Below are 54,810 nucleotides of genomic sequence, written 5' to 3'. Positions count from 1 at the left end.
GCGAAGGCCCCGCCACCGGTGACCGACCAAAGGCGCATGCGCCTGCGTGGAGATCCCGCCGTCCGCCCCGGGTGATCGACCAAAGGCACCCGCGCCCCCGCGAAGGCCCCGCCACCGGTGACCGACCAAAGGCGCATGCGCCTGCGTGGAGATCCCGCCGTCCGCCCCGGGTGATCGACCAAAGGCACCCGCGCCCGCGCGGAGATCCCACCGCCGGTGATCGACCAAAGGCGCTTGCGCCTACGTGGAGAGCCCGTCGCCCGCTGACCTGTCACCCGGAGTTCCGGCTGTCCATCCGGCTATTTCATGTTGCTCTTGAGATCCTTCAGGCGGCCCTCAATAAGCGCTATGCGTTTGGCACGGCTCCAGTTCTGAACCTGCTTCTCCCGAACGAACGCGTCCTCTACTCGACTGAATTCTTCACAGTAGACAAGACGAACCGGTCTGCGGCGGGCCGTGTATGCAGCCCCTGCACCAGACCCGTGCTCACTGATCCGCCGTTCAAGGTCCCACGTACTCCCGACGTAGAAGCTGTTGTCGGAGCACTGCAGGATGTACATGTATGGCATGCCGCCTCCTGTCCGGAGGTCCAGTGTGCCAAAAGGTAGTGGAAGCGGCAGGGGATTTCCACAGGACGTCGGCGAGACCGATCTCCACGCAGGCGCGAGCGCCTTTGGTCGATCACCGGAACCGGGCCGGATCTCCACGCAGGCGCGAGCGCCTTTGGTCGATCACCGAGGGGTTATTTGCGGCCGATGAACCAGTCCTGGAGCTTCTTCAACCGCTTGTTCAGCTGTTCTTCGTTGGCCTGGGCCACGGCCGGACCGCCACAGACCCGGCGCAGCTCCGAGTGGACCACGCCGTGCGGCATGCCCGAGCGGGCCGACCAGGCGGAGACGTTCTTGGCCAGTTGGTTGCGCAATTCGGTCAGCTGCCGGTGGTCCACCAAGGCCGGCGCGGGCTCAGCGGCGGCCGTTCCTCCGGCCCGCTGGCGCTTGCGGGTCTGCTGCTCCTGCTGGCGCTGGCGCAGCAGCACGCCCACTTGCTCGGCGTCCAGCAGGCCGGGGATGCCCAGGAAGTCCAGTTCGTCTTCGCTGCCGATCTCTCCGCCGGTGCCGAACTCGGCGCCGTCGAACAGCACCCGGTCGAAGGAGGCCTGGGAGTCCAGCGCCTCGAACTTCTGCTTGGTCAGCTCCCCCGAGGCCTTGTCCTCCCGGTTGGCCTGCTCCATCAGCGCCTCTTCGGGAATGAAGCCTTCGTCGTTGTCCTTGTCCGGCCGGTCCAGCGCGTGGTCGCGTTCCAGCTCCATCTGGTTGGCCAGTTCCATCAGGTTCGGCACCGACGGCAGGAAGACGGAGGCCGTTTCGCCGCGCCTCCGGGCGCGCACAAAACGGCCCACGGCCTGGGCGAAGAACAGCGGAGTGGCGGTGGACGTGGCGTAGACGCCGACCGAAAGCCGCGGGACGTCCACGCCTTCGGAGACCATCCGCACGGCAACCATCCAGCGGCTGTCGCCGGCGGAGAACGACTCGATCTTTTCGGAGGCACCGGCGTCGTCGGAGAGGATGACCGTCGGGGATTCCCCGGTGATCTTCTTCAGCTGGCCGGCATAAGCACGTGCGTCGTCGTGGTCGGTGGCGATCACCAGCCCGCCGGCATCGGGCACGGCCCGGCGGACCTCGGTGAGCCGCTTGTCGGCGGCAGCCAGCACGGACGGAATCCACTGGCCCTGCGGATTCAAGGCCGTCCGCCACGCCTGTGCGGTGATGTCCTTGGTCACAGCGGCCTCGCCGAGCGAGGCTGCGTACTCCTCCCCCGAGCTGGTCCGCCAGCGCATTTCCCCGGAGTAGGCCATGAACATCACCGGGCGCACCACGTGGTCGCGCAGCGCGCTGCCGTAGCCGTAGGTGTAGTCGGCCCGCGAACGGCGGATGCCGTCCTTGTCTTCGGCGTACTCCACGAAAGGAATGGCCGCGGTATCGGAGCGGAATGGGGTACCGGTCAGCGCCAGCCGCCGGACGGCAGGTTCGAAGGCTTCGCGGATGCCGTCGCCCCAGCTGAGCGCGTCGCCGCCGTGGTGGATTTCGTCCAGGATCACCAGCGTCTTCGCGGCTTCGGTCTTGGCCCGGTGCAGCAGCGGTTTCATCGCCACCTGCGCATAGGTGACGGCGACGCCGATGAAGTCACGGCCGTGCGACCCGTCGGAGTTCTTGAAGTTCGGGTCGATGGCCAACCCCACCCGGGCGGCGGCGTCCGCCCACTGGCGCTTGAGGTGGTCCGTCGGCGCCACCACGGTGATCCGATTGACGAGCCCCCGGTCCACCAGTTCGGTGGCCACGCGCAGCGCGAAGGTGGTTTTGCCGGCCCCGGGCGTTGCCACGGCGAGGAAGTCCTGGGGCGCCATCTCGAAGTACTTCTGCAGGGCCTCGGCCTGCCACTGGCGCAGCTTGGGCGCCGTGCCCCACGCGGCACGTTCCGGGTAAGCCGGCGGCAGCACCGGTCCCGCGCCAAATAGTGTGTCATTGCTCATTCGGTGGCCTCCTCCCGTTGTTCCTGTCTGTCTTCCGTCCGTTCCGCGCTGCGCCATCCGGTGTAGATTCCGCCGGCCGCAACCACGGCCAGCACCAGCCACATAACCACGTAGACCCCGATCGCGCCGGGGTTGTCCGGATCGCGGAGCAGCGAAAACAGCGCTCCCGCTCCCGCGGTTCCCACCACGCCGCCCAGCTGGTCGGCCAGTTGCAGCGACGCGGAGTTCCGTCCGCGCTCTTCCGGAGCGGACATCTTCAGCACCAGCACCGAGGTGGTGGACAACGCCACCCCCATGGAAAACCCGGCCAGCGCCCAGACCACAATAAGCGCCCACAGCGGCACCGACGGGGCCGAGACCAGTGCCATCAGCCCCATGCAGGCGGTCAGGATGCCGGAGCCGATCACCAGCATCCGGTGCCGCGCCGTCTGCACGCGGGCCTGCAGCCAGGAGCCGATGCTCCAGCCCACCGCGCCGGCTGTCAGGGCCAGGCCAGCGGTGGCGGGCGAGATGCCGTGCGCCGCCACCAGCATCAGCGGGATGAACGCTTCGGCGCCGAAGAACGCCAGATTGATCAGCCCTCGGGTGGCGATCACGCTGGGCAGCCCGCGGCGCAGCCGCAGGGTCCCGGCCGGCATCAGCTTGGGCAGCGCCACCAGCGCCAGCACCACTCCCCCGGCGGCCAGCACGTACAGCAGCACCAGCTGCCAGGCGGGCCCGCCGGCGACTACTTCGAACAGGGCCCATTGGGCCAGGAAGACGCCGCCGGCCAGCATCAGGCCCCGCACCGCCTGCAGACGTCCGGCGCGCCGGTCCGTCGTCGGGTTCTCCGGTGCCCCCACGCTCCGCGTCCGCGGCCAGATGACCAGCACGGCCAGCAGGAAGATGGGCGCCACGCCGTAGAACACCAGGCGCCAGGACAGGTACTCCGCGACCACGCCGGCGGCCAGCGGCCCCACCAGCGATGGCACCACCCAGGCCGCAGCCAGCCAGCCGAACACCACCGGCTGCATCCGCTGCGGATACACCTGCCCGATGATCACATAGACCGCCACGATGGCGAAGCCGCCGCCCAGCCCGGCCACGGCCCGGCCGGCGGTGAAAACCCAGAATTCTCCGGCCACCCCGGACAGCACCAGACCGGCCACCATCAGCACCAGCCCTGCGCCAAGCGCCGGGCGCGGGCCCTTGGCATCGGACCAGACACCGGCCACCACGCTGGCCAGCAGCGAGGCTGTCAGGAACATGGAGAAGGCCAGCCCGTAGGCAGACTTTCCCTGCAGGTCGGCCGCCACCACCGGCATCGCCGTCGCCACCGCCACCGCCTCGAACGCCGCCAGCGTAATCACTGCCAGCAGTCCCAGCGTCAGCGGCCGGTAGGCAGCCGACATCGCGCCGGGCGCGCGGACGGCAGTGGATTCGGTCATCAAGGAACCAGGGCTAGCTTTCTTTGCAGGCAGGGGGCAGCGCGGCGGACGCCGGACGCGCCCGCTTCAGATGAGTGGGAGGGGCTACTTCTTCTTGCCGGAATCGTCGCCGCCGGGGCGCAGGCCTTCGTAGATGGCCTTGCAGTCGGGGCAGACGGGGAACTTGTTCGGGTCGCGACCGGGCACCCAGACCTTGCCGCACAGGGCGATCACCGGTTCGCCGGACAGTGCCGACTCCATGATCTTTTCCTTGCGGACATAGTGCGCAAAGCGTTCGCGGTCGCCTGGCTCAAGCTCTTCGCGGAGTTCTTCACGCTCGATCGTCGCGGTGGACCCGCCCGGGGTCTGCGGCGCGCGGGGGTCGTTTTCGAAAGGATCCGGGGGAAGACTCATGCCATCCATCTTAACCCCTGAAAAAGGAAGGACGACGGCGGAGCACGCCTCCGCCGTCGTCCTCACCTGCCGTGGCAGCCGAGTGGGCCCGCTATTTGTTTTTCGCCACGGCCTGGAAGAGTTCCGGCGCGCGGCGGTCGTACCAGCGGCCGCCCAGCACCACGCCGACCACCAGCAGCACCGCACCGAGCACGACGCCGACCACCAGGGCCAGCCAGCCCCACAGCGCGTCGCCGGTGAAGACGCCGATCAGCGCGAGCACCACCTCCGGCAGCGAGAGCAGCCCCAGCACGCCGAGGCCGCCGAGCTGGACCAGCATCATCCGGGCGGTCGAACCGGGCGGGGTCTTGAACGGGCTCTCGCCGGGCAGCGGCACGTTGTAGGTGTACCGGGCCGAGACCACGCTGGACAGGCCCAGCCCGGTCAGCAGTACTCCGAGCGCGACCCCGGAGACGGGGGCCAGCAGGTGCCATTCGCCGATGAAGACGAACGGCAGCACGGTCAGCAGCACGGTGGCCGGCAGGGCGATCACCGCGCAGGCGACGACGCGCCCGATCCGGTCGGCCAAGCCGCTGACGCCGGTGGTGACGTGCAGCGCGAACGCCGTGTTGTCGTAGGCGATATCGGCGGAAATGCCGAACGACAGCAGGAAGGCGATCATCGGGCCCAGCCACAGCATGAAGGTGAAGTCGCCGGCCTGCGAGAGGCCGAAGAAGACCGCCACCGGAATCAGCGGGATGGACACCAGCGATGCCCCGTAGCGCGGGTCCTTGAACCAGTAGATCAGCGCCCGGGCCGCGACCGCTCCTGCCGGCGTGCCGGGCATCCGGGAGAACCAGCCCAGCTTGCCGCCGGCTTTGCGGGACACCGCGTTGTACGGCGGAGTCACCAGTGCACGGGCCAGGCTCAGCTTCCACAGCCAGGCCATCACGGCCAGGAAGGCCACCGCGATCAGCAGCCGGGCCGCAGCGGCGCCCCAGTTGCCCAGCGCCAGGTCACCCGGCACCGCCCAGACGGCGCCCAGCGGCGACCAGGCCAGCCCTTCGGCCAGTGCCGGCAGGAAGTCCTGCGAGCTGCGGAAACCCTCGACGACGCCGATGCTGATCGGCCCGAGGAGCACCAGCGGAATGATGCCGATGACGCCGCTCAGGTCCTTGAACCGGCGCGAGCTCGCCAGTGTGGTGGACGCCGACGTCGTGACGCGGGAGAGCACCACGCAGGTGAGCGTAGCGATCACCGCGCACAGCACCGCGGCCACCAGCGCTGCCGGGTGCTGCCACCAGGCGGCCGCTTGCCCCAGCGCTGCCACCAGGGTGACTACGCCCGGGATGCCCACCAGGCCGCCGATGGCGAGGCCCAGCAGCAATTGCCGCATCGGCACGGCATAGGTGACGAAGCGGGCCGGGTCCAGCGTCATGTCCACGCCGGTGGCCATCATCGGGATCAGCGCCCAGCCCAGGAACGCCGCGGATCCGCCCAGCACCACCACCATGCGTGCCGTCTCCGGCTCGGTGTAGCTGAGGAAGAACAGCCCGGCGATCAGCAGCGCCAGCACGCCGATGGCGTACAGGCCGCCGAGGATCACGCCCACCAGCTGCCACGGGCTGCGTTTGAAGCCGTTGCGCAGCAGGGTCAGCTTCAGCCTTACGAGGTGCGCAACCACTCGAGCCCCTCCGCCTGGGTCCGGCCGCCGACCAGCTGGACAAACCGCTCTTCCAGGCTGGCACCGGCACGGACCTCGTCCACGGTGCCGGCGGCCAGCACGTTGCCGCCCGCGATCACCGCCACGTGGTCGCACATGCGCTGGACCAGGTCCATCACGTGGCTGGAGACGATCACCGTTCCGCCGGAGGCCACGTAGTCGTGGAGGATGTCGCGGATGTTCGCGGCGGAGACCGGGTCGACCGCCTCGAACGGTTCGTCCAGCACCAGCAGCTTGGGCGCATGGATCAGCGCCGTGGCCAGAGCCACCTTCTTGGTCATGCCGGCGGAGTAGTCCACCACCAGGGTGCCGGCGTCGTTGGTCAGGTCCATTGCCCGCAGCAGGTCCGGCACCCGCGCGGCCACCGTCTCCCGGTCCATGCCGCGCAGCAAGCCGGCGTAGGTGACCAGCTGCTCGCCGGTCAGCCGATCGAACAGCCGCACGCCGTCGGGCAGCACGCCCATCAGGCGCTTGGCTTTCAGCGGCTCGGCCCAGACATCCACCCCGTGCACCCAGACCTGGCCGTAGTCGGGCCGGAGCAGCCCGGTGGCCATGGAGAGCGAGGTGGTCTTGCCGGCACCGTTGGGGCCGACAAGCCCGTAGAAGGATCCGGCCGGCACGTCCAGGTTGATGCCGTTGACGGCGATCTTCTCGCCGAACCGCTTGGCCAGGCCGCGCACGGCCAGGGCGGGAACGGGTGCCTGGGCGCCGTAGGCAGGGGCGGATGCCTGGGCGCCGTAGGCAGGGGCGGATGCCTGGGCGCCGGCCGGAGCAGGCGGCTGGCCGGGGTTCTCGTCGTCCGGCTGCTGGACCGGCGGTTGTGATGGGTGCGAAGTCATACTGCCACGTTAACAACGCGATGTCCGCGCGGGCATCATCCGCAAGGACTAATAATTCTCCGTCACGGCCGCACGCTCGTACTGCGGCGCCCAGGCCAGCTCGTGGCCCAGTTCGACGGCGGCGCGCTGCCACCAGTGCGGATGGCGCAGCGCCGCCCGGGCCAGCAGCACGGCGTCGGCCGAGCCCTCCTTGATGACCGAGTCGGCCTGCGTAGGCGTGGTGATGAGCCCGACGGCGCCGGTCGGGACGCCGGACTGGCGGCGGATGGCGGCAGCGAAGGGCACCTGGTAGCCGGGACCCAGCGGGATTTTCACCCCGTGTACTGCGCCGCCGCTGGACACGTCCACCAGGTCCACGCCGCGGGCAGCCGCCTGGGACACTACGTCGGCCACCGCTTCCGGTTCCAGACCCCCGTCCGCCCAGTCGCTGGCGGAGACACGCAGCAGCAGCGGCATGGCATCCGGGATCACGCCGCGGACCGCGTCCACCACCTCCAGCAGCAGGCGGGCACGCTTGGCCGCCGAGCCGCCCCACTCATCGGTGCGGGTGTTGACCAGCGGGGACAGGAACTGGTGCAGCAGATAGCCGTGGGCGCCGTGGATCTCGATCGTGTCGAACCCCGCCCAGACCGCCCGGACCGCCGCATCGCGGAAGTCGGAGACGACCTGCTGGATGCCTGCCTCGTCCAGCGCCGCCGGCGCGTCGTAGCGGCCGAAGGGCTCCGCCGTCGGGCCGACCGTACCCCAGCCGCCCTCGGCGTGCGGCACGGAACCGGATTCCCGGGCAAACGGTGCGTAGGTCGAGGCCTTGCGACCGGCATGGGCCAACTGGATCCCGATCTTGGTGTCCGCCGAACCGTAGCGGTGCACGAACTCCGTGATACGGCTCCAGGCCTGCGCCTGCGCGTCGGTCCAGATGCCGGTGTCCTGCGGACTGATCCGGCCGGTGGCGTTGACCGCCGTCGCCTCGGTGAGAACCAGTGCCGCGCCGCCGGCGGCGAACTGGCCCAGGTGCATCAGATGCCAGTCGTTCGGCGTTCCGGGTGCATCCTCGCGGCTGACCGAGTACTGGCACATGGGAGCCACCCAGCCGCGGTGGGCCAACTGCAGTCCGCGCAGCCGCATCGGCTCGAACAGGCCGCCGGCTGAATCCTGGGCCATTTAGAAGAGCGCCCGCGCCAAGGCCTGCCGTGCCTTGGAGACCCGTGGGTCGGAACTGCCCACCACATCGAACAGTTCTACGAGCCGCGCCCGGGCCGCTTCCCGTTCGTCACCGCCATGCCGGCTGATGAAGCCGACCAGGCGGGCAAAGGCGTCTTCGACGTGTCCGCCGGAGATGTCCAGGTCGGCCACGGCCAGTTGGGCCTGCAGGTCGTCGGTCTTGTCGGCGGCGGCGGCGCGCAGCTCATTCGCGTCGGCGCCCTGCAGCCGCTCCAGCAACTGCACCTGGTACAGCCCCGTGCGTGCCTCGTTGTCGGCCGGCTGTTCGGCCAGTGCCTTCTGGTACGCCGCCGCTGCCCGGGCGTAGTCGCCGGCCTCGATGGCATCGAATGCTTCCTGATGCAGCGGCGGCAGCGGCTTCTCCTCTTCAGCCGGAGCGTCCGCCGCGCCGGGTGCCGTGCCGGTCACGCCGTTGGCTTGGGCCACCTTGAGCAGCTCGTTAACGAACTGCCGCAGCTCGTCGGCCGACGCCGCGCCTTGGAACAGCGGGATCGGCTGCCCCTTCAACAGCGCGACGGCGGCCGGCACGCTCTGCAGCTGGAAGGCCTGGGCGATGCCGGGGCTGGCGTCGACGTCCACCCGGGCCAGCACAAACCGGCCGGCAAACTCGTTGGTCACCTCGGCCATGGCGGAGGCCAGCTGCTGCGCCAGGTCGCTCCACGTTGCGGTCAACTCCACGATCACGGGAACCTGGGCGGAGAGTTGGACGAGTGCCTGGAAGCTTTGCTCGTTGACCTCGACGATGTAGCCTGCGGAGTCGCCCGCTGCCGGCGTTCCGGCGGCCGTGGCCGGCGCACCCGAAGCCGGTTGCTGCGGCTTTTTCAGCGCTGACAGGTCAACGGCGCCGCGCAGGCTGACGGAAGACGGCGCGGGGCCCTGCTCTGGAGTTGGAGTGGTCATAACATCACACTAATACGTCTCGGTGAAGGTCCGGAATTGTGCGGCGGCAAGCGCCGCTGCCCGGCCGGTTGCCCGGCCGGGCTGACTCTACTTCAGCTCGGCGTCCACCAGGCCTTGGGCCACCCCGACCACGTTGAGCTTTTCATCGGAGCCGGCCGGCGGGACGTACAGGAAGACTGCTTCGCTGTACGTCACGTCCACGCCTTCGGTGGTGGAGTCTTCCCCGGCCAGCGCCGCGAACTCAGGCGAGAGTTCCACGGTGGCACCGGCTTCGGCCGGCACGCTTCTGGTCACGGACTTGATGTGGCCGAACACCACCGCGCCGCCGTCGGCCGTGCGCAGTGCGCTCAGCGATTTGTCGTCGACGCTGCGGCGGAAGGAGATATCCGCGCTCTTGTTGGATTTGACCTGGTCCTTCTGGATCTTCTGGATCTGGTCGGAGAAGGTGTTCTTGCCAATCTTGTTTTGGTGTTTGCCGCTGTCCAGGTTCTCGGCAACCATCTTCACGGCCGCCTGCGGCGAGTAGAGCAGGCCGTCCTTGGCATCCTGCGGAACAGCCGGCGTCCCGCTGCTCTCGGTGGAGACCTGCGGGAAGGTTGTCCCCGGCAGCATTTGCAGCGCGCCCACCATCCGATAGTTCGATCGGGGATCCTGCTGCGTCAGCACAATCACCTGCGGCACCGGGTTGTCCTCGCCTTCGGTCACCGTCACCACGGTCCGCGGCCACTCTGTACTGGTGCTGACCATCGAGGTCAGGATCGGGCCAGCGGCCACCGGGACCGGAGCCGCGGCCTTACCGTTTTCGGCCCGCACCGCGTAATTGGCCTCGCGCACGGTCAGCGCCGCTCCCCCGACGCGCGGCTTCAGTTTACCGGCGTCCTGCGCCTTGTCGGCATCCGACACCGATGCGGCCACCGCATCCATGATCCGGGTCAGCTGGCTCTCTTGCACCACCGGGAAGCCGGCCGCCTCCTCGGCTTCCGGTGACGGAGCCGCCTGCGCGGGCAGCACTGTGCCGGCGGCAAGCACGACGGCGGTGCCCGCTGCGGCCGCTGCACGCAGGCCAAGCGCGGGGCGGACCATCAAGGAACGGCGACCCGAGGGACGGCCCTCTTCCGGATTCTCCGTGCCCGAATTTGCCGTTGCGGCTTCATCAGCGCGGCCGGCCGGCACGGCGGCGTCGGTCGCGGCCAGCGGCGCGGTCGCCGGGCCGGCTACAGTCCCGTTGCCGGTTCCGCCGCCCGGACCCGAGCCGTTGCCCGGCGAATCGTTGCCCGGCGTCTGGCGGTTCGGACGGCGGGACACCACTGCCATTGCCACGCCGAGCACCACCAGCAGGGCTCCCAGGATGATCAGGGCAAGCGACCACGGCACGGAAGTGTCGTTCGGCCAGGTGACCGTCACGTTGGTCGGCGCCGGCGCGCTGCCGTCGGAGGCCAGCAGGATGGACCACTCGCCGTCGGCCGGAGCCACCCAGCGGTGCTCAATGCTGCCCTCGGCCTGCTGCTGGCTTACCCACAGGTCGGATCCGGCCGGATTCGGCACTTTGGCCTCGCCTTCGGTCACGGTCCCCTGCAGCTGGCCGTCTTCGATTCCGGTCAGCGAGGTGTGCGCTGCCTCCCCGACCCAGGCGTCGACATCCCCGGCACGGCCGATGGCCAGCAGGAACTCGCCGTCGGCCTCCACCGAAACATCCACTTCTTCCTCGTGGATCCCAAAGACTTCCGGTTTGATCACGGTCACCGGAGCGGAGGCCTCCGCCGTGTAGCTGGCGGATGCCCGCTCGGGCGGAGCCCAGACGGTGCGCTGGGCGATGCCCAGCGCGATGGCCAACAGCCCGATCACCATCAGGGCCACGGAAATCTTGAAACGCACAAAAATACCAATCGTCGATCGTGCAGGAAGCAAGGGCCGCGGGTCCGCCCAAGCCTTTGGGCCGGGGCGGTTTGCCCGGCGTCGGTTAAACTTTATAACCCTATGGTAACGAACCGCCTTGGGGTCCGTGCGAGGCTGGTTTCCCCCGCTGGCCGATGGCGTCGCTGTGGCCAGACGTCATCCGCTGCCGAGCCGTTACATACTGGTAGTCTGTCGCTCAGAATCGCCCGCATCCTGCAGCCGTTGCTGCTTACCGCGCGACCGAAGCGCCCGCCCGCAGCTTCAGCGGCTGCAGGCGGAAGAGAGGATGCTGCGTGAACGAACACCGGGGCGGTCCGATGCCGGACGCCGGCAACGGACCGGATGCCGAAGACCACCAGCCTGCCGCCGGTGCGCCGGGGGAACCACCGGCCGGACCACCGGAGTCGGCACCCCTGACGGCGGCACGGCAGCGTGCCGTCTTGGGCGCACTCGGTCGCATCGGGGCGTCCATGCCGCGCGCCCGGCCCCGCATCCGGTTCGAGATGCCGCCCGAAGGAAATGACCCGGCTGCTGCGCGCCCTGAGGGAGCCAACACAGACTGGTCCCCCGCACGGCATCCCATCCATTTCGGTTTCATGGCTACAGTGGGGGTCGGTTTCGCCCTGCTGCTTTACTTTGTGCTCACCAACGTCGGTGGTCTGCTGGCGTGGATTGCGGCGGCGCTGTTCATTGCCTTGGGCCTCGACCCGATTGTCCGTTGGCTGGAACGCAAGGGGCTTCCGCGTCCGGCCGGCGTCATCATTGTGGTGCTGATCCTGGCCGGGTTGGTCGCAGCCTTTATCTCCACGCTGATCCCGACCATCGTCAACCAGACCACCCAGATCGTCGCCAATGCCCCCCGCTATGTCGACAACTTCCTGAACTCCGCTTTCTTCCAGTCCATCGACGAGCAGTTCCAGGTCCGAGAGCGCATAGACGTCGAACTGGCGAAGTTTTTTGCCAATTCGGAAAACGTCACCGGCATCTTCGGCGGGGTCCTTGGCGTCGGCAGCGCCGTCCTGCAAGGTGCGTTCGGCGCACTGATCGTGCTGGTGCTGACGTTGTACTTCCTGGCGTCGCTTCCGGCGCTGAAGATCTGGGCCTACCGGCTGGCTCCGCGGTCCAAACGCCAGCATGTACAGAGCTTGTCTGAAGAAATCAGCAGCAGCGTGGGCAGCTATGTGATCGGTCAGGCCTGCGTCGCCTTGATCAATGCAGCGGTGGCCTTCATCGCCATGACCATCGCCCAGGTGCCGTTCACGGCCTTGCTGACGTTCGTCGTCGCTTTGCTGGCCTTCATCCCGCTGATCGGTGCGGTGATTGCCGGTGCGCTCGTCTCGCTGGTGGCCCTGACGGTGAGTTGGCAGACGGCGGCGCTGTTCGCCGTCATCTACTTTGCCTATCTGCAGATCGAGGCGTATTTCGTCTCGCCGCGCGTCATGCAGCGGGCTGTTGCGGTTCCCGGGGCGGTGGCGGTGATCGCCGTCATTGCCGGCGGCTCGCTGCTGGGGGTGCTGGGCGCACTGATGGCGATTCCGGTCGCAGCCTCGGTGATGCTGCTGCTGAAGGACGTCTTCATTGTGCGGCAGGACCGCAACTGACTCAGCGGTAACGGAAACTGCGGGTCTGCCAGCAGCGCGGGTGCCAGTGCCGCCGCTCGGCCAGGGCCGTTTCGCCGCCGAACAGCGAATCGGCGCGCCAAGCCACCAGGTGCTCGATTCCCGGGCCGATCGTGCGATGACAGCCCGGACAGGTGTAGTCCTTGGCGGCGTTCGAGCCGCTAATCCGCCGGACGTTCCATTCGCCGTCGGGCGCATTCTGCCGTTCGGGGATGCCGGCACGGGCGCGGTCCAGGTCCAGTTCACTTTCCCGTGTCCATTTGCTGTTGCCCGTCCCCGAACGGCGGCGCGGACGGTTGGATCGGGGCATGTTATCCATTCTGCCCCACCGCCACGGCGCCGACCGAACCACCCGTCGAGCAGAAGGTAAAGTGGCCTACTGTGCGTCTTGTCATTGCCCGTTGCTCCGTTGATTACATCGGCCGCCTCCGCGCCCACCTTCCGCTGGCCACGCGCCTGTTAATGGTGAAAGCGGACGGCTCCGTCCTGATCCATTCCGACGGCGGTTCGTACAAGCCGCTCAACTGGATGAGCCCGCCGGCCACCCTGCGGGTTGCCGAACCGGAGTCCGATGACGCAGAGTCCGGCGTCCAGGAAGTCTGGCACGTCCAGCACGCCAAAAGCGATGACCGCCTGGTGATCAGCATCCACGAGCATCTACACGAGTACAGCCACGACTTGGGCGTGGACCCGGGGCTGGTCAAAGACGGCGTGGAGGCCGATCTGCAGCGCCTGCTGGCCGAGCAGATCCACCGCCTCGGACCGGGCCACACGCTGGTGCGGCGCGAATTCATGACCGCAATCGGCCCGGTGGACATCCTGGCCCGCAACGCCGACGGCGGCACCGTGGCTGTCGAGCTGAAACGGCGCGGCGACATCGACGGCGTGGAACAGCTGACCCGCTACCTGGAACTGCTCAACCGCGATCCGCTGCTGGCGCCGGTCAAGGGTATTTTCGCGGCACAGCAGATCAAGCCGCAGGCGCGGGTGCTCGCCACGGACCGGGGCATCACCTGCCTGACCCTGGACTACGACGAGATGCGCGGCGTGGACGACGCCGAATCCCGCCTGTTCTAAGCCGGAGGTCCCCGATCCGCAGCCGGGACCGGCACCGGCCTAGAATCGGACCATGAGCTCCCCAGGGCGGACCGGTCCGCAACCGCAGTTCGTCCGCGGCCGGATCGTCTCCTCAGGAACCATGCTCGACGACGGGGTCGTCGCCTTTGAGGGCGACCGCATCCGTTACGCCGGCCCCGCCTCACACTTCGAGCCCGCCGGCTGGCACCAGGTGGACCTGCCGGCGGAGAGCCTGCTGCTGCCCGGACTGATCGATACCCACTGTCACGGAGCGTACGGCGGCGATTTCTCCTCCGCAGACGAAGAGGGCGTCCGGCGCGCCGTCGATTTCCTGCACCGCAGCGGAACCACCACCCTGGTGGCCAGCACCATGGCCGATTCCCGGGAAGAAATGCTGGGGGCCGTGCGATTGCTGGGGGAACTGACGGGCGAGGGTCTGCTCGCCGGGGTCCACGCCGAAGGCCCCTTTCTCTCGCCAGCCCGCTGCGGCGCGCAGAACGCCGACCATCTGCTTACCCCGGACACCGGCTTCGCCACCGGGCTGGTCGAAGCTGCCGGTGGGCATCTGTTCTCGATGACCTACGCCCCGGAACTGGACGGTGCCGACGAACTGGTTGATCTGCTCTCGGCGCTCGGCGTGACGCCTGCCCTCGGGCACACCAACGCCGATGCCACGACGGCCGCCGCCTCGCTGCTCCGCGCGGCGGAGGGCCTGGCGGCGGAAGGGCTGGCGCAGGCCGGCTTCGACCGGAACCAGCGTCGGCCGCTCGTCACGCACTTGTTCAACGCGATGCCACCCCTGCACCACCGCTCCCCCGGCGCTGCGGCAGCCTGTCTGCGCGCCGCCGCGGCCGGACGCGCCGCCGTCGAACTCATTGCCGACGGAATCCACCTGAACCCGGAGACCGTGCTCACCGTTTTTGATCTGGTGGGCGGCGCCAACATCGTGTTGGTGTCCGATGGGATGGCGGCCACTGGACTGGGCGACGGCGGGTATGTGCTGGGCGCCAGTGACGTGAGCGTCAGCGGCGGCGTCGCCCGGGTGGCCGCCAGCGGAGCCCTGGCGGGCGGCACGGCCACACTCCTGGACGTGGTGCGCGGTGCAATTGCCGCCGGAGTCCCGCTGGAGACTGCCGTTTCCTCCGCCTCCGCCGTTCCGGCCGCGGCGCTCGGACTGGCCAAGGAAGCCGGTGCGCTGTCCCGCGGCTTCAGAGCCGACCTCCTGGTGACCTCCGGCGACCTGGCCTTGACCGCCGTGTTGCGCGGGGGCCGCTGGCTGGACCCGCTGCCGCACTGAAGCGGACGGCGGCGTAACCACGGGACGAACTCTTCCTTAATTTTGAATTGAATCTACCTTTGTACCGTTGACCGCCCGTATGGACTTATGTGATGCTTGACTCAGTCTTTGTGTAGGTGAAGTATTCATGCTCGCAAGACATGTTGCGAGTGTGAAGCTCCTCAGCGTCCGGCCTGACGGCCTTTGTTGTTCGGATCTTCCACGGAGTAACCGGGTTGGTACGAGGTGTACCGGCTTGATTTTGTTCCACGATGAGGAGATTTAAATGGCACAGGGGACCGTCAAGTGGTTTAACGCGGAAAAGGGCTTCGGCTTCATCACTCCGGATGAGGCAGACGGAGATGTCTTCGTTCACTACTCCGAGATCCAGTCGGGCGGCTTCAAGACGCTCGATGAAAACCAGCGCGTGAGCTTCGAGATCGGCCAGGGAGCCAAGGGCCCGCAGGCCACCGGCGTCACTGTCATCTAGCTTCGGCTTCAGCACCGCGCGGCCCACGGCAGCGCACCACCAGAAGAACCCCTTCGGACGGGTCCGGAGGGGTTCTTCTGGTGCTGGGTCAGGCCGGCACGGTAGGCGGCCCCTGCCGGACCACGTCTCCGCCCAAGGCCTGCAGACGCTCGTCGAACCGCTCGTAACCCCGGTCGATGTGCTCCACGCCGTGGACTTCGGTAGTCCCTTCCGCCACCAGCCCGGCGATCACCAGCGCAGCACCGGCACGAATGTCGTTGGCTTCGACCGGAGCGCCGGAGAGTTGCGGGACGCCCTTAATCAGTGCATGGTGGCCGTCCAACCGCACCACGGCGCCCAACCGGGACAATTCGGAGGTGAACCCCCAGCGTGCTTCGAACACGTTTTCCGTCACCATTCCGTGCCCGTTGGCCACGGCGTTCAAGGCAACAACGAACGGCTGCAGGTCCGTGGGGAAGCCGGGATACGGCAGCGTAGAGACGTTGATCGGGTCCGGACGTTGCGGTCCTTCCACCGTGAATCCGTCGTCCCTGCGGGTAATCTGGCAGCCGGCCTGCGCCAACTTGTCCAACACCACGGTCAGATGGCCGGGATTGGACTTGGCTACATCCACGGTCCCGCCCGTGATCGCCGCGGCAAAAGCCCAGGTTCCGGCGACAATCCGGTCCGGCACGGTGCTGTGGCGCACCGGGCGCAGGCGCTCGACGCCGGTGACCACCAGGGTGGGCGAGCCGATCCCTTCGATCCGCGCCCCCATCGATACCAACAGGTCGGCGATGTCGGTGATTTCCGGTTCCCGCGCGGCATTGTCGATCACCGTCACTCCACGCGCCAGTGTCGCCGCCATCATCAGGTTCTCCGTGGCGCCGACTGACGGATAGGGCAGGCGGTGGTGGGCGCCGTGCAGTCCGTTCGGCGCCTTGGCCACCAGATAGCCGTGGTCAATGCTGATGCTGGCACCCATTTGCTCCAGCCCGGCCCGGTGCATATCCAGTCCGCGGCTGCCAATGGCGTCTCCCCCGGGCAGTGCGACTTCGGCCTGCCGGCAGCGGGCCACGAGCGGGCCCAGCACGGAGATGGAGGCCCGCATGGCGCGGACCAAGTCGTAGTCGGCTTGGTGCGCGGGAGCGGCCGGCACGTCGATGTGGACACTGGCAGCGTCGACGTCGTAGTCCACCGCACAACCAAGCCGGCGCAGCAGTTCCGACATGATCCAGACATCCTGGATATCCGGCACGTTGGTGATCGTGGACCGCCCCTCCGCCAGCAGCACTGCGGCCATCAGCTTCAAGACGCTGTTTTTGGCGCCCGAGACCTCCACTCGCCCGTTCAGCGTGCTGGGCCCGCGCACTACGATCACCTCATGCATGGAATCCATCCTACGGTTGTGCCGGAGTTGTGCTGTTTAACGGCTGACGGCGCGGCTCCCGGGGGAACCGCGCCGCCTCATCCAGGCCTAGCGCCAGGTGCCGATGCCGATCACCGGTCCGGCTTCCAGCCAGGACGAAAGACCTGCGTAGACATCGAAAGTCATCGCCATCGCCAGATCATGTTTTTCATGCGTGAGCATCACGACGATCGCCCCGGGCTGGATCTTGGCCCGTTCGGTTTCGGTCGGTTGCCGCCAGCCCTGCAGTTCCAGGGAACTGCGCCGGAACCTATAGCGCGGCTTGGGACTCAACGACAGCAGGCGCAACCATTCCAAATGGGTGTCCGTATAACGACAAACCCCCATCTGCCAGCTGCCGGGCAGCATGGCGATGGAGGCGTCGAAGGTGCCCAGAGCGCGCCGCAGTTGATAGCGGCGCACTCCGAAGGCAATCAGTGCCAACACCAGCAGCAGGAAGACTGCGGCCAGGATGGCGAACGTGATGTCGAGACCGTTCACCGGCGGCTAGCTGGTCGCCGTGGCCTCGTCGCCAACCGTCGCATTATCTGCAACGATGACGACCCGGTTGCTGTCGACGGAGAAGAACCCACCGTCGACATTCACGTTGATGCGGTCACCAGACACGGGCTCGATGGCCAGCTCTCCGGCTGCCAGGATGGCCAGCACCGGGGAGTGCCCCGGCAGGATCCCGATTTCGCCGTCGCTGGTCCGCGCCTTGACCATTGTTGCCTGCCCGGACCACACGAAGTGGTCCGCGGCAACAATCTCAACTTCCAGTTCAGCAGAAATATTAGCCACAGGCCTTACTTCCCGGTCTGTTCCTGGATCTTGGCCCACTGGCGCTCAACATCGTCCAGGCCGCCCACGTTGAAGAAGGCCTGCTCGGCGATGTGGTCGAGCTCGCCGTCGCAGATGGCCTTGAAGCCTTCCACGGTGTCCTTGATGGAAACCGTGGAACCCTCGACGCCGGTGAACTGCTTGGCGGTGTAGGTGTTCTGCGACAGGAACTGCTGGATGCGGCGGGCCCGGGCGACGACGATCTTGTCTTCTTCGCCCAGTTCATCAATGCCGAGGATGGCAATGATGTCCTGCAGTTCCTTGTTCTTCTGCAGGATCTGCTTCACACGCACAGCGGTGTTGTAGTGGTCGTGACCGATGTACTGCGGATCCAGGATGCGTGACGTCGAGGTCAGCGGATCCACGGCCGGGTACAGGCCACGCGATGCGATTTCACGGGAAAGTTCCGTGGTCGCATCCAGGTGGGCGAAGGTGGTCGCCGGAGCCGGGTCGGTGTAGTCATCCGCGGGGACGTAGATCGCCTGCATCGACGTAATCGAGTGGCCCTTGGTGGAGGTGATGCGTTCCTGCAACACGCCCATCTCGTCGGCCAGGTTCGGCTGGTAGCCCACGGCGGAGGGCATGCGGCCCAGCAGCGTGGAGACCTCGGAACCGGCCTGGGTGAAACGGAAGATGTTGTCGATAAACAGCAGCACGTCCTGCTTCTGCACATCGCGGAAGTACTCCGCCATGGTCAGGGCAGACAGGGCCACGCGCAGACGCGTTCCCGGCGGCTCATCCATCTGGCCGAACACCAAAGCGGTGTCCTTGAGCACGCCGGCTTCTTCCATTTCCACCCAGAGGTCGTTGCCCTCGCGGGTACGCTCACCAACACCGGCGAACACCGAAGTACCGCCGAAGTTGCGGGCCACACGGGTGATCATTTCCTGGATCAGCACGGTCTTGCCCACGCCGGCGCCGCCGAACAGGCCAATCTTGCCGCCCTTGATGTACGGGGTCAGCAGGTCGATCACCTTGATGCCGGTCTCCAGCATCTCGGTGGAGCCTTCCAGCTCGGCGAAGTTCGGCGCCTTGCGGTGGATCGGCCAGCGCTCGGTGATCTCCAGCTGCGAGGCTTCGACGTCCAGCGGTTCGCCCAGGACGTTGAAGATGTGGCCCTTGACGCCGTCGCCCACGGGCACGGTGATCGGGGAGCCGAGGTCCTGCACCGTGGTGCCGCGGACCAGGCCGTCGGTAGCCTGCAGCGAGATAGCGCGGACCAGGTTATCGCCCAGGTGCTGCGAGGTCTCGAAGGTGATGGTGCGGGTCTGGCCGTTGAGGGTGATCTCAGCGGTGAGGGCGTTGTACATTGCGGGGATTGCGTCCGCCGGGAATTCGACGTCGACAACCGGGCCGATGACACGGGCGATACGGCCGGTAGCGCCCGTAGCGACGGAGCCGGTTCCGTGCTCGATGGTTTGGGCAGTCATCTTTCTCACTTCTCAGTTTCGATGGCGTGGTTTATGTGTGCTGTTGCTGCAGGGACTAATTAGGACGCTGCCAGGGCGTCCGCGCCACCGACAATTTCGGTGAGTTCCTGCGTGATCTCTGCCTGACGCGCGTTGTTGCGCAGTCGCGTGTACTTCTCGATCAGGTCCGTGGCGTTGTCGCTGGCGGACTTCATCGCTCGCTGGCGCGCTGCAAGCTCGCTGGCAGCAGCCTGCAGCATTGCCGCGAAGATGCGCGATTCGATGTAACGCGGCAGCAGTGCGTTCAGAACCTGTTCAGGCTCCGGCTCGTACTCGTACAGCGGCAGCAGGTCGGTCTCCGCGGTGGCCTCTTCTTCCACAACCTCCAGGGGCAGCAGTCGGATGACCGCCGGCTCTTGGACAACCATGGACTTGAAGCGGGTGTAGACGATGTGAATCTCGTCTACGCCACCTTCCTCAAAGGGCGTGTTGAAGTCGGAGAGCAGTTCTTCGCCGATCTCGCGGGCGGTGCTGAACTCCGGAGAGTCCGTGCCACCCGTCCAGACCTGCTGGTACTGGATGTTCCGGAAGTCGAAGTAGGCCTGCGCCTTGCGGCCGACCAGGTAGTGACGGACTTCCTTGCCTTCTCCGTGAAGCAGCTCAGTCAAGGCCTGGGCCTGCTTCAGCACGGACGCGGAGTACGACCCCGCCAGACCGCGGTCGGAGGTCAGCACGAGCACGGCGGCCCTGCGGATCTGCTCCGGCTCGGTGGTCAGCGGATGGTCGATCTCGGACTGCGAAGCCACAGCAGAAACGGCACGGGTGATCGCATTGGCGTACGGCATCGAGGCCGCGACACGGCTGCGGGCCTTGCCAATGCGTGAGGCGGCGATCAGCTCCATCGCCTTGAAGATTTTCCGCAGCGACGAAGTCGATGCGATCTTCTGGCGGTAGACCCGAATCTGGGCTCCCATACTCTTCCTTTCCTCGTCCTCGGCGGCCGGGCGGGACCGCGATGTGGTCCCGCCCGATCAACGAAGATGAATTAGCGCTTCTGCCTGACGATCTGTTCCTGGGCGACTTCGTCTTCGGCCAGGGCATCGTACTCTTCGCGGCCGGCGCCAACCAGACGGTTGTCGCCCTCCCCGAAGAATCCCTGCTTGAAGTCGACGATCTGCGACTTCAACTCGTCGACCGTGGAATCCTCGAGCAGGTTCGTCTGCGCGATGGTCGTCAGTACCGAGCTGCGGTGCCTCAGGTGCGAGAGGAAGTCGGTCTCGAAGCGGGTAACGTCCTCGACCGGAACATCGTCCAAGTAGCCGTTGGTACCGGCCCAGATGGAGACAACCTGGTCTTCCACCGGGTACGGCGTGTACTGGCCCTGCTTGAGCAGTTCCATCAAACGCGCACCGCGGGTCAGCTGCTGGCGGGATGCTGCATCGAGGTCCGATGCGAACATGGCGAAGGCCTGCATATCGCGGTACTGCGCCAGGTCCAGCTTCAGCGTGCCGGAGACCTTCTTCATCGCCTTGACCTGTGCTGCGCCACCGACGCGGGAGACGGAGACACCCACGTCAACGGCAGGACGCTGGTTGGCGTTGAACAGGTCGGACTGCAGGAAGATCTGGCCGTCCGTGATCGAGATGACGTTGGTCGGAATGTAGGCCGAGACGTCGTTAGCCTTGGTCTCGATGATCGGCAGGCCGGTCATCGAGCCTGCGCCCAGCTCGTCGGAGAGCTTGGCACAACGCTCCAGCAGACGGGAGTGCAGGTAGAACACGTCGCCCGGGTAGGCTTCGCGTCCCGGCGGGCGGCGCAGCAGCAGCGACACGGCGCGGTAGGCTTCGGCCTGCTTGGAAAGGTCATCAAAGATGATCAGGACGTGCTTGCCGCCGTACATCCAGTGCTGGCCGATGGCCGAACCTGCGTAGGGCGCCAAGTACTTGAAGCCGGCCGGGTCGGATGCGGGCGACGCCACAATGGTGGTGTACTCCAGCGCGCCCCTGTCTTCCAAGGTCTGGCGGACGGCAGCGATGGTCGAGGCCTTCTGGCCGATCGCCACGTAGATGCAGCGGACCTGCTTGGCGACGTCGCCGGACTCCCAGTTGGCCTTCTGGTTCAGGATGGCGTCGACGGCGATGGCGGTCTTGCCGGTCTGGCGGTCGCCGATGATCAGCTGGCGCTGGCCGCGGCCGATCGGAATCATGGCGTCGATGGCCTTCATACCGGTCTGCAGCGGCTCGTGCACGGACTTACGCTGGGTGACGCCCGGAGCCTGCAGCTCCAGTGCACGGCGTTCGGCCGACTCGATCGGGCCCTTGTCGTCAATCGGGTGTCCCAGCGGGTCCACGACGCGGCCAAGGTAGGCGTCGCCGACCGGAACGGACAGGATCTCACCGGTGCGGTGAACTTCCATGCCCTCTTCGATGCCGGTGAAGTCGCCGAGGATCACGACGCCGATTTCGCGGGTGTCGAGGTTCTGGGCCAGGCCCAGCACGCCGTTCTCGAAACGCAGCAGTTCGTTCGCCATAACCGAGGGAAGACCCTCGACACGGGCGATGCCATCGCTGGCAGTGGTCACGTGGCCGACTTCGACCCGCTCGGCGCTTCCGGGTTCATAGGACGCCGCGAACTCGTTCAGCGCATTGCGGACGTCGTCGGCGTTGATGGTCAATTCGGCCATCTGCAGTCCCTGCTCTCCTGTGTTTGTGATCATCGCGTGGGGCGCGATGACCGGTGTTTAATTCAGTCTGTGTGAGGCTTCCGGTGCCAGTCTCCGAGAGGAAACTACGCCGAGAGGCTCCTGCGTAGTTCAGCCAGGCGGGAGATTACGGACGCGTCCACAACCTCGTCCCCGACCATGACCCGCAGGCCGCCAACAAGTCTCGGATCAACGTTTACGTTCATCTTCAACCCGCGACCATACAGCCGGTCAAGACCAGCCTGCAGCCGGGCTGTCTGTTCGCTGGTCAGCGGACGGGTGACGCTGACCTCCGCGATCCAGCGCTGCTGGCGCTTGGCCACCAGTTGGACGAACCGTTCGACCAGTGCCGTGGGCCTGATGCCGCGCGGTGCGGTCACCGCCTGCCGGATCAGCACTCGGGCTACCGGTCCGGCGTTCGGCACCAGCTGCAGTGCCAGCGCCGTCTTGGCTTCGTCCGAAGCCTGGGGCTCAACCAAAGCGCGCTGCAGGTCGTGATCCGACCCGACAATGCGGTTGAACGCAAACAGGTCGCTCTCCAGACCTTCGAGTCCGTCAGCACCCTGGCCCTTGTTCTCTGCAACAGCGACAGCGGTGGTGGCCGCGAGGGTCTCCAAGGCGTCCCCGATGTCGCGCGCAGAGGCCCAGCGCTTGGCAGCCAGCGAGGTGACGATGTCCCGCGCTTCCGCCGAGACCTTCCCCTCGAGGAGACGGCCGAACAGTTCGGCCTTCTCTTTGCTGTCGCGCGCCGGATCGGTCAGGGCACGGCGCAGTCCGGCATTGCTATCCAACAGGCCCAGGACGCTAAAGAGTTCCTCGGCCAGGGACAGCGAAGCGGTGGGAAGCTTAGCTTCCAGCTCCTGCAGTGCCGCTTTCAGCGACTCGCTCGATACACCGGCCATTACTTAGCAGCACCTGCACTCTGGGACTCAAGGTCGGCAAGGAAGCGGTCCACGACGCGCGCAGAACGCTCGTCGTCGTCCAGCGCTTCGCCGACGATCTTGCCAGCCAGTTCGGTCGCCAAGGCACCAACCTCGCTGCGCAGCGAGGTCACAGCAGCCTGACGCTCGGCGTCGATCTGCACCTGGGCCTGCTCGCTGATGCGTGCGGCTTCGGACTGTGCCTTCTCCTTCAGCTCCGCCAGGATCTGGGCGCCTTCAGCGCGGGCATCCTCACGGATGCGGTTGGCTTCCGTGCGGGCCTCCGTCAGCTGCTGCTTGTACTCGTCCAGTGCAGCGCTGGCTTCAGCCTGAGCTGCCTCCGCCTTAGCGATCCCGCCCTCGATAGCTTCGGTCCGCTCTGCAAACGTCTTCTCAAACGCCGGAACGACGAACTTGGCGACGATGTACATGAGGATCGCGAAGCCGATCAACGTGACGAGGATTTCCCAGACGTTAGGGATCAGAGGGTTAGCACCCTCCGCGGCGGCGAGGATCATTGCCTGATTCATATCTCACCCGTCCTATCTATTCGGTGTGGATGGTTCGCGTTGCCTTGATTAGAGGACGAACGCGAACACCAGACCAAGGATGGCCAAAGCTTCAGTCAGCGCAAGGCCCAGGAACGCGATCGGCTGCAGCACGCGCTGTGCCTCCGGCTGGCGGGCAACGCCGTTGATGTAAGCAGCGAACACGAGACCCACACCGATGGCACCGCCGATAGCGGAGAGACCGTAACCGACGAGGTTGATATTGCCTTGGATGTTGCCTTCCATTTTTTTCCTTTCAAGATGCCCTGGGGGCAGGTTGTTTGGTTCAGGTTCTTCCCCAGAGGGGAAATTTAGTGTTCCTCGGCCAGGGAGCCTTGGATGTAGATCGCGGTCAGCAGGACGAACACGTAGGCCTGCAGGACCTGGATCAGGATTTCGAAGAAGTACATGCCGACGCCGCCGGCGAGGGTGAGGATGCCCAGCGGCTTCAACCAGAAATCAGCGTCCACCAGCAGGAACTGGGTACCGGCTGCGGCCAGCATGATGATCAGGTGGCCGGCCAGCATGGTGGCGAAGAGACGGAGGCTGTGCGTGACCGGGCGGACCAGGAAGGTGGAGATGATCTCGATCAGGACGACCAGCGGCAGAATCGCCTTCGGTACACCGGAAGGGACCACGGCCAGCTTGAAGTAGCCGATGCCGTGCTTCTTGATGCCCAGCACAATCCAGGTGACGTAGACGATGCCGGCCAAGGCGTAGGCCGTGCCTACGTGCGACGTCGTCGGCAGCTGGATCAGCGGAATGGAGCCGAAGAGGTTGTTCACCAGGATGAAGAAGAACAGCGAGAACAAGAGCGGCACGAACGGCCTGAAGTCGCGCTCACCGATGATGTCCTTACCCACCGAGTTGCGGACAAAGTTGTAGCTCATTTCGCCCAAGTACTGCAGCTTGCCGGGGACAAGCTGGCGGCGGCGGGCGGCGGCAATAAAGAACCAGGAAATCAAAGCGACGGACAGCAGGACCAGCAGCATCTGCTTGCCGAAGCCCTCGCCGTACGGGGCCATCCACGGAAGAATCTCCGGTAGATGCATGTCTTCGAGGGTCGGTGGGACGAAGCCACCTTCATTAGCGGCCGCCGGAAGCGCAAGCGCGATCAACGCGTTTCCTCTCTGCAGTGTCCATCTTTGGGCGTTTCAGGGTGGGTCGCCGTCAAGGCAGGCCACCATATGAAGTTGTCTGACATTTAGGTGTGGTCCCCCGGGCCGCCCTCATGGCGACGCCGAGCGCCGCGCGTGAGCTTGTGTTTGCGGGCCAAGTAATATCCGCCTCCAGCGCCTAGAACGGCGCAGACGAAAATCAGCCAGCGGGTATCCAGCAGATAGTCCAAGCCCCAGCCTATCAAACCCCAGGCGATGATCCCGCCAACTATATAGGTCAGGACGGTGTTGCCGCCTTGGTAGGTGGAGCCGTCGCCGGAATCGTTGCGCGCCGGGTCGGATGAGCCTTTAGCTGCCATGGCCGGACTCCCCTTTCGGCTGCTGACTGTCTTCCGGTGCTGGCTCGGGATCGGCGTACAGCTGATGCCGGGTGCGCGAAAACGCGAACACCTCAGCGGCCTGCCACACGACGACGGCGGCCACTCCCGCGACGAAGAACCAGGTCCGTTCCAACCAGTCCGGTGTCCCGATGATGAACAGTGCGGCGCCGAATCCCACTACTTTGATGATGTACGTGGCTAGGAAAGCGCCGATGGCACCGGACGGATTCGACCGTCCGACAAAATGGCCCACCAGCAAGCTGATGGCGAAAAACAGCATCACCAGCACCGCGCCGAGCAGGGCGCTCACCGCACCAACTGCGCCGGCCGCGATGGCCGACATCGCGATGATCAGCACGGCAGCTGCGCCGCTTGCCAGCAGGGAAGCACGGAGGATTTTCAGCCAGGGCGACCGTGTCGGGCCGGAAACGTCGATGGCTCCGCCAGCGGCTGGAGTGCCGTCGTGGCGGGTAGCGCGCATGGGGGTCCGTTTCGGTCGCAGTCGGATCAGCTGGCCGGAAGCGGCCGCAATAATTCTACATGAGATAGAACTGGCCGACGATCAACGACCCGCTGTTACGCTGCCGGTCCGGCAGCCTTGGCTGACCGCCGGCTGAAGATCACCGGCGAACGCAGATAGAAAACAACGACGGCGGCGCCTGCCACGATGGCGGCGGCCTTGCCCACCAAGTCCGATTCCGCGGCCAAGTAGCCGCAAAAACCGGTTAGCAGCGAGCACCCGGTGACCAGCAGCGCCGACTCCAGGTGGCTGAAGCCCACGTCCGTCAGCCGCTGGTAGGCGTGCGTGCGGTGCGGCGCGTACCACCGCTCCCCCGCACTGATCCTACGCAGCAGCGTAGCGAGAGTATCCGCCAGGTAGATGGCCACCGGCCCCAACAAGTACTCCGCGGCTACTCCGTCGAGGAAAGCCGTCAGGCCAAGCATGGCCAGGGAGGCGCCCAACAGGTAGCTGCCGACATCGCCCAGGAAGACGTTGCCGCGCCCGAGGTTCCAGGGCAGGAACGCCACGAACGCGGCGGCCACGACGGCGCCGCCAACCACCAACCAGCCATGGCCGGTGACGGCTCCGGTGGCGGCGAACATCAATCCCACGGCAGTGCCGTGCAGCCCGGAGATTCCGTTTACGCCATCCATGAAATTGGCGATGTTGATGTAGGCGGCCAAGGCCAAGGCGCCGAGCGGCAGCCACCACCATGTCTGGCCGGTGAGTTCGATGGCCAGTGCGGTTCCGCCGGCGCCGATGCCCAGCTGCAGCGCCGCCCGGCCGCGGATGGACAGCCCGCGGAAGTCCTCGACCCAGCCCAGCAGCGCTGCCGCCGCGGCCACGACCGCAACCGCGAGCAGCAACTGCGGTGATTCCGCAGCATCGCCGAAGCCTGCAATCAAGAGCCCGGCCACCAGCCCGACCGCCACCGTGATGCCGACGCCGCGGACCACCGCCCGCGTGTGCGACGAACGTTCATTCGGCACGTCAAGCACTCCGTGCCGTTTGAGCAGCGGAATCAGCGCAAACGGCAGAAGGAGGCTCAGCAGAAGGGCCGCAACAACGGCCACCACGGCTGTGGTCACGAGGTCCGCTCCCGCCCGTCGGGTTCAAGGTTGTCATCCGGCGCCATTGCCACTGGGACAGTGTCCAGTGCACCGGTCGATGCGGAGACCAGATGCTGCCGGCTCTTCCAATCGGCCAAGCTCATCCGGTCCGGATCAAGTCCCTCGATGGTCGCGTGCGAGATCTTGGGGTGCAGCGGCCGCGAATCGCTTTCGCCCTCCCCGATCAGGTCTTCGTGCAGTTTCTCGCCCGGGCGCAGGCCGGTGAAGACAATCTCCACGTCCCGGCCGGACATCGCGATCATCCGCTCGGCTACGTCCAGGATCTTCACCGGTTCGCCCATGTCCAAAATCATCACTTCGCCGCCAGTGCCGATGGCGCCGGCCTGGATCACCAACTGGCAAGCTTCCGGGATGGTCATGAAGAACCTGGTGGCCTCGGCGTCGGTCACTGTGACTGGACCGCCCTTGCGGATCTGCTCGCTGAACAGCGGCAGCACCGATCCCCGGCTGCCGAGCACGTTGCCGAACCGCACCGAGACATATTTCAGTCCGGTTTCCTGCGCCACCCAGGCCGTCAGCTTCTCCGCTACCCGCTTGGAGTGGCCCAGCACGGTGGTGGGGTTGGCGGCCTTGTCGGTGGAAACGTTGACGAAAGTCTCGACTCTGGCAGCGCGCGCGGCGCGCAGCACGTTCAGCGAGCCGAGCACGTTGGTCTTCCAGGCTTCTTCCGGATACTGCTCCAGCAGCGAAACATGCTTCAGCGCCGCAGCGTGGAACACCACTTCCGGCTTCCGGTCCAAGAAAATGGCTTCAAGTGCGCCGGCGTCGCGGATGTCGGCCAGCACCGTATCCTTGCCGGTGAGCAGGCCTTGACCGGTGATCGAAATCTGGGTGCCCTGCAAGCCGGTCTCGTCGCGGTCCAGCATGATCAGTTCGGCCGGCTGGAAGGCGTGGATCTGCCGACACAGCTCGGAACCAATGGACCCGCCGGCGCCGGTCACCAGCACCCGCCTGCCGGTCACGTAGTGGGCGATTTCTTCCACGTGGATGTCTACCGGTTGGCGCCCGATCAGGTCCTCAATCGCTACTTCGCGGAAGGAGAAGTCCTGCCGTCCGCTCAGCATGTCCTTCAGCGGCGGCACCACCAAAACCCGTACGTTCAGGCCGGCGATGGAGTCGGAGATTTTCCGCATTTGCACGGAGTCGATGTCCGCGATCGCCACCAGCAGGACGGTTGCCTGGGTGCGGTGCACAATGTCCGGCAGGTCTTCCATCCTGCCCAGCACCGGTACGGACGCGATGCGCAGGTGCTTCTTGGCGGGATCGTCGTCGATCAGTCCCACCGGCAGCCACGGCGAGGCAGGATCATTGCTCATCCGGGTGACGATGTTGTTGCCGACAAAACCGGCGCCGTAAATCAGCGTGCGTTCGGCCTGTTCGCCCGGCTTGGCTTTGCTTTCCACATACATGCGCTTCAGGTAGCGCACCGCCGCCATGAACAAGCAGGCGAAGGGGAACGCGATCAGGCCGGTACCGCGGGCGATGCCCAGCGAGATGCCGAACGTCAGCAGTCCGACGGTCAGGATCACGGACACCGAGATGGTCACCATGACCAGCAGCTTGGCCTCGTGGAAACTGCCGAAACTGTAGCGTCCCTTATAGAGTGCGAAGGCGGAGCCGACGGCCACCTGGGCCGCGATCGCCAGTGCGCACAGCAGGATGATGCCGGGAATCTTGGCAGGACTCAGCGCCATTTCGTAGCGCAGGAAAACGGCCAGCACAATCGCCACGACCCAGGCCAGGGAGTCCAGCAGGATCTGCGACCAGAGCCACAGGGCGCGGTCGCTGCTGGCCGTCTTGCCGGGAGGAAGAGCGGAAACGCGGCTCATGCTTCTACCGTCTCCCCCAGGCCAAGGACATCCGGGACGACGGTGCGCAAGGTTTCCAGGCTGATGGTGCCTTCGCGCACCACCCGCAGCGGGCTGGAGGTGCAGTCCACGATGGTGGAGGGCACCGCCGTCGCGCCTTCGGCAGGACGGAAACCGTCTTCCAAATAGACGTCCACCGATTCAGCCAACTGCTCCCTGGCCTGCGCGGCCGTCTGTGCCGAGGGGTGGCCGGTGCGGTTGGCGGAGGAAACGGCCAACGGTCCGGTTGCTGCCAGCAGTTCCAGCGCCAGCTCGTCGTCGGGCATGCGCAGGGCCACGGTGCCCTTGGTTTCGCCCAGGTCCCAGGTCAGCGACGGCTGGGCATGGAAAATCAACGTCAGGCCGCCGGGCCAAAAGGCATCGGCGAGGGCGCGGGCTTCGTCGCTCACGTCGGTGGCGAGGCCGTCCATGGTCTGAGGCCGCGGCACCAGGACCGGCGGCGGCATTTTCCGCCCGCGGCCCTTGGCGGCCAGCAGGGTAGCCACCGCCTGCGGCGAGAACGCGTCGGCGGCAATCCCGTAAACCGTATCGGTGGGCATGACAACGCACTGCCGGTCGGCGAGGGCGGCTTGTGCGGCCGCGAGTCCCTCGCTGCGGTCTGCGGCGTCGGTGCAGTTGAACGTGGTGCTCACAGTTTCATTGTTCCATTCTCATAACCGTCGAGCGGACGTGGCCCGCTCGCGCCCGGTTAGATCGTACTCGGTAGCCACCTGCTGCCAGCATCCGGCAGCGTCCAGCAGGGACAGCACCGCTGCGGCCTGGACCTCGGCATGCTCCATGATGAAGTAGCCGCCGGGCTTCAACAGCCGCGCAGCGGTTGCCGCAGTGGCGGCCGGCAACTCCATGCCGTCCGCTCCCCCGCCGTAGAGTGCCATCTGCGGATCGTGCTCGGCGACTTCGGGCTCGCGCGGGACCGCTTCGGCGGGAATGTACGGCGGATTGGACACGACGACGTCGAAGGTTCCGTCATGCGCGGAGAGCGCGGTGCGCAGGTCCTCCTTCAACAGCGTGACACCCAGCGGCACGAGGTTCCGCTCGGCCCAGGCGTGCGCTAGGTCGCTGAGCTCCACCGCATACACCGTGGCCGTCGGCACTTCGCTGGTGACTGCGGCGGCGATGGCGCCGGAACCGGTGCCCAAATCCACTACTTTGGCAGCGGGCAGGGCCAGCGCATGGTCGATCGCATGCTGGGCGACGGTTTCCGTCTCCGGCCGCGGCACGAAGACGCCCGGTCCCACCTGCAGTTCCAGGTGCCGGAAGAAAGCCCGGCCGGTGATGTGCTGCAGCGGAACCCGGGTGGCGCGTTCGGCCACCAAGTCCTCCAGACCGGCCGGAGACTCCGCGTCCATCAGCGCCAGGGCACGGACGCGCCCGAGCGAAACGCCCAGCAGGTGGGCGGCCAGCAACTCGGCGTCCACGCGCGGCGAAGGGACGCCGGCCTCTGCCAGCCGCGCGGCGGCGGCGGAGAGGGCTTCGGCAAGATTCGTGCCGGGCACCGCTGGCTAGTTTTCCTCGCCCAGGGCGGCCAGTCGGTGTTCCTCGTCCGCCTGGATGGCGGACTGGATCACGGGTTCCAGTTCGCCGTTCATCACCGCGTCCAGGTTGTAGGCCTTGTAGCCGGTCCGGTGGTCGGCAATCCGGTTTTCCGGGAAGTTGTAGGTACGGATGCGCTCGGACCGGTCCATGGTGCGAATCTGCGACTTGCGGGTCTCGGAGTTCGCGGCGTCGATCTGCTCCTGCTGGTGGGCCAGCAGCCGCGCACGGAGCACACGCATACCCGCCTCGCGGTTTTGCAGCTGCGACTTCTCGTTCTGCATCGCCACCACGATGCCGGTGGGCAAGTGGGTGATGCGCACCGCCGAGTCGGTGGTGTTCACGGACTGGCCGCCGGGCCCTGAGGAACGGTAGACATCGATCTTCAGGTCGTTCTGGCTGATGTCGATTTCTTCCGGTTCGTCCACTTCGGGCAGCACCAGCACACCCGCGGCGGAGGTGTGGATGCGGCCCTGCGATTCGGTCACCGGGACACGCTGCACACGATGCACGCCGCCCTCGAACTTCATTCTGGCCCACACACCCTCGGCCGGGTCGTTCGAATTACCCTTGATGGCCATCTGCACGTCCTTGTAGCCGCCCAGATCGGATTCCGTTGCCGAGATGATTTCGGTCTTCCAGCCGCGCGACTCCGCATAGCGCATGTACATCCGCAGCAGGTCGCCCGCGAACAGCGCCGCCTCGTCGCCGCCTTCGCCGCCCTTGACCTCAATAATCACATTGCGGGCGTCGTCCGGATCGCGCGGGATCAACAGCCGGCGGAGCCGTTCCTGGGCGGTCTCGAGTTCGGCCTCGAGCCCTGGAACCTCAGCCGCCAGTTCCGGATCCTCATCGGCGAGTTCGCGGGCCGCTTCCAGATCGTCCGACAGGTGCGTCCAGCGCTTGTGCGCCTCCACAATGCCGTTCAGCTCCGCCGACCGCCGCCCCAGCTTCCGTGCCCGTGCCTGATCGGCATAGACAGCAGGGTCGCTCAATTCCTTCTGCAGCTGGGCATGCTCATCCAACAGCCCCTGAACGGACTCAAACATCTTCAAACCTCTTTCGACTCACAACAAGTCTAAATAGCAACGACAAGGACTGGGACAAAAAGCCGACTTAACAGGAACAGCCGCTGAGTTTTGGGCCGGTGTGGTTGTGGCATCGGGCCTCCGGGTGCGGGTCGGATCTGGATCGCAGATCCTGGGCCGCCCGGCGTAGGGGCGGGGCCGGCAAAAAATCAGCGGCTGTAAAGCAGCTACTTGTCGTTCTCAGCCTTCGAGCCGAGCGTCGTCTTCTGGACCTGCATCAGGAACTCGACGTTGGACTGCGTTTCCCGGATCTTGCCGGTGAGCAGTTCCAGCGCCTGCTGGGTGTCCAGTCCGGAGAGGACCCGGCGCAGGCGCCACATGATCTTGACCTCTTCGGCCGAGAGCAGGTTCTCCTCGCGGCGCGTACCGGAGGCGTTGACGTCGACCGCCGGGAAGATGCGCTTGTCCGCCAGCGAGCGGGACAGCCGCAGTTCCATGTTGCCGGTGCCCTTGAATTCCTCGAAGATGACCTCGTCCATCTTGGATCCGGTCTCCACCAAAGCGGTCGCGAGGATGGTCAGGGAGCCGCCGTTTTCGATGTTGCGGGCGGCGCCGAAGAAGCGCTTCGGCGGGTACAGCGCGGACGAGTCCACACCGCCGGAGAGGATACGGCCGGAGGCGGGAGCGGCCAGGTTGTAGGCGCGTCCCAAACGGGTCATTGAGTCCAGCAGGACCACCACGTCCATGCCCATTTCCACCAGGCGCTTGGCACGCTCGATGGCCAGTTCGGCCACCGTGGTGTGGTCATCGGCGGGACGGTCGAAGGTGGAGGCGATGACCTCGCCCTTGACCGTGCGCTGCATGTCGGTGACCTCTTCAGGCCGCTCGTCAACCAGCACCATCATGAGGTGGACCTCAGGGTTGTTGGTGGTGATCGCGTTGGCGATGGACTGCAGGATCAGGGTCTTGCCGGCCTTCGGCGGGGAGACGATCAGGCCGCGCTGGCCCTTGCCGATCGGGGCCACCAGGTCGATGACGCGGGGGCCGATCTTCTTCGGCTCGGTCTCCAGGCGCAGGCGCTCCGACGGGTAGAGCGGAACCAGCTTGGTGAAGTCCACGCGGTCCTTGTTGTCTTCCACCGGCTTGCCGTTGACGGAAGTGAGCTTGACCAGCGCGTTGAACTTCTGCCGGCTGCTCTGGCCGCCCGAATCACCGTCGCGCGGGGCGCGGATGGCGCCCACGACGGCGTCGCCCTTGCGCAGGTTGTACTTCTTGACCTGGGCCAGCGAGACGTAGACGTCGTTCGGTCCAGGCAGGTAACCGGAGGTGCGCACGAAAGCGTAGTTCTCCAGCACGTCCAGGATGCCGGCGACGGGCAGCAGCACATCGTCTTCGGAGATCTCGGTGTCGTCCACGTCCGGACCGCGTTCGCGGCCACGGCGGCGCTCATTGCGGTCGCGGTAACGGGTGTTGCTGTCGTTGTCACGGCGGTTGCGGCGGTTGCGGTTGCGTCCGCGTCCGCCGTCCTCGCCGTCATCCTGACGGTTGTCGCGGTTGTCTCGACCAGCGTCGCGGTCGGACTCGTTGCGGCTGCGGGTGCGATCGCGGGTGCGGCGATCGGACTGGCCTTCGCCGCGGCCGGACTGCTGCTGGCTGGCGCCGTCCTGTCCGTCCTTCTTCTCGTCCTGCTTGCCGGCTTCGGCGGATTCCTGCTGGGTATCGGCCTTGGTCTCGGTTACGTCCTGCTGGCCGGATTCCGAACGGCGGTTGCGTCCGCGTCCGCGGCGTTCCTGGCGGACTTCGCCGTCGGCCTGGACGGTCTCCGCTGCGGGAGCCTGGGCAGGGGCTTCGGCCGGCGCGGCGGTGGCTGTGGCGGTGGTTGCGGCCGAGGCCTCGCCGTCGGCAGATGCCGCCGTGCCGTCGCTGCTGGCGCGGCGGTTGCGGTTGCGGGTACGGCTGACCCGCTCGGCCGCCTTGTTGAGGTCACCGCCGGACGTGCTGCCGGCGCCCTCGCCTGCGGTGCCTGTGGTCTCTTCCTTGGCCGGAGCTTCTTTGGCCGGGGCTTCCTTGGCCGGAGCCGAAGCTTCCTTAGCCGGGGCCGGAGCTTCGGTGCGTGCCGGCTGGTCCACCTTCTTGGCCGCCCGGTCGGCAACCGAGGAGCCACGCTGGTGGTCGGAAATCGCGGCGACCAGGTCGCCCTTGCGCATCCGGGAGCCACCGGTGATGCCGAGCTGTCCGGCCAGCACCTGCAGTTGGGCCAGCTTCAGGCCGGCAAGGCCTGCACTCTTCGGTGCAGGAGAGTCTATTGTTTCCACACCTGCAGTCAGGTCAGTGGTTTCGGTCACGAAGGATCCTTCCCCCTCGTCGGGCGGTGTGCATTTGAAGCGCACCGCGTTGTTTGCCACCCGACCGTTGCATGAGAAGCCCGGCCGGGGTCCGTTATTGCCTGCGGCATCATGCCGAGGAAAATCCGGGTGAACAGATATGAAAGCCCTTGAAACAAGCCGTCCGGCTGGAACGTGTGAGGTCCTGTCCGGCGGATGGCCGGCAGCAACGCCTGAGTGCCGCGGAAGGCTCCTGAAAGGCTGCACCTGGAACGGGGATCCTGCCTCAACGGCTACTCGGCTTGCGTGATCCGGAGCATCCGGACAGGATTCCTCGCCGGTTAATCCCGGGGGTGCACTTCCACTTTAGCACCATCTGTGTCTACTGCCAGTTTCAGAACACGCCAGTTCCCCGGCATGTCGTGCTGTTCCAGATGGGTGGCGATGGCCTTCTGGACCTGCGCCGCTTCGGCCTCATCCGCGGCAAGCGTCATGACGGTGGGGCCGGCTCCCGAGACGACGGCCGCATGGCCCTGGCCCCGCAGCGTCTCGATGAGCGCAGCGCTGGGTTTCATGGCCGGTGCCCGGTGCCGCTGGTGCAGCCATTCTTCGGTCCCGGCCCGCAGCAGGGACGGGTCGCGGGTGAGTGCGTGGACCAAGAGTGCGGCGCGGCCGGAGTTGGCCGCAGCAACGTGGTGCGGAACCGAAGCCGGCAGCAGATTGCGTGCCGTTTCGGTGGAAAGTTCGAAGGTCGGTATGGCCACCACCGGCACGATGTCCGGGCAGATCGGAACGCGGGTGCTATAGAACACACCGGCTTCTTCCCAGGAGATGGCCAACTGGCCGCTCAGAGCCGGCGCCACGTTATCCGGATGGCCTTCCAGGGTGGAACAGACCTGCAGGATCTTCCCGGCGCCCAGGCGGTCCTGTTCCGGCAGCAGCGCATCGGCCAACAGCACGGCGGACACCACGGCGGCGGCGGAGGACCCCATCCCCCGCCCATGCGGTATCAGGTTCTCGGCTTCCAGACGCAACCCATCGGCGTCGTACCCTGCCTGGCGCAGAGTGTCGCGCAGGGTGCGGATGATGAGGTGCGATTCGTCCGAGGGTAGGTTGGCCGCGCCTTCACCCGTGACGGAAGCGTGGAAGACGCCGTCGTCGGTCGACTCCACGGTGACGGTGTCATGGAACGACAAGGCCAGGCCCAGGCTGTCGAAGCCCGGCCCCAGGTTGGCGCTGGTGGCCGGCACCCGGACCGTGACGCGCTGGCCGGGCGCGATGCGGCCGGCCACCACGGCGTCCTCCCCCGCCAAAATGCTGCTACTCAAGACCCAGGGCGGAGGCCACGCTGACCACGTCGAAGTCCACCTTGATCGGCGACGCTTCGCTGCCGTCCTCGGTTCGCAGTGCCCACTGCGGGTCCTTCAGGCCGTGTCCGGTGACCGTGACGACGATGGTCTTGCCCGCAGGCACTTCACCCGCGGCGTGCTTCTTGATCACGCCGGCCACGCCGGCGGCAGAGCCCGGCTCCACGAAGACGCCCTCCTTCGAGGACAGCCAGCGGTGCGCGGCCAGGATCTCGTCGTCGGTCACGGAGTCGATCAGTCCGCCGGACTCGTCGCGGGCGGCAATGGCGGTCTCCCAGGAGGCCGGATTGCCGATTCGGATAGCGGTGGCGATGGTCTCCGGTTCGGTCACCGGGTGGCCCAGCACCAGCGGGGCGGCGCCGGCTGCCTGGAAGCCCCACAGCGTCGGCGTCTTGGTGGCGACCGGGCCGAGCATGCCGGCAGTAGCGGACTGGTACGGCTCGGCGTACTCCCGGTAGCCCTTCCAGTAAGCGGTGATGTTGCCCGCGTTGCCTACCGGCATCACGTGGATGTCCGGGGCGTCGCCCAGGTAGTCGACCGTTTCGAAGGCTGCCGTCTTCTGGCCCTGGATGCGTGCCGGATTCACCGAGTTGACCAGGAACACCGGGTAGGCCTCGGAGAGTTTGCGGGCCACTTCCAGGCAGTTGTCGAAGTTGCCGTTGATCTGGATGATTTCGGCACCGTGCGCGATCGCCTGGCTCATCTTGCCCATGGCGATCTTGCCGGCGGGCACCAGCACCGCGCACTTCAGGCCGGCCTGGGTGGCGTAGGCGGCGGCGGAGGCGGAGGTGTTGCCGGTGGACGCGCAGACCACGGCCTTGGCGCCTGCCTCCACCGCCGCCGTCATGGCCATGGTCATGCCGCGGTCCTTGAAGGAGCCGGTGGGGTTCATCCCCTCCACCTTCAGGTACACCTCGGAGCCGGTCAGCTCGGAGAGCGCCTTGGCATGCACCAGCGGGGTGCCGCCTTCGCCGAGGGTGATGATCTCGGTCTGCTCCGTTACCGGCAGCCGGTCCGCGTATTCACGGATGACGCCGCGCCATTGGTGGGCCACTTAGATTCCTTCTACTCGCAGGACAGAGGTTACAGCGTTGACAATATCGAGCCCGCGCACGGCCTCGACCGTCGCGGCCAGCGACGCCTCGGACGCCCGGTGCGTGACGAAGCGCAGCTCGGCGGTCACCTGGCCGCCGGCCTCGGCAGTGTCCGGGTGCCCTTCGGCGTGGATGGTCTGGCGCATGGTCTCGATGGAGACGCCGTGGTCGGCGAAGACGCCGGCAATCTGGGCCAGCACGCCCGGCTGGTCGGCTACTTCCAGGCCGACATAGTAGCTGGTCTTGACCGAGTCCAGTCCGACGGCGGGCAACTGAACCGTGGCGGTTTCGGTCCGGCCCGGGCCGCCGCCGACCATGCGCCGGGCGGCGCTGACCACATCGCCCACGACGGCCGAAGCGGTCGGCGCTCCGCCGGCCCCCTGGCCGTAGAACATCATTTCGCCGGCGTTTTCGGCTTCCACGAAGACCGCGTTGAACGCTCCGTGCACGGCTGCCAGCGGGTGCTTGCGCGGCAGCAGGGTCGGGTGGACCCGCACGGCTACGCCCTCGCGGCCGTCGGCGCCGCGCAGCCGCTCGGCGATGGACAGCAGCTTGATCACGTAGCCGGTGTCCTTTGCCGCGGCGATGTCGTCAGCCGAGATGGAGCTGATGCCCTGGCACTGGACGTCGGCCAGGTCGAACGCGGTATGGAAGGCCAGCTCGGCCAGGATCGCGCCCTTGGCGGCGGCGTCATGGCCTTCGACGTCGGCGGTGGGATCCGCCTCGGCGTAGCCGAGTTCCTGCGCGGCGGCCAGCGCGTCGGCAAACTGGGCGCCGGTGGAGTCCATCTGGTCAAGGATGTAGTTGGTGGTGCCGTTGACAATGCCCATCACCTTGGTGATGCGGTCACCCGCCAGCGACTCGCGGATGGGCCGCAGCAGCGGAATGGCGCCGGCAACTGCTGCTTCGAAGGAGAGCTCGACGCCGGCCTCATCGGCGCGGGCGTACAGGTCCTGGCCGTCGGCCGCCAGGAGGGCCTTGTTGCCGGTGACGACCGCGGCGCCGTTGTCGATCGCGGTGCGGATGAGCGTCCGGGCCGGTTCCAGTCCGCCGAGCAGCTCAATCACAATGTCGGCGTCCTTGACCAGCGGCTCGGCCTCGGTGGTGAACAGCTCGGCGGGCAACTCCACCGTCCGCTTGGCGGCAACGTCGCGCACCGCGATCCCGGTCAGTTCCAGCCGTGCGCCGGTGCGCGCGGCGAGCACTTCGGCGTCGTCAATCAGGATCCGGGCCACCTGGGCTCCGACATTCCCGCATCCCAACAGTGCTACTTTCAGCGTTTTCATGCTGCCCAAACTCTCAGTCTTTTTGTCTCTCTCGCCTTGCCTGCCGCCCGCCGGGGGTCAGCCCAGGTCGCGGGCCAGCAGGTCGTCTTCGGTTTCGCCGCGGATGATCAACCGCGCCTCGCCGCCGCGCACCGCCACCACGGGCGGCCGGGCGACGTAGTTGTAGTTGCTGGAGAGCGCCCAGCAATAGGCCCCGGTCGCCGGCACTGCCAGCAGGTCCCCCGCCTCGATGTCCTCGGGCAGGTAAACGTTCCTGACTACAATGTCACCGCTCTCGCAGTGTTTACCAACCACGCGGGAAATAATCGGCGCGGCTTCCGTCACACGGGAAGCCAACACGGCCGAATAATCGGCGTCGTAGAGCACCGGGCGGGCGTTATCGCTCATGCCGCCATCCACCGACACATAGCGCCGCGGGCTGCTGCCGCCACCGTCCAGGTCAACCTGCACGGTCTTGCGGGTACCGGCCGAGTAAAGGGTGAACGTGCTCGGCCCGGCGATCGCGCGGCCGGGCTCAATCGAGATCCGCGGCACCGGGATGCCCAGCCGCTCGGTGGTGGAGCGAACGACGGCGGCCATCGCCTGGGCGAGTTCGGCCGGCGGGCGCGGGGTGTCGGCTTCGGTGTAGGCAATGCCGTAGCCGCCACCCAGATCGAGTTCATGCAGATCGACGCCGTGATCATCCCGGACCTGCGCCACGAAGGTCAGCAGCCGTTCGGCCGCCAGCGCGAAGCCCTCGGGCTCGAAAATCTGCGAGCCGATATGGCAGTGCAGGCCCAGCAGGTTGATCGACTCGTGCGCCAGCGCCGCCGCCACGGCCTGCGCGGCGGGCGAGCCGGCGGACCGAGCCGGCGCACCGCCGTCGTGCTCCGTACGGTGCTGTTCCTGACCGGCGTCGGCGGCGGCCATCGAGAGGCCGAACTTCTGGTCTTCATGCGCCGTGGCAATGAACTCGTGTGTGTGCGCGTGCACGCCGGGGGTCAGCCGCAGCATCACGTTGGCCATGTCGCCGCGGGCTGCGGCGATGGCGCCCACCCGCGCCAGTTCATCCAGGCTGTCCACCACAATGCGGCCCAGCCCCATGTCCAGCGCGCGGTGGATCTCGGCGTCCGACTTGTTGTTGCCGTGCAGGCCCAGGTTCTCCCCCGGGATACCCGCGCGGGCGGCAACGGCGAGCTCGCCGCCGCTGCAGGTGTCCAGCCGAAGCCCTTCCTGGGCCACCCAACGGGCGATCTCCACGCTGAGGAACGCCTTGCCGGCGTAGTAAACGTCCACGCCGCCGCACAGCGAACCGAAGGCCTCGTCGAAGGCCTGCTTGAACGCGCGGGCGCGGGCCCGGAAGTCGTCCTCGGAAACCACGAACAGCGGCGTGCCGAACTGCTCCTTGAGCGCGGCGACGCCGATGCCGGAGATTTCCAGCTCTCCGGCTGCACCGCGGGCCACGTCCTGGGCCCACAGCTTGGCGTCCAGTGTGTTGACGTCCTGCGGGCAGGTCAGCCAGTCCGGGGCCAGCTCGGACGCGGCGCCGGATTTGTATGCTGCGGGCATTACATCCTCTCCGGGGCGCTGACGCCCAGCAGGTCCAGACCGTTGGCCAGCACCTGGGTGACGGCAGTGTTCAGCCACAGCCGGGTACGGTGCGTGTCGGTCACTTCGCCGTCGCCAATCGGGGTGACACGGCAGGCGTCGTACCAGCGGTGGTAGGCGCCGGCGATGACTTCGAGATGGCGGGCGACACGGTGCGGTTCGCGGAACTTCGCGGCCATGGCGACCACCGACGGGTAGGCGCCCAGCACGGCCAGCAGTTCATTCTCGGTGGCGTGGTCCAGCAGTGACGCGTCGAACGCGCTGCGGTCCACTCCGGAGGCAGTTGCATTGCGGGCGACGGCGCAGGTGCGTGCATGTGCGTACTGCACGTAGTAGACCGGGTTGTCATTGCTGTGCTTAACCAGCAGGTCCAGGTCTATGTCGATGTTCGAATCGGCGTGCGAACGGGTCAGCGCGTACCTGGCCGCATCAACGCCCACCGCGTCGACGAGGTCCTCCATGGTCACCACGGTGCCGGCGCGCTTGGACATCCGCATCGGCTTGCCGTCCTTGACCAGGTTGACCATCTGGCCGATCAGCACCTCCACCCGGTCGGCGCTGTCGCCCATGGCGGCCGCAGCGGCCTTCAACCGGGCAACGTAGCCGTGGTGGTCCGCGCCAAGCATGTAGATGCAGAGGTCGAACCCGCGGTCCCGCTTGTTCTTGAAGTAGGCAATGTCACCGGCGATGTAGGCCGCGTTGCCGTCGGACTTGATCACCACGCGGTCCTTGTCGTCGCCGAAGTCGGTGGACTTCAGCCACCATGCGCCGTCGTTGAAGTAGAGGCTGCCCGAGCTTTTCAGTTCTTCCAGCAACTTGTCGACGGCGCCGTCCTCGAACAGGGAATTCTCATGGAAGTACACATCGAAATCCACGCCGAATTCATGCAGCGATTTCTTGATGGCCGCGAACATCAACTCGACGCCGCGGCTGCGGAATTCTTCCTGCGGGTCCGCAGCCGAGAGCGCGTCGGGGTTTTGTTCCAGCACTGCGTTGGCGATGTCGGCGATGTAGTCTCCGCCGTATCCGTCCTCGGGTGCCGGCTCCCCCTTGGCTTTCGCCAGCAGGGAACGGGCAAAGCGGTCGATCTGCGAACCGTGGTCGTTGAAGTAGTACTCGCGCGCGACGTCCGCGCCCTGGGCAACAAGGATGCGCGCCAGCGAATCGCCCAGCGCGGCCCAGCGGGTGCCACCCAGATGGATGGGGCCGGTGGGGTTGGCGGAGACGAACTCCAGGTTGATGCGCTGCCCGGCCAGATCATCGCTGGTGCCGTAGCCGGTTCCCGCCTCGACGATGCTCTTGGCCAGCACGCCGGCGGCGGCGGCATCCACGGTGATGTTGAGGAAGCCGGGGCCGGCAATCTCGACCCGGGCCACGCCGTCGATCTTCTCCAGCCGGGCGCTGAGGATCTCCGCGAACTGGCGGGGATTCATGCCGGCCTTTTTGCCCAACTGCATGGCAATGTTGGTGGCCCAGTCCCCATGCTCCCGGTTCTTCGGTCGCTCCACCCGGACCTCGTCCGGCATTTCGACGGCGAAATCGCCGGCGTCGACGGCGGCCTGCAGGCAGGCGGCAATGGCAGCGGAAAGTTCTTCAGGAGTCACCCCACAAGCATAGGGCAATCGCTTGTACCGCCCGGCTTTCCACGGTCCGGCTGTGACGGGGCTCGCACCGGTCTTTCGGGGGCGTCTTTCGGCGCGGCCGCCGGTCTCTCCCCCCAGGACGGCCCCTCCGGCGGTGCGGCGTTGCGCATTTCTTTTGCCGGGCCGGATGCTGATAAGCTCAATAGGTCCCGCAGGGCATCAGGCGAACAGCCGGTGCCGCGCCCTCGTAGCTCAGGGGATAGAGCGTCTGCCTCCGGAGCAGAAGGCCGTAGGTTCGAATCCTATCGAGGGCACTGATGATGCAGGACAAGGGAATCCCCGGCCAAATCGGCCGGGGATTCCCTGTTTAAGCGCCTACCGGAGCACCTTGCCCCTGTTTTTGGCTTTGGGGGTGACCGTCGCTAACGGGCCGCGGCCGCAGCCTGCAGAGCCGTGGCCGAAACGGCGTTGCCGCGGAAGGTGCGGCGGTAGGCCGCCGGGCTCACGCCGACGGACTTGGCGAAATGGTGGCGCAGCAGCACCGCTTGGCCGAAGCCGGTGATCCGCGCAATTTCGTCGATATTCAGATCCGATTCCTCCAGCAGCTCCTGCGCGCGGAGTACCCGCTGCGCGTTGATCCATGCTGCAGGTGTGGCACCGGTTTCGGCCCGGAACCGGCGCGCGAAGGTGCGCTCTGACATATGCACCCTGGCGGCCAGCTGGGCGACGGTCACGTCCTGGGCCAGGTTTTCATCCAGCCACACCAGCAGGTCTTTGAGCGTGTGGCAGCCGGCCAGCGACATCGGACGGTCAATGTACTGTGCCTGCCCGCCGGCCCGGTGCGGCGGCACCACCATGTCCCGGGCGATGGCGGTGGCCACCGAGGCCCCGAGTTCGGTCCTGACCAAGTGCAGGCAGGCGTCGATCCCCGCGGCCGTCCCGGCACTGGTGATGATGCGGTCGTCCTCTACATACAGCACGTTCTCGTCGACGTCGATCTGCGGATAGCTGGCGGCCAACTGATGGGAGTACTGCCAGTGTGTTGTGGCGCGGCGCCCGTCCAGCAGTCCCGCTTCGGCCAGCACAAAGGCCGCCGAGCACACGGACAACACCCAGGCGCCGCGGGCATGCGCGGCGTGCAGGGCGTCCCGCAGCTCGTCGGGGACTTGATCCATCTGCTGGTAGGGGGCAACCACCACCAGGTCTGCGTCGGCCGCCGCCTCCAGCCCAAGCGGGACGTTGAGGGAAAATCCCAGCTTGCTGCTGACCACCCCGGGCACCGTGGTGCAGATCCGGAAGTCGAACGCCGGAACGCCCGTGCCACGGTCGGACCGGTCAATGCCGAAGACCTCGCAGACCACTCCAAACTCGAACGGCGCGGCCCCCGGTAGCACCACCACAGCCACTGTTTTCAACATGCAACCAGTATGGCAGTTTTTTATGCTTTATGGTCGTTTCTGCCACTCTTTTTTGGGCTGCTTCAGGATCACCATTGAGGCATGGAACTACTTCTGATCACCGCATTGGCACTCTTCGTCATCGTCGCCACCCTCCGATTGGTCATCCGGGACGGACGCGGCGCAACCCCGCCGGAACGTTCACACGCCGATTGGACCGCTGGCTCGGTCCCGAGCCGCCCCTATTCCGATCTCGTCCGGCTGGTCTGACCCGAGCCGCCCGAACCCGCCTAAGCCCGGCCGGTACACCGGCCGGGCTTCGTCTTTCTACTGCCGGTGGGCGAACAAGTCCCGCAAGAGCGCAATCTCGGCCAAATGGTGAATCATTTCCCGATTGATGTGCAGCACCAGCGCCGCCATGGACCGGTCGGCAAAATGCCCCTCCGCCGGTCCGCACGGCCGGCCCAGCCCGTCCTCCCCGAGCGCGCGGACCCCGTCAAGCCACCGCTCGTAGTATTCGTCCAGCAAGGCCAACGCCCGGGCGGCGGTCGCCGGATATTCGAAGGACTCGTAGCCCACCTCTGGGCCGCCAAAGTGCGAAGCGTTCCGGCTTCCCAGCACCCCCACCAGAATGTGGTTCAGACGCCAGGCCACCGTCGTGAACGGCGGCGGTTTCGGTTCCGGGACTGCGAATTCGATGACAAAATCTCCCGCGCCCACCGCCATCTGGGCCGTGCTGGTGCCGCGGCGACGGACGTTCCAGCAGCCCTCGGCCGGCTCCCAGAAATACTCCTCGTCGGTGAGTCCCTGCAACCGGGGACGTGCCTGGGCGTCCCAGTGCCAGGTCAGCTGCTCAACCAATTCCACTGCTGGGTTGAATGACATCGCCGCTCCCATCCCGCCTGACATTCGGTCAGGCGGACCCTCGAGTCCATCTTGGATGGGTAGGTCAGTCCTTGCCCAGTGCCCGGGGCCCCGATTCCGGTTCCGTGCGGCCATCGCGGACACTTCCCGTCCGCAATGGTGGGTAGATTGGCTCCATGCTCGAAACGTCCGCACGACTGCTGCAACTGCTTTCCCTGCTCCAGATGCGCCGGGAGTGGACCGGCTCCGCCTTGGCCGAGCGGATGAGCGTCACCGAGCGCACGGTACGCCGGGACGTCGGCAAGCTGCGCAGCCTGGGTTATCCCATCAACGCTTCCCCCGGCGTGGCCGGCGGCTACCAGCTGGGCGCAGGTGCGCAGCTTCCGCCGCTGCTGCTTGACGACGACGAAGCCCTGGCCGTGGCCCTGGGCCTCAGCGCAGTGACAGCCAGCCCGGTGGCCGGCGTCGGCGAAGCCTCGCTGCGCGCCCTGACCAAGCTGGAGCAAGTACTGCCTTCGCGGCTGCGGCCCAAGTTCTCCACGCTGAAGAACGCCGTGATCACCCTGGCCGGCCCCACCGCCGCGGTGGATCCCGAGGTGCTGACCGGAGTCTCCGGCGCCATCGCCGAACGGCGCGTGATCGGGTTCCGCTACGCGAAGGCCGACGGCGAATCCTCCCGGCGTCTGGCCGAACCGTACCGGCTGGTGGACACGGGCCGGCGCTGGTATCTGGTGGCCTTCGATACCGGCCGGCAGGACTGGCGCACCTTCCGGGTGGACCGCTTCGAGTCCGTACCGACGCCCCGGGAACGCTTCACACCGCGACAGTTGCCGCAGCCGGACCTCGCCGCTTACGTTCAGCAGTCGATCACCCGGTCGCCGTACCAGTTCGACGTGGTGGTACGGATCGACGCCCCGCTGCAGGCCGTCGCCGAGCGCATCCCACCAAACATCGCGGCCCTCTCCGACGACGGCGATGCCACCGTGCTGCGCGCAGGCTACGATTCGCTCGACTATCCGCTGGTGCAGCTGGCCGCCATCGGCTTCGCCTTCGAGATCCTGGAACCGGCGGAGTTCCGGCAACGCGCCGCGGAGCTCGCCGGCCGGCTGGCTGCTGCCGCCGGCACGAAAACGGCGGCAGCCCCACCTGCCTAGGTGGGACAGCCGCCGTCGTACGTTGATCTGCGACGTTACTCCGGGAGCACCAGGCGCTACTGGAGCATGGTGCGGTCGTCCACCACGCCCTTGATTTTTTCGAACTCGTGCAGCAGGTCCGGCACGGTGGCCTTCAGTTTCTGCTCCTGATTGAGGTCCAGGATGATCCGGCCCTCATGCATCATGATTAGCCGGGTGCCCAGCCGCAGCGCCTGCTCCATGTTGTGCGTGACCATCAGGGTGGTCAGCTGGTGCCGATCCACGACCTCGGCGGTCAGCCGGCTGACCAGTTCCGCGCGCTGCGGATCCAAGGCTGCGGTGTGCTCGTCCAGCAGCAGGATCTTCGGACTGCTGAACGTAGCCATCAACAGCGAGAGGGCCTGCCGCTGGCCGCCCGAGAGCAGTCCCACCTTGGCCTTGAGCCGGTTCTCCAGCCCCAGTTCCAGGGAGCGCAGCTCCTCTTTGAAGAACTCGCGCTTCTTGCGGGTCACGCCGGGCCGCAGTCCTCGCCGCTTGCCGCGCTCGTAGGCAATGGCCAGGTTCTCTTCAATGGTCATTTCCGGCGAGGTGCCGGCCATCGGGTCCTGGAAGACGCGTCCAACGTAGCGGGCACGCTGGTGGTCGGCCAGCCTGGTGACGTCCTGGCCGTCGATGCTGACCGTGCCGGTGTCCGGGCGCAGCTTGCCGGAGGTGATGTTCAGGATGGTCGACTTGCCGGCACCGTTGCTGCCGATCACGGTAACGAACTCGCCGGCGGCCAAGGACAGGTTGATCTCCTGCAGGGCTACCCGCTCATTGACGGTGCCTGCGAAGAAGGTCTTGTGAACGTTCTTGATATCCAGCATGTCAGCCCTTCGCTCCCGTCAGGGATTTCTTCATTTTTCCCAGCCCGCCGACCCGGGCGAAGACCTTCCACTGCGGAAGGACCAGCGCGATGACCACCAGCACGGCGGAGACCAGTTTCATATCGTTGGGCTCCAGCCCGGCTTGCAGGGCCAACTGGATGACCACGCGGTACAACACCGAGCCGAGCACCACGGCCAGCGTGGCGATCCAGATCAGGCGGGTGCCGAAAACTGCCTGGCCGATGATCACCGAGGCGAGGCCGGCCAGGATAAGGCCGATGCCCATGCCGATGTCGGCGAAGCCCTGGTACTGGGCAATGAAGGCCCCGCAGAGTGCCACCAATCCATTGGACAGGGACAGCCCAAGGATCTTCTGGTTGTCGGTGCTGACGCCGAAGCTGCGGATCATCTGTTCGTTGTCGCCGGTGGCCTGCATGGCCAGTCCCACGTCGGTGTGCAGGAACCAGTCCATGACCACCTTCACCGCCAGCGCCACCAGCAGGAAGATGGCAATGGCGCCGATGCCACCGAGCATGCCCGCTTCGCGCAGCGGGGTGATCAGGGTTTCTTCACGCAACAGCGGGAGATTGGACTTGCCCATGATGCGCAGGTTGATGGAATAGAGGGCGATCATGGTCAGGATGCCGGCCAGCAGGCCGTTGATCTTGCCCTTGGTATGCAGCAGGCCGGTGACGGCGCCGGCAGCCATGCCGGCGATGAACGCCAAGATGGTGGCCAGGACCGGCGGCACGCCGTTGATGATGCTGATGGCGGCAACGCCGGCACCGGTGGTGAAGCTGCCGTCGACTGTCAGGTCGGGAAAATTGAGGATGCGGAAGGTCAGATAGACCCCCAGGGCCATGATCGCGTAGATCAGCCCAAGCTCAACCGCGGTAATCATAGGTAAAGGACCTTGGTTCTCTCGTGGGGGTCCGTCCGGCGGCCGGGGTACGGCCACCGGACGGACTGCGGGAACTTCTTCAGCTCAAGCTGGAAGTGCCATCGGTTTACTCGAAGACGTGGTCAGCCTTGTCTGCATAACCATCGGGCAGAGTGACGCCCATGCGCTTGGCGGCAGCCGTGTTGACGTAGAGTTCCAGCTCGGACTGGGTCTCCACCGGCATGGATGCCGGCTCGGCCTCGCCCTTGAGGATCTTCACTGCCATTTCGCCGGTCTGGTAGCCCAGCTTTTCGTAGTTGATGCCGTAGGTGGCCACCGTGCCGCGCTCCACCGAATCGCCCTCGGCGGCGATGGTGAGGATCTTCTTCGATTCGGCCACCTGGATCAGCGATTCCAGGGCCGACACCACGTTGTTGTCGGTCGGCACATAGAAGGCGTCGACGTCCATCGACTCGGCGGCCTGCTGGACCTCGCCCGAGTTGGAGATGGCCTTTTCCTTGATTTCCAGGCCCAGTTCCTTTGCTGCTTCCTTAGCCCACTCGACCTGCACGCTGGAGTTGACCTCGCCCGAGGAGTAGACAATGCCCACGGACTTGGCGTCCGGGTTCAGCTCCTTGACCAGGGCCAGCTGCTCTTCAACCGGGTTGCGGTCGGAGGTGCCGGTGACGTTCGAACCCGGGGCATCCATGCTTTCCACCAGGTCGGCCGACTCCGGATCGGTGACGGCGGTGAACAGGATCGGAGTGTCCACGATGGCCTGGACGGCCGCCTGCGCGGTCGGCGTGGCGATCGCCAGGATGAGGTCCTTCTTGTCACTGGCAAACTTGCCGGCGATGGAGGTAGCGGTCGCCTGGTCCGTCTGCGCGTTCTGCTCGTCGTAGGTCACGGTCTCGCCCTCGACATAGCCGTTGTCGGCCAGCGCCTTTTTGAACCCTTCGCGGGCAGCATCCAGGGACGGATGCGAGACGATCTGGGTGATGCCGATTTCCACGGATTCGGGAGCCCCTTCGGCGGCGTTGCCTTCGGACGATGCCGAGCTGCCGCACGCCGAAACCAGCAGGGTGGTGGCCAGCAGGCCTGCACCCAGGCCGAGCATGGTAGAACGTTTCTTCACGGTGTTCCTTTCGAGTGTCCATCACGTGCCGGTAGTCCGGCACGTTTCCGCCTGACTGCCCCTCCCCGGTGCAGCTGTTGCGGTCCGCCACGCACGGCAGCGTCATCGGCGCCGGAAAATGTGGCAGCGATCCCTGCGGAAAGCGTCCTGAAGATCTTACCTGTGAACGGAGTCACATTGTCTAACCAGACCCGCGGGGTCAGGACAACCATATGAGATACGTCTCCCTCACCGGACAAATTGCATTCTAATGTCGCCGGATATTTATTTTCGTCCACGGGCCGCTTCCCTTTGTGGACCCCTGTCCGGCCGGCCAAGGGCGGCTGTGCCAGCCGCTAGACTGTGATCAATCATGGCTGTGAACATCACGTATCCCGCGGCCCTGCCCGTTTCAGAGCGGCGCGAGGACATCATGGCGGCCATCGCCGCGAACCAGGTAACCGTCATCGCCGGGGAAACCGGCTCCGGCAAGACTACCCAGATCCCCAAGATGTGCCTGGAGTTGGGCCTCGGCGAGAAGGGTCTGATCGGCCACACCCAGCCCCGGCGGCTGGCGGCCAGGACCGTTGCGGAGCGTATCGCCGAAGAGCTGGATGTGCAGATCGGCCAGGAGGTGGGCTTCCAGGTCCGCTTCACCGGTGAAGTCAGCCGCGATACCCGGATCAAGCTGATGACTGACGGCATCCTGCTGGCCGAGATCCAGCATGACAAGCTGCTGAAGAAGTACAGCACCATCATCATCGACGAGGCGCACGAACGCAGCCTCAACATCGACTTCATCCTGGGCTACCTCAAGCGCATCCTGCCGAAGCGTCCGGACCTGAAGGTGATCATTACCTCGGCCACCATCGACCCGGAGCGGTTCGCCCGCCACTTCGGCAACGACGACGAACCGGCTCCCGTCATCGAGGTCTCCGGCCGGACCTACCCCGTGGAGATCCGCTACCGCCCGCTGAACCAGCCGGCGGGTTCCGACGCAGACAACCCGGACGCGGACGAACTGGAGGAAGACAGGGACCCGCTCGACGCCGTCTGCGATGCAGTGGACGAGCTGTCCTTGGAAGCACCCGGCGACATCCTGGTCTTTTTCTCCGGTGAGCGCGAAATCCGCGATGCCGCCGACGCCCTCGCGGCCAGGATCAGAACCAACCGGCGGCTGGCGGGCACCCAGATCCTGCCCCTGTATGCCCGGCTCTCGCTGGCGGAGCAGCACCGCGTCTTCTCCCCCGGAAGCCAGCGCCGGATTGTGCTGGCCACCAACGTGGCCGAGACCTCACTGACGGTGCCGGGCATCAAGTACGTGATCGACACCGGCACGGCGCGCATCTCCCGCTACTCGCACCGCACCAAGGTCCAGCGACTGCCGATCGAACGGATCTCGCAGGCCTCGGCCAACCAGCGCTCGGGCCGCTGCGGCCGGGTCAGCGACGGCATTGCCATCCGGCTCTACTCCGAAGAGGACTACGACTCGCGGCCGGAATTCACCGACCCCGAAATCCTGCGCACCAACCTGGCCGCCGTCATCCTGCAGATGACCGCCATGGGGGTGGCACGGGACTCCAAGGACATCGAGGCGTTCCCGTTCGTGGAGCCGCCCGAGACCCGTGCCATCAACGACGGCGTCACCCTCCTGCGTGAGCTCGGCGCGCTGTCCGAACCCGGCGCTGCGGTGGTCGGATCTCCGCGCGCTGCCCTTGGTCAATCACCGGGCGCGCCAGCGCCGCGTGGAGACCGGGCGCAACCGGGCCTCACCGCCGTCGGGCGCAAACTGGCGCTGCTGCCGGTGGACCCACGGTTGGGCCGGATGATTGTGGAGGCGGGCCAGCGCGGCTGCGTGCGTGAGGTGATGGTGTTGGCGGCGGCGCTGACCATCCAGGATCCGAGGGAACGCCCTACCGACCAACAGCAGCAGGCCACCGAGAAGCACAAGCGTTTCGTGGACGAGAAGTCCGACTTCACAGGAATCCTGAACCTCTGGCGCTACCTGCAGGAGAAGCAGCAGGAACTTTCCTCCACGCAGTTCCGCAAACTGTGCCGCACCGAGTTCATCAACTACCTGCGGGTCCGCGAGTGGCAGGACCTTTTCGCCCAGCTGCGGCAGCTGGCCAAGCCGCTGGGCATCACGCTGGGGTCCGGGCGCGATGTGGACCCGGTGGGGAAGCACGACGACATCCACAAGTCGCTGCTGGCCGGCTTGCTCAGCCACATCGGCGTCTACGATGAACGCAAGCGCGAATACGCCGGCGCCCGCGGCACCCGGTTCGCCATCTTCCCCGGCTCGGCGCTGTTCAAGAAGTCGCCGGACTGGGTGATGGCGGCAGAACTGGTGGAAACGTCCCGGCTCTGGGCCCGTGTGGCGGCAACCTTCGATCCCGGCTGGGCCGAGGAGATTGCACCCCAGCTGTGCAAGCGAACGTATTCGGAACCGCACTGGTCCAAGAAAATGGGCTCGGTGATGGCCTACGAGAAGGTCACGCTCTACGGGGTGCCAATCGTGCCGCAGCGGCGGATCCAGTACGGCCGGATCGACCGGGAACTCAGCCGCGAGCTGTTCATCCGCCATGCCCTGGTGGAAGGCGACTGGCGCACGCACCACAAGTTCTTCCACCGCAACCGCAGGCTGCTGGCCGAGGTCGAGGAACTGGAAACCCGGATGCGCCGCCGCGACCTGCGGGTGGACGACGAAACGCTGTTCGAGTTCTACGACGAGCGGATCGGACCCGACGTGGTCTCGGAACGCCACTTCGACAAGTGGTGGAAGGATGCCCGGGCGGAAAACCCCACGCTGCTCGATTTCGATCCGGACGCCGTGCTGGCTGCCGACGCCGAGGAACTGGACGCTGCGGCGTTCCCCAAGATCTGGCAGCAGGGGTCGTTCGAGCTCCCGCTGAGCTACGAATTCTCGCCGGTGGCACCGGGCGCCGCTCCGGATCCGTCCGACGGCGTGACCGTGCACGTGCCGGTCCTGTTCTTGAACCAGCTGGACGAAGCCCCCTTCCGCTGGCAGATCCCCGGGCTTCGGGTGGAACTGGTGACAGCACTGATCAAGTCGCTGCCTAAACAGATCCGCAAGAACTTCGTCCCGGCCCCGGACGTGGCCCGGAGCGCGGCCGCGGCGCTGGCAGCTGACTTCAATCCGGCCGAGGACGAGCTGGAGCCCTCGCTGGAACTGGTGCTGCGCCGGTTGAAGGGGCACATCATCCCGCCCGGTTCCTGGAACTGGGATACCGTGCCGCCGCACCTGCGGATGACCTTCCAGGTGGTGGACGGCAAGGGCAAGGTGCTGGACGAGGCCAAGGACCTGTCCCGGCTGCAGCAGGAACTGGCGCCGGCCAACCGGCGGGCGATTGCCGAGTCCCTGGGCGCGACGCCGAAGACTGCCCAGCCGTCGCCGGCACAAAACCGGGGCGCCTCCGGCAAGAAGCGCGGCGGCCGGCACGGCGCCGCCGTCACCGGTGCCAGCGCATCGTCGTCGTCCTCCCCCGCGCAGACTACCGGCGGCGTGCAGGAACGCAGCGGTCTGACGGCTTGGCCGGACGGTGACCTTCCCCGCGAGGTCAAGCGCGAGGTGGCAGGCCACACCGTGACCGGTTATCCGGCGCTGGTGGACGAGGGCACCACCGCGGGTGTGCGGGTCTTCCAGACCCCGGCAGGTCAGCAGGCGGCCATGCGCGCAGGATTAATCCGTCTGCTGGTGCTGCGCGTCCCCTCGCCGCAGCGGTACGTCCTGGACCACCTGAACAACACCGAGAAGCTGACCTTCACGCAGAACCCCCACGGCTCGGTGGCATCGCTGATCGATGACTGCACGCAGGCAGCGGTGGACAAGCTGGTGCCCGCCGAGTTGCCGTTCACCAAGGCCGGGTTTGATGCGCTCTACGAGCAGGTCCGCGCCGAGCTGATCGACACGGTCTTCACCGTGACCGCCATTGTGGAGAAGATCCTCTCCAGCACGCGGCGGATCCAGAAGGAACTGAAGTCCAACGCCAGTCTGGCCCTGATCAGCCCGCTCTCCGACATCAAGAGCCAGCTGGAGCAGCTGGTCTACCCCGGGTTCGTGGCCGCCACCGGCTATGCACAGCTGAGCCAGCTGCCGCGCTATCTGGAGGGAATCGAGCGCAGGCTGCAGAAACTCCCCACGGCCGTGGGCCGGGATGCCCAGCAGATGTCCGTGGTTCAGCGCCTCGAAGACGAGTACGACGACGCCCGGGCGGCCCTGAAGCCCGGCAGCTTGGACGGCGCCGGCCTGGACAAGGTGCGCTGGATGCTGGAGGAACTGCGGATCAGCTTTTTTGCGCAGGAACTTGGCACGGCGTTCTCGGTGTCGGAGAAGCGCGTCCGGGCGGCCCTGCACGAGGCGCTCGCTGGCTGACGCCGGGCGCACGGGTCTAGCCCGACCGTCCGGGGACGAGGCTGACCGGGCACAGTGCCCACCGGGCGCAACCGCAGCGAAGCTCCGGGTCAGTCGGCCGGGACGAAGTCCCCGTGGCCGGCGTCGCGGAGAGCCGCCCGAAGACGCTTGGCGGATTCCTCCATCACGTCGGGATCGGGGTTCTGCTGGGCGCGTTTGAAGTCGAACTCGGCCTCGGAGTTCGACGGCCAGACATGCAGGTGCAGGTGGTTTACCTCGAAGCCGGCGATGATCAGGCCGGCACGGGCGGCGCCGAAGGCCTCCACCTGGGCTTTGCCGATGGTCTGGGCGACCGCGGTGAGCTTCTGCAGCAGGTCGGCCGGGGCGTCGGTCCAGCGGTCCACCTCGTGCCGGGGCACCACCAGCGCATGCCCGTCCGCGAGCGGCCCGATGCTCAGGAAAGCCACCACCTCGTCGTCCTTCCAGACGAAGCGCCCGGGGATCTCGCCGTCGATAATCTTGGTGAACAGTGTGCTCATGTACGCAATCCTTGTCAGTTCAGTCAGTCAGTCGGTCGTCAGTCAGTCAGGTTCAGTAAGCCAGGTTCTGGGTTAGACAGTCAGTTGGCAGCAGTCAGCGGATCAGTGTCCAGTGAAGGTGTTCAGTCGTTGAGCGAGGCGATGTCCAGCACAAACCGGTAGGCAACGTCGCCGGCCACCATCCGGTCGTAGGCCAGGTTCAGGTCCGGCGCGCGCACCAACTCGACGTCGGCGGTGATGCCGTGCGCGGCGCAGAAATCGAGCATCTCCTGGGTCTCGGCGACGCCGCCGATGTTCGACGCGCCGTAGGCAATCCGGTCGCGCATCAGCAGGTTGACCGGCACCGGCGGCATCGGCTCGGGCGGCACACCCAGCTGGATCAGCGCCCCGTCACGCCGGATCGTCCGCAAGTACGGCGCCAGGTCGTGGGCCACGGATACCGTATCGATGACCAGGTCGACGCTGCGCCGGGCGGCGGCGAGCGCCTCGTCGTCGCCGGTCACCACCACATGGTCGGCACCGAGTGCACGGGCGGAATCGGCCTTGTTCGCCGAGCTGGTGAAGACGGTCACGGACGCGCCCATGGCCTTGGCCAGCTTGACCGCCATATGGCCCAGCCCGCCGAGACCCACCACACCGACGGAATCGCCGGCTTCCACGCCAAAGTAGCGCATCGGCGAGTATGTGGTGATGCCCGCGCACAGCAGCGGTGCTGCAGCGGCCGGGTCCAGCTCCGGCGGCATCCGCAGCACAAAGTTTTCATCGACGACGACGGAGGTTGCGTATCCGCCCTGCGTCACCTCGCCGCCGTGGCGCCGGTCGCGGGCGCCATAGGTGCCCACTGCGCCCTTGGCGCAGTACTGTTCGAGTCCCTCGTCGCAGGAGCTGCAGTCGCGGCACGAGTCCACCATGCAGCCCACGCCCACCAAGTCGCCGACGGCGTGGAGCGTCACATCCTGGCCGATGGCGGTGACCCGTCCGACGATCTCGTGGCCGGGCACCAGCGGGTAGTCGATCTCGCGCCACTCCCCGCGGACGGTATGCACATCGGAATGGCAGAGGCCGCAGAACGCGATGGCGATCTCCACGTCGTGGGCACCTGGGTCGCGGCGTTCTAACTGCAGCGGGACCAGACCGGCCCCGGGGGCCTCCACGCCATAGGCCAGGGCCGTGTTCATGCTGCTCCTCGGTCTCTGGAGGTCCGCTGCCGCGTGGGCCAGCTGTTCCTGCTGAAGTGAAAGCGGTTTTCCCAGCGGCGGTGGTGCCGGACGGCCAAGTGTCATGAGCCTGACGCTACCTTTTGCCGGCCCGCCATGCCACCGGGACGCACCGTCTGTGACGCTCTGGATTCAGAGGCGCACGACGCCGGGCGGCTGCCGTTCACGGCTCGTCGCCCGTTGCTATCGGCAGGTCCGGATGCCCGCACCACTGAGACCACGAACCAGGAAACAAGGCGGCACCGATGCCGGCCTCGGCCAGGGCCGCAATCTGGTGCGCGGCGTTAATGCCGGAGCCGCAGTAGACCGCTACGTCCCGTCCATCGGCGCCCAGGTCCTTGAACCGCGCGGCGAGTTCCGCGGCGGGCAGGAAGTGACCGGCCGCGGCGAGGTTGCCCGTGGTCGGTGCGCTCACCGCGCCGGGGATGTGGCCCGCGCGCGGGTCCACCGGCTCCTGTTCGCCTCGGTAGCGCTCGGCAGCGCGGGCATCAAGCAACAGCGAGGTAGCGGCGAAGTCCAGCACGTCTTCCAGCTCCAGTCGGGGCATCCGCCCGCTGCCCAGTTCAACGTTGCCCAGCGATGCCAGCTCGTCACCGCTGTCGAGTTCGTAGCCTTGGGCCCGCCACGCGGCCAGTCCGCCGTCGAGCAGATAAACGGTGTCGAAGCCGCCGTCGCGCAGCAGCCACCAAACGCGGGCGGCGGACAGGCCTCCGTTATCGTCATAGGCCACCACGACGTCGTTGTTGTTAATGCCCCAGTCCCGGGCGGCCTCGCGGAAGGCCTCCGGCTCCGGCAGCGGGTGCCGGCCGCTGGCTGCGGACGGTGCGGACGCAAGTTGCGACGGCAGGTCCACGTAGACCGCTCCCGGAATGTGGGCCTGGCGGTAGCGGTTCTGGCCATCGCCGTTGCCGTCGCCGAGTTTCCAGCGGACATCCAGCAGCACGGTGCGCTGTCCGGAGGTCATCCGTTCACGCAGCGTCTGCACGTCCATCAGAGTCCTCATGAGATCTCCTCCTGACTGCTGGCGGGCGCCGTTGCCCGCCTGTGTGGGGCCAGTCCATCACAGCAGCACCTGCCGGGCCAAGCATCCGCACGCGGCCCCCACTCCCCCGCTGTCAGGCCAGCTCCACGCTCTCCCCCGGCGACAGGTGCTGGTAGCTGGTGCCGTAGTGGCCGCCGAAAAGCGTCACGTGCTTTTCCACCAGCGGCAGGCCACGGTCGCTGAGCCCGGCGTCGTGGATCGGGTATGCATGTTCGGCGCGCATGGCCGTGACGAAGTCGATCACCTCGGCGGTCTTCGACCACGGCGCGTGAATGGGCACCAGCACATTCTTCACCATCAGCCCGTGCGGCACGATGAAGGAATCCCCGGGGTGGTACAGGTTGTCATTGACGACGTAGCCGATGTTGGCCACCACCGGGATATTCGGATGGATCAACGCATGCTGGCCGCCGAAGGTGCGGATGCGGAAGCCTGGCACCTCGAACTTCGTCTCCGGTTCGGCGGCGTGGATCCGCGCGGCCGTCCCCGGGGCGGACGCTCGGAGCTCGGCCGCAACCGAGGCCGGCGCATACAGGTTCATTTCGTCCGCCTCAGCGAGCAAGCCGAGCACCTTGTCCCGGTCGAGGTGGTCCGCGTGCTCATGGGTCACCAGGACGGTGGTGGCCCCGTCGAGGGCCTGCTCCACCTCGGAAAAATTGCCGGGGTCGATCACCAGGACATGCCCGTTCTCTTCGAGCCGGACGCAGGAGTGGGTGAATTTTGTCAGCTGCATGGCACCAACCCTAACGGCGCGGGCCTTCCGGCGGTACGGCCGCCCCGCCGGCCCGGCACATCAGGCCTGCTGCTAGGCTGGAGGGAGCCCACGGGCGCCCAGAACAAGCAGCAAGGAGCCGAAGCGGACATGTCCGTCCCGTCAGCCAAACCGCAGGCGCAGCGCCGCGGTTCGGAGCAGCGAGTGACCCGCCAGCGGGTAGCGGTGGCCACGGCCTTGGACAGCCTGGAGGACTTCGTCAGCACGCAGGAACTGCACCGCTTGCTGCAGGAGCGCGGCGAGTCGGTCTCTTTGGCCACCACCTACCGGATCCTGCAGTCCATGGCCGACGACGGCCAACTGGACGTCATGCGCAACGGCGAGGGTGAAGCCGTCTACCGGCGCTGCGCCGTCGAGCACCACCACCATCACCTGCTCTGCCGGAACTGCGGCAAGACCGTGGAGATCGAGGCTCCGGCGGTGGAACAATGGGCGGCGCGGATGGCGAGGGAGCACGGCTTCACGCAGGTGGCGCACACCGTGGAAATGTACGGGCTGTGCCCGGAATGCAGCGCCTCCCAGTGACCCGCTAGTTGAGTAAGGCGGTAGTCCAGTAGCCTAACGCGCTTATCCGGCGCTGACTTTTACCGCGGCCACAGTGCGCCGGCCCACCTTGCCACGGCGCTGCCGCCGGGCGCC

The 54,810-nt window shown here is 66.6% G+C and carries 50 protein-coding genes, 1 tRNA gene and 1 pseudogene (1 of these 52 only partly in view); 9 read left to right on the top strand and 43 right to left on the bottom strand.

Annotated elements, in window-relative coordinates; translation table 11 throughout:
- Positions 1 to 299: 299 nt before the first annotated feature.
- The 9 genes from AC5RW2_RS09500 to AC5RW2_RS09460 all read right to left on the bottom strand — a co-directional run bounded on the left by AC5RW2_RS09500 (position 300) and on the right by AC5RW2_RS09460 (position 10,887).
- The gene (locus AC5RW2_RS09500) at positions 300 to 560 is read right to left on the bottom strand and encodes a GIY-YIG nuclease family protein (protein WP_494073900.1); all 261 of its coding nucleotides are present in this window, start codon (positions 558 to 560) and stop codon (positions 300 to 302) included.
- A gap of 182 nt (positions 561 to 742) precedes the next feature.
- The gene (locus AC5RW2_RS09495) at positions 743 to 2,530 is read right to left on the bottom strand and encodes a DEAD/DEAH box helicase (RefSeq protein WP_493962817.1); all 1,788 of its coding nucleotides are present in this window, start codon (positions 2,528 to 2,530) and stop codon (positions 743 to 745) included.
- Positions 2,527 to 3,957 carry an MFS transporter gene (locus AC5RW2_RS09490; protein ID WP_493962818.1) on the bottom strand — a complete coding sequence of 477 codons (1,431 nt, stop codon included), beginning with the start codon at positions 3,955 to 3,957 and terminating at the stop codon, positions 2,527 to 2,529. The genes AC5RW2_RS09495 and AC5RW2_RS09490 overlap by 4 nt, the downstream gene beginning before the upstream one ends.
- Before the next feature lie 84 nt (positions 3,958 to 4,041).
- Positions 4,042 to 4,359, bottom strand: coding sequence for a DUF3039 domain-containing protein (locus AC5RW2_RS09485; protein ID WP_493938880.1), 318 nt, complete (start codon positions 4,357 to 4,359; stop codon positions 4,042 to 4,044).
- Positions 4,360 to 4,441: 82 nt separating this feature from the next.
- Positions 4,442 to 6,013, bottom strand: coding sequence for a transporter (locus AC5RW2_RS09480; RefSeq protein WP_493962819.1), 1,572 nt, complete (start codon positions 6,011 to 6,013; stop codon positions 4,442 to 4,444).
- Positions 5,995 to 6,891, bottom strand: a complete 897-nt coding sequence (locus AC5RW2_RS09475) for an ABC transporter ATP-binding protein (RefSeq protein ID WP_493962820.1) — start codon at positions 6,889 to 6,891, stop codon at positions 5,995 to 5,997. Before AC5RW2_RS09475 ends, AC5RW2_RS09480 begins: the two co-directional genes overlap by 19 nt.
- A gap of 48 nt (positions 6,892 to 6,939) precedes the next feature.
- Positions 6,940 to 8,052, bottom strand: coding sequence for an NADH:flavin oxidoreductase/NADH oxidase (locus AC5RW2_RS09470; RefSeq protein WP_493962821.1), 1,113 nt, complete (start codon positions 8,050 to 8,052; stop codon positions 6,940 to 6,942).
- Positions 8,053 to 9,012: a tetratricopeptide repeat protein gene (locus AC5RW2_RS09465; RefSeq protein ID WP_493962822.1), complete on the bottom strand. Its 960-nt coding sequence runs from the start codon at positions 9,010 to 9,012 to the stop codon at positions 8,053 to 8,055.
- 87 nt (positions 9,013 to 9,099) lie between these two features.
- Entirely contained in the window at positions 9,100 to 10,887 is a 1,788-nt protein-coding gene (locus AC5RW2_RS09460) for a DUF8094 domain-containing protein (RefSeq protein WP_493962823.1), read from the bottom strand.
- Between the two features lie 338 nt (positions 10,888 to 11,225).
- On the opposite strand from AC5RW2_RS09460, the gene AC5RW2_RS09455 reads away from it, so the two are divergent.
- Entirely contained in the window at positions 11,226 to 12,509 is a 1,284-nt protein-coding gene (locus tag AC5RW2_RS09455) for an AI-2E family transporter (RefSeq protein WP_493950093.1), read from the top strand.
- A gap of 1 nt (position 12,510) precedes the next feature.
- Here AC5RW2_RS09455 and AC5RW2_RS09450 read toward each other — a convergent pair whose 3' ends face one another.
- On the bottom strand, positions 12,511 to 12,837 hold the full coding sequence (locus tag AC5RW2_RS09450) for an Rv1322 family protein (RefSeq protein WP_493949865.1): 327 nt from the start codon (positions 12,835 to 12,837) through the stop codon (positions 12,511 to 12,513).
- 71 nt (positions 12,838 to 12,908) lie between these two features.
- Here AC5RW2_RS09450 and nucS point away from each other — a divergent pair, with 71 nt between their 5' ends.
- The 3 genes from nucS (at position 12,909) to AC5RW2_RS09435 (ending at position 15,370) form a co-directional block, all read left to right on the top strand.
- Complete coding sequence (nucS, locus tag AC5RW2_RS09445) at positions 12,909 to 13,604, top strand: endonuclease NucS (RefSeq protein ID WP_493962824.1); 696 nt, start codon at positions 12,909 to 12,911, stop codon at positions 13,602 to 13,604.
- A 52-nt stretch (positions 13,605 to 13,656) separates the two neighbouring features.
- Positions 13,657 to 14,901 (top strand): N-acetylglucosamine-6-phosphate deacetylase, encoded by a 1,245-nt coding sequence (locus tag AC5RW2_RS09440; RefSeq protein WP_493962825.1) that lies wholly within the window; start codon positions 13,657 to 13,659, stop codon positions 14,899 to 14,901.
- Positions 14,902 to 15,166: 265 nt separating this feature from the next.
- Complete coding sequence (locus AC5RW2_RS09435; RefSeq protein ID WP_136787594.1) at positions 15,167 to 15,370, top strand: cold-shock protein; 204 nt, start codon at positions 15,167 to 15,169, stop codon at positions 15,368 to 15,370.
- Positions 15,371 to 15,458: 88 nt separating this feature from the next.
- On the opposite strand, the gene murA is transcribed toward AC5RW2_RS09435, so the two are convergent.
- From murA to argS, 23 genes and pseudogenes are all read right to left on the bottom strand, one after another.
- Complete coding sequence (gene murA / locus AC5RW2_RS09430) at positions 15,459 to 16,739, bottom strand: UDP-N-acetylglucosamine 1-carboxyvinyltransferase (RefSeq protein ID WP_493962826.1); 1,281 nt, start codon at positions 16,737 to 16,739, stop codon at positions 15,459 to 15,461.
- An 87-nt stretch (positions 16,740 to 16,826) separates the two neighbouring features.
- A complete protein-coding gene (locus AC5RW2_RS09425; RefSeq protein WP_493949861.1) occupies positions 16,827 to 17,258 on the bottom strand; it encodes a DUF2550 domain-containing protein in 432 nt (143 codons plus the stop codon).
- Between the two features lie 6 nt (positions 17,259 to 17,264).
- Positions 17,265 to 17,558 carry a F0F1 ATP synthase subunit epsilon gene (locus AC5RW2_RS09420; protein ID WP_493949860.1) on the bottom strand — a complete coding sequence of 98 codons (294 nt, stop codon included), beginning with the start codon at positions 17,556 to 17,558 and terminating at the stop codon, positions 17,265 to 17,267.
- Positions 17,559 to 17,563: 5 nt separating this feature from the next.
- The gene (atpD, locus tag AC5RW2_RS09415; RefSeq protein WP_493949859.1) at positions 17,564 to 19,027 is read right to left on the bottom strand and encodes a F0F1 ATP synthase subunit beta; all 1,464 of its coding nucleotides are present in this window, start codon (positions 19,025 to 19,027) and stop codon (positions 17,564 to 17,566) included.
- 59 nt (positions 19,028 to 19,086) lie between these two features.
- Positions 19,087 to 19,980 (bottom strand): F0F1 ATP synthase subunit gamma, encoded by an 894-nt coding sequence (locus AC5RW2_RS09410; RefSeq protein WP_493949858.1) that lies wholly within the window; start codon positions 19,978 to 19,980, stop codon positions 19,087 to 19,089.
- A 71-nt stretch (positions 19,981 to 20,051) separates the two neighbouring features.
- Positions 20,052 to 21,689, bottom strand: coding sequence for a F0F1 ATP synthase subunit alpha (gene atpA, locus AC5RW2_RS09405; protein ID WP_493949857.1), 1,638 nt, complete (start codon positions 21,687 to 21,689; stop codon positions 20,052 to 20,054).
- 104 nt (positions 21,690 to 21,793) lie between these two features.
- Positions 21,794 to 22,609 carry a F0F1 ATP synthase subunit delta gene (locus tag AC5RW2_RS09400; protein ID WP_493949856.1) on the bottom strand — a complete coding sequence of 272 codons (816 nt, stop codon included), beginning with the start codon at positions 22,607 to 22,609 and terminating at the stop codon, positions 21,794 to 21,796.
- Positions 22,609 to 23,157, bottom strand: a complete 549-nt coding sequence (locus tag AC5RW2_RS09395; protein WP_493949855.1) for a F0F1 ATP synthase subunit B — start codon at positions 23,155 to 23,157, stop codon at positions 22,609 to 22,611. Before AC5RW2_RS09395 ends, AC5RW2_RS09400 begins: the two co-directional genes overlap by 1 nt.
- Positions 23,158 to 23,205: 48 nt before the next feature.
- Positions 23,206 to 23,421, bottom strand: a complete 216-nt coding sequence (gene atpE, locus AC5RW2_RS09390; protein ID WP_127511455.1) for an ATP synthase F0 subunit C — start codon at positions 23,419 to 23,421, stop codon at positions 23,206 to 23,208.
- 65 nt (positions 23,422 to 23,486) lie between these two features.
- Positions 23,487 to 24,293: a F0F1 ATP synthase subunit A gene (atpB, locus tag AC5RW2_RS09385; RefSeq protein WP_493949854.1), complete on the bottom strand. Its 807-nt coding sequence runs from the start codon at positions 24,291 to 24,293 to the stop codon at positions 23,487 to 23,489.
- Between the two features lie 86 nt (positions 24,294 to 24,379).
- Positions 24,380 to 24,652, bottom strand: a complete 273-nt coding sequence (locus AC5RW2_RS09380; protein ID WP_493949853.1) for an AtpZ/AtpI family protein — start codon at positions 24,650 to 24,652, stop codon at positions 24,380 to 24,382.
- The gene (locus tag AC5RW2_RS09375) at positions 24,642 to 25,154 is read right to left on the bottom strand and encodes a Cg1360 family ATP-synthase-associated protein (protein ID WP_493949852.1); all 513 of its coding nucleotides are present in this window, start codon (positions 25,152 to 25,154) and stop codon (positions 24,642 to 24,644) included. Before AC5RW2_RS09375 ends, AC5RW2_RS09380 begins: the two co-directional genes overlap by 11 nt.
- A 95-nt stretch (positions 25,155 to 25,249) precedes the next feature.
- Complete coding sequence (locus AC5RW2_RS09370) at positions 25,250 to 26,263, bottom strand: MraY family glycosyltransferase (RefSeq protein ID WP_493962827.1); 1,014 nt, start codon at positions 26,261 to 26,263, stop codon at positions 25,250 to 25,252.
- Positions 26,260 to 28,134, bottom strand: a complete 1,875-nt coding sequence (locus AC5RW2_RS09365; RefSeq protein ID WP_493962828.1) for a polysaccharide biosynthesis protein — start codon at positions 28,132 to 28,134, stop codon at positions 26,260 to 26,262. Before AC5RW2_RS09365 ends, AC5RW2_RS09370 begins: the two co-directional genes overlap by 4 nt.
- Positions 28,135 to 28,145: 11 nt before the next feature.
- Positions 28,146 to 28,805 (bottom strand): annotated as a pseudogene (locus AC5RW2_RS09360) (L-threonylcarbamoyladenylate synthase); the annotation flags it as partial.
- A gap of 18 nt (positions 28,806 to 28,823) precedes the next feature.
- Complete coding sequence (gene prmC / locus AC5RW2_RS09355) at positions 28,824 to 29,669, bottom strand: peptide chain release factor N(5)-glutamine methyltransferase (protein WP_493962829.1); 846 nt, start codon at positions 29,667 to 29,669, stop codon at positions 28,824 to 28,826.
- Positions 29,670 to 29,675: 6 nt separating this feature from the next.
- Entirely contained in the window at positions 29,676 to 30,755 is a 1,080-nt protein-coding gene (gene prfA / locus AC5RW2_RS09350) for a peptide chain release factor 1 (RefSeq protein WP_493949848.1), read from the bottom strand.
- 206 nt (positions 30,756 to 30,961) lie between these two features.
- Positions 30,962 to 33,079, bottom strand: a complete 2,118-nt coding sequence (gene rho, locus AC5RW2_RS09345; protein ID WP_493962830.1) for a transcription termination factor Rho — start codon at positions 33,077 to 33,079, stop codon at positions 30,962 to 30,964.
- A gap of 320 nt (positions 33,080 to 33,399) precedes the next feature.
- Positions 33,400 to 34,386, bottom strand: coding sequence for a homoserine kinase (thrB, locus tag AC5RW2_RS09340; RefSeq protein ID WP_493962831.1), 987 nt, complete (start codon positions 34,384 to 34,386; stop codon positions 33,400 to 33,402).
- Entirely contained in the window at positions 34,379 to 35,479 is a 1,101-nt protein-coding gene (gene thrC / locus AC5RW2_RS09335) for a threonine synthase (RefSeq protein WP_493962832.1), read from the bottom strand. Before thrC ends, thrB begins: the two co-directional genes overlap by 8 nt.
- A complete protein-coding gene (locus tag AC5RW2_RS09330; protein WP_493963148.1) occupies positions 35,480 to 36,805 on the bottom strand; it encodes a homoserine dehydrogenase in 1,326 nt (441 codons plus the stop codon).
- A gap of 57 nt (positions 36,806 to 36,862) precedes the next feature.
- Positions 36,863 to 38,353 carry a diaminopimelate decarboxylase family protein gene (locus AC5RW2_RS09325; RefSeq protein ID WP_493962833.1) on the bottom strand — a complete coding sequence of 497 codons (1,491 nt, stop codon included), beginning with the start codon at positions 38,351 to 38,353 and terminating at the stop codon, positions 36,863 to 36,865.
- Positions 38,353 to 39,996 (bottom strand): arginine--tRNA ligase, encoded by a 1,644-nt coding sequence (argS, locus tag AC5RW2_RS09320; RefSeq protein ID WP_493962834.1) that lies wholly within the window; start codon positions 39,994 to 39,996, stop codon positions 38,353 to 38,355. The genes AC5RW2_RS09325 and argS overlap by 1 nt, the downstream gene beginning before the upstream one ends.
- Before the next feature lie 220 nt (positions 39,997 to 40,216).
- On the opposite strand from argS, the gene AC5RW2_RS09315 reads away from it, so the two are divergent.
- Positions 40,217 to 40,289: transfer RNA gene (locus AC5RW2_RS09315), tRNA-Arg, on the top strand.
- Between the two features lie 108 nt (positions 40,290 to 40,397).
- Here the strand turns inward: AC5RW2_RS09315 and AC5RW2_RS09310 are convergent.
- The gene (locus AC5RW2_RS09310) at positions 40,398 to 41,393 is read right to left on the bottom strand and encodes a GlxA family transcriptional regulator (RefSeq protein WP_493962835.1); all 996 of its coding nucleotides are present in this window, start codon (positions 41,391 to 41,393) and stop codon (positions 40,398 to 40,400) included.
- Between the two features lie 81 nt (positions 41,394 to 41,474).
- Here AC5RW2_RS09310 and AC5RW2_RS09305 point away from each other — a divergent pair, with 81 nt between their 5' ends.
- The gene (locus AC5RW2_RS09305) at positions 41,475 to 41,642 is read left to right on the top strand and encodes a hypothetical protein (RefSeq protein WP_493949840.1); all 168 of its coding nucleotides are present in this window, start codon (positions 41,475 to 41,477) and stop codon (positions 41,640 to 41,642) included.
- A gap of 57 nt (positions 41,643 to 41,699) precedes the next feature.
- Here the strand turns inward: AC5RW2_RS09305 and AC5RW2_RS09300 are convergent, their stop codons facing one another.
- Complete coding sequence (locus AC5RW2_RS09300) at positions 41,700 to 42,257, bottom strand: DinB family protein (RefSeq protein WP_493962836.1); 558 nt, start codon at positions 42,255 to 42,257, stop codon at positions 41,700 to 41,702.
- A gap of 155 nt (positions 42,258 to 42,412) precedes the next feature.
- Between AC5RW2_RS09300 and AC5RW2_RS09295 the strand changes: the two genes are divergently transcribed.
- Entirely contained in the window at positions 42,413 to 43,390 is a 978-nt protein-coding gene (locus AC5RW2_RS09295) for a helix-turn-helix transcriptional regulator (protein WP_493962837.1), read from the top strand.
- A gap of 56 nt (positions 43,391 to 43,446) precedes the next feature.
- Here AC5RW2_RS09295 and AC5RW2_RS09290 read toward each other — a convergent pair whose 3' ends face one another.
- From AC5RW2_RS09290 to AC5RW2_RS09280, 3 genes are all read right to left on the bottom strand, one after another.
- Positions 43,447 to 44,235, bottom strand: a complete 789-nt coding sequence (locus AC5RW2_RS09290) for an ABC transporter ATP-binding protein (RefSeq protein WP_493962838.1) — start codon at positions 44,233 to 44,235, stop codon at positions 43,447 to 43,449.
- A 1-nt stretch (position 44,236) separates the two neighbouring features.
- The gene (locus tag AC5RW2_RS09285; RefSeq protein ID WP_493949836.1) at positions 44,237 to 45,136 is read right to left on the bottom strand and encodes an ABC transporter permease; all 900 of its coding nucleotides are present in this window, start codon (positions 45,134 to 45,136) and stop codon (positions 44,237 to 44,239) included.
- 106 nt (positions 45,137 to 45,242) lie between these two features.
- Complete coding sequence (locus AC5RW2_RS09280; RefSeq protein ID WP_493963149.1) at positions 45,243 to 46,232, bottom strand: ABC transporter substrate-binding protein; 990 nt, start codon at positions 46,230 to 46,232, stop codon at positions 45,243 to 45,245.
- A 370-nt stretch (positions 46,233 to 46,602) separates the two neighbouring features.
- On the opposite strand from AC5RW2_RS09280, the gene hrpA reads away from it, so the two are divergent.
- Complete coding sequence (hrpA, locus tag AC5RW2_RS09275) at positions 46,603 to 50,622, top strand: ATP-dependent RNA helicase HrpA (protein WP_493962839.1); 4,020 nt, start codon at positions 46,603 to 46,605, stop codon at positions 50,620 to 50,622.
- 89 nt (positions 50,623 to 50,711) lie between these two features.
- On the opposite strand, the gene AC5RW2_RS09270 is transcribed toward hrpA, so the two are convergent.
- From AC5RW2_RS09270 to AC5RW2_RS09255, 4 genes are all read right to left on the bottom strand, one after another.
- On the bottom strand, positions 50,712 to 51,140 hold the full coding sequence (locus AC5RW2_RS09270; protein WP_493962840.1) for an HIT family protein: 429 nt from the start codon (positions 51,138 to 51,140) through the stop codon (positions 50,712 to 50,714).
- Between the two features lie 122 nt (positions 51,141 to 51,262).
- Positions 51,263 to 52,423 carry an NAD(P)-dependent alcohol dehydrogenase gene (locus AC5RW2_RS09265; protein WP_493962841.1) on the bottom strand — a complete coding sequence of 387 codons (1,161 nt, stop codon included), beginning with the start codon at positions 52,421 to 52,423 and terminating at the stop codon, positions 51,263 to 51,265.
- 97 nt (positions 52,424 to 52,520) lie between these two features.
- Positions 52,521 to 53,360, bottom strand: coding sequence for a sulfurtransferase (locus AC5RW2_RS09260; protein ID WP_493962842.1), 840 nt, complete (start codon positions 53,358 to 53,360; stop codon positions 52,521 to 52,523).
- A 112-nt stretch (positions 53,361 to 53,472) separates the two neighbouring features.
- On the bottom strand, positions 53,473 to 54,132 hold the full coding sequence (locus AC5RW2_RS09255; RefSeq protein WP_493962843.1) for an MBL fold metallo-hydrolase: 660 nt from the start codon (positions 54,130 to 54,132) through the stop codon (positions 53,473 to 53,475).
- Between the two features lie 129 nt (positions 54,133 to 54,261).
- Between AC5RW2_RS09255 and AC5RW2_RS09250 the strand changes: the two genes are divergently transcribed.
- A complete protein-coding gene (locus AC5RW2_RS09250) occupies positions 54,262 to 54,696 on the top strand; it encodes a Fur family transcriptional regulator (RefSeq protein WP_493962844.1) in 435 nt (144 codons plus the stop codon).
- Positions 54,697 to 54,738: 42 nt separating this feature from the next.
- On the opposite strand, the gene AC5RW2_RS09245 is transcribed toward AC5RW2_RS09250, so the two are convergent.
- A protein-coding gene (locus tag AC5RW2_RS09245) for a metal ABC transporter permease (RefSeq protein ID WP_493962845.1) crosses the window boundary here: on the bottom strand, positions 54,739 to 54,810 show its 3' end. It continues 822 nt past the right edge of the window; the window shows 72 of its 894 coding nt (coding positions 823-894); its start codon lies off the right edge, out of view — the gene reads right to left on this strand; it ends in the stop codon at positions 54,739 to 54,741.

The sequence above is a fragment of the Arthrobacter sp. B0316-1-20 genome (assembly GCF_059091865.1).
This window is presented reverse-complemented; position numbering and strand designations above follow the sequence as displayed.

What these genes read in the sequence shown, in the direction of transcription:
- AC5RW2_RS09500 (WP_494073900.1), bottom strand. Translation starts at nt 560, where the DNA reads ATGTACATCCTGCAGTGCTCCGACAACAGCTTCTACGTCGGGAGTACG.
- AC5RW2_RS09495 (WP_493962817.1), bottom strand. Translation starts at nt 2,530, where the DNA reads ATGAGCAATGACACACTATTTGGCGCGGGACCGGTGCTGCCGCCGGCT.
- AC5RW2_RS09490 (WP_493962818.1), bottom strand. Translation starts at nt 3,957, where the DNA reads ATGACCGAATCCACTGCCGTCCGCGCGCCCGGCGCGATGTCGGCTGCC.
- AC5RW2_RS09485 (WP_493938880.1), bottom strand. Translation starts at nt 4,359, where the DNA reads ATGGATGGCATGAGTCTTCCCCCGGATCCTTTCGAAAACGACCCCCGC.
- AC5RW2_RS09475 (WP_493962820.1), bottom strand. Translation starts at nt 6,891, where the DNA reads ATGACTTCGCACCCATCACAACCGCCGGTCCAGCAGCCGGACGACGAG.
- AC5RW2_RS09470 (WP_493962821.1), bottom strand. Translation starts at nt 8,052, where the DNA reads ATGGCCCAGGATTCAGCCGGCGGCCTGTTCGAGCCGATGCGGCTGCGC.
- AC5RW2_RS09465 (WP_493962822.1), bottom strand. Translation starts at nt 9,012, where the DNA reads ATGACCACTCCAACTCCAGAGCAGGGCCCCGCGCCGTCTTCCGTCAGC.
- AC5RW2_RS09455 (WP_493950093.1), top strand. Translation starts at nt 11,226, where the DNA reads ATGCCGGACGCCGGCAACGGACCGGATGCCGAAGACCACCAGCCTGCC.
- AC5RW2_RS09450 (WP_493949865.1), bottom strand. Translation starts at nt 12,837, where the DNA reads ATGCCCCGATCCAACCGTCCGCGCCGCCGTTCGGGGACGGGCAACAGC.
- AC5RW2_RS09440 (WP_493962825.1), top strand. Translation starts at nt 13,657, where the DNA reads ATGAGCTCCCCAGGGCGGACCGGTCCGCAACCGCAGTTCGTCCGCGGC.
- AC5RW2_RS09435 (WP_136787594.1), top strand. Translation starts at nt 15,167, where the DNA reads ATGGCACAGGGGACCGTCAAGTGGTTTAACGCGGAAAAGGGCTTCGGC.
- murA (WP_493962826.1), bottom strand. Translation starts at nt 16,739, where the DNA reads ATGCATGAGGTGATCGTAGTGCGCGGGCCCAGCACGCTGAACGGGCGA.
- atpD (WP_493949859.1), bottom strand. Translation starts at nt 19,027, where the DNA reads ATGACTGCCCAAACCATCGAGCACGGAACCGGCTCCGTCGCTACGGGC.
- AC5RW2_RS09410 (WP_493949858.1), bottom strand. Translation starts at nt 19,980, where the DNA reads ATGGGAGCCCAGATTCGGGTCTACCGCCAGAAGATCGCATCGACTTCG.
- atpA (WP_493949857.1), bottom strand. Translation starts at nt 21,689, where the DNA reads ATGGCCGAATTGACCATCAACGCCGACGACGTCCGCAATGCGCTGAAC.
- AC5RW2_RS09400 (WP_493949856.1), bottom strand. Translation starts at nt 22,609, where the DNA reads ATGGCCGGTGTATCGAGCGAGTCGCTGAAAGCGGCACTGCAGGAGCTG.
- AC5RW2_RS09395 (WP_493949855.1), bottom strand. Translation starts at nt 23,157, where the DNA reads ATGAATCAGGCAATGATCCTCGCCGCCGCGGAGGGTGCTAACCCTCTG.
- atpE (WP_127511455.1), bottom strand. Translation starts at nt 23,421, where the DNA reads ATGGAAGGCAACATCCAAGGCAATATCAACCTCGTCGGTTACGGTCTC.
- AC5RW2_RS09380 (WP_493949853.1), bottom strand. Translation starts at nt 24,652, where the DNA reads ATGGCAGCTAAAGGCTCATCCGACCCGGCGCGCAACGATTCCGGCGAC.
- AC5RW2_RS09375 (WP_493949852.1), bottom strand. Translation starts at nt 25,154, where the DNA reads ATGCGCGCTACCCGCCACGACGGCACTCCAGCCGCTGGCGGAGCCATC.
- AC5RW2_RS09365 (WP_493962828.1), bottom strand. Translation starts at nt 28,134, where the DNA reads ATGAGCCGCGTTTCCGCTCTTCCTCCCGGCAAGACGGCCAGCAGCGAC.
- prfA (WP_493949848.1), bottom strand. Translation starts at nt 30,755, where the DNA reads ATGTTTGAGTCCGTTCAGGGGCTGTTGGATGAGCATGCCCAGCTGCAG.
- AC5RW2_RS09330 (WP_493963148.1), bottom strand. Translation starts at nt 36,805, where the DNA reads ATGAAAACGCTGAAAGTAGCACTGTTGGGATGCGGGAATGTCGGAGCC.
- AC5RW2_RS09325 (WP_493962833.1), bottom strand. Translation starts at nt 38,353, where the DNA reads ATGCCCGCAGCATACAAATCCGGCGCCGCGTCCGAGCTGGCCCCGGAC.
- AC5RW2_RS09310 (WP_493962835.1), bottom strand. Translation starts at nt 41,393, where the DNA reads ATGTTGAAAACAGTGGCTGTGGTGGTGCTACCGGGGGCCGCGCCGTTC.
- AC5RW2_RS09305 (WP_493949840.1), top strand. Translation starts at nt 41,475, where the DNA reads ATGGAACTACTTCTGATCACCGCATTGGCACTCTTCGTCATCGTCGCC.
- AC5RW2_RS09300 (WP_493962836.1), bottom strand. Translation starts at nt 42,257, where the DNA reads ATGTCATTCAACCCAGCAGTGGAATTGGTTGAGCAGCTGACCTGGCAC.
- AC5RW2_RS09295 (WP_493962837.1), top strand. Translation starts at nt 42,413, where the DNA reads ATGCTCGAAACGTCCGCACGACTGCTGCAACTGCTTTCCCTGCTCCAG.
- AC5RW2_RS09290 (WP_493962838.1), bottom strand. Translation starts at nt 44,235, where the DNA reads ATGCTGGATATCAAGAACGTTCACAAGACCTTCTTCGCAGGCACCGTC.
- AC5RW2_RS09285 (WP_493949836.1), bottom strand. Translation starts at nt 45,136, where the DNA reads ATGATTACCGCGGTTGAGCTTGGGCTGATCTACGCGATCATGGCCCTG.
- AC5RW2_RS09280 (WP_493963149.1), bottom strand. Translation starts at nt 46,232, where the DNA reads ATGCTCGGCCTGGGTGCAGGCCTGCTGGCCACCACCCTGCTGGTTTCG.
- hrpA (WP_493962839.1), top strand. Translation starts at nt 46,603, where the DNA reads ATGGCTGTGAACATCACGTATCCCGCGGCCCTGCCCGTTTCAGAGCGG.
- AC5RW2_RS09270 (WP_493962840.1), bottom strand. Translation starts at nt 51,140, where the DNA reads ATGAGCACACTGTTCACCAAGATTATCGACGGCGAGATCCCCGGGCGC.
- AC5RW2_RS09265 (WP_493962841.1), bottom strand. Translation starts at nt 52,423, where the DNA reads ATGACACTTGGCCGTCCGGCACCACCGCCGCTGGGAAAACCGCTTTCA.
- AC5RW2_RS09260 (WP_493962842.1), bottom strand. Translation starts at nt 53,360, where the DNA reads ATGAGGACTCTGATGGACGTGCAGACGCTGCGTGAACGGATGACCTCC.
- AC5RW2_RS09255 (WP_493962843.1), bottom strand. Translation starts at nt 54,132, where the DNA reads ATGCAGCTGACAAAATTCACCCACTCCTGCGTCCGGCTCGAAGAGAAC.
- AC5RW2_RS09250 (WP_493962844.1), top strand. Translation starts at nt 54,262, where the DNA reads ATGTCCGTCCCGTCAGCCAAACCGCAGGCGCAGCGCCGCGGTTCGGAG.